Below are 57,671 nucleotides of genomic sequence, written 5' to 3'. Positions count from 1 at the left end.
CCTAGTGTAATACCATAACTTTCAATAGCAGCATGAAGTAATGCTTTCCAATCGTTAGAACGAAACCTTCCTTTTGGTTTTACTTCTTCTTTTATGCCATTTCTACTGAAAATCCAACGACACGGCATAGAGGCTGTCCAAATTCCATAAATTAGACATGAATGCTCTGACAAATCAGATGGACATTGAGGCTTCCCATAGCGCTTTATGTAATGTGGTGATGCGCAAGCAATTAATTGATATGGCCTCAATGGATAAGCGGTCAAAGAACTATCCTCCAATTCTCCTATCCTGATAATCACTTCGTATCCTTCTTGTATCGGGTCAACCAGCCTATCATTCAACGTTAACTCAATTTCCGTTTCTGTGTATCGACCAAGATAGTTTGTAATGAATGGAGTAAGTGATGTTGACCCAAATGTTACTGGTGCGCTGACTTTTAAAATACCGGAAGGAGAAGATTTTAATTCACTTACGAGTGAGTCCGACAGCTTAACTTCGGCTATAACAATCTTGCACTGCTCATAATATCGTTGGCCAACATCCGTTAATTGTTGGCGACGTGTAGTTCGATTAAGTAATGTAGTGCCTAATCTCGATTCTAACCAGGCTATATGTTTCGACACCATTTGAGCTGACATATCCAGAGCTTCCGCTGTTAAAGCAAAAGAACCTAACTCTGCCGCTTTCACAAATACAGACATGCTGGTCAGTCGATCCATGATTCACTCCTATTTGTTGATTAACTTAACGTCTAATCGCGATTTATCCCCTAATAATTGTTTATTATGCTCATTCTTGTTCTAAAAATGAAAGGAAAATGATATGAAAATAGGTGTTATTGGAGCAGGATTTGTAGGTAGAGCAATAGCTAAACTAGCGATAAAAAATGGGCATAAAGTTATGTTAAGTAACTCACGTTCCGTAGATTCACTTTTTAGCTTAAGGCCAATGATTGGTTGCGAGATAGGTACCTCTGAAGAGGCTGCGAATTTTGGGGATGTTGTTGTACTAGCTATTCCAATGTCTTCAATTAATAGTCTTCCAATCAAAGTTCTACGCGATAAACAAGTTATTGATGCTATCAACTATTATCCTGAGCGAGATGGCTACATCGACGAATTTGAAACACAAAAGACCACAACCAGCGAATTTACATCTCAACTTCTGCATACAGCATGTATAGCTAAAGCATTCAACGCTATCCGAATGACTGATTTAGAACAAGACGGGTTACCCAAAAGCTCCGCTAATCGACGTGCTCTACCATTTTCTTGTGATACTGAAAAAGGGAAGAAAATAGTGACTCAGTTGTATGAGGAATTTGGTTTTGATTCAGTTGATGCAGGTCCTCTATCACAGAGCTGGAAGTTCGAACGAGGGCGTCCATGTTATTGTGTTCGCATGAACAAAGAGCAATTAGAGCAAACTCTGGCGAGCACTATGCGATAAACTTGTGATTCATAGACATCCTCTTAAGCATACTGGATGTCTATGGCCAGTGGATCATACCGTAGGTAAGAATGTATGAAAGAATACGGTGATTTAGACCTCGTTAATCGACGTTTTGATGATAAAAAGTCGCCGTTATGGTAGCCACTTTTAGCATTACCAAAAGTAGGCCAATTTATGGCAAATGAAACGTGTCCTAATTCTTGGGCTAGAAATAAATGGGGCAAAAGTGTGTTTTGGGTTTTAGGAACAAGAGTCAGTACCACTTAATCTGACTTGGTACTGTTAAGGGCACATTACTTGCTCGAGGATTTACTCGGCTTTAGGCCCGGAGTGTTTTCTGGCGTGTTTTTATTGTCACGTCGACGTTGATCTGGCTTGCCGGTCGACTTGGCTATTGGTTTTGGCCCTGGTTTCAAACCCATGATTTGATCCTTTTATTTAATGAGGTTATTCCTTGTTGTATATGCTTTGGGCAGCGCTAATGGCTTTCAAGATGTGTATGAGAAATAATCTAAAAATATCCCCAAGGTTTCTTGTTGGTAACTCATGTTTTGATGCGCTATCTAAAATGTACAGCGACAAGTTGGAGATAGAAGGTGGATAGAATGACATCGGGCCCGCGATGGCTTAGTGTTGAAGAGAAACAAGAACTTCGCCGTGATATGCAAGAATCCTCAGCTTGGGCCAAAGCTGAACTAAAACGTCGACGAGCAGCAAAAAATCAAGAAAAATCAGTGCATGGTATAGATGATGGTATCGATAAAGACCATATTTCTAACTAGCTGTTATATAAATGAAATGCCAGTCAGTAATACTGACTGGCATTTTTTATGGCTTTCTCATTGAGAACATAATCAGAAAAGAAATAGAGCGGTTGCTAGGCTGGCCGGGCGCGCTTACAAGGACATGACGGGATCGGTCGATCAAATCGACAAAATGAGATGCTGGCCGTTTGGCCGACGCAAGTAGTTAGAAAGCATACGGGCCAGTGATTATGCACCGGCCCGTATTTCATGTACACGAACCGATTATGGTGAAGCTGTAACTCGTTTCTGGACAAAACCTTCTTAGAGTTTCTACTTAATTTAGCAAACCACGAATTACTTCAAGTAGGGAAAGTACTAATCCAATAGTTCTTATAAGGAATCTATTTTCTTTCTCAGTTTAAATTCCAACATTTTAATAAAGATATACTCATATTTTCAATATATTAGCTAAATATTCACTTACCTCTATTGCTAATACTCTTAAATTCTAGTTTAATGGATTTAATTTCTAGTAAGGTGGAATGTATGGGCATAGATACTTTAATCTCAACTAAACTCAAAACGTTGCGTAAGAGACAGAGCTTAACACTGGATGCTTTGGCGAAGCGAAGCGGCATTAGTCGCTCGATGATTTCGTTGATTGAACGAGAGCAATCAAGCCCAACTGCAACGGTTCTAAACAAATTGGCCGATGCTTTAGGTACATCTCTTCCAAAACTACTTTCTGATAGCTTAGAAGAAACCATAAGTGAAACTCAATGTGTATCGAGTATAGAGAATCAAAAAACTTGGCAAGATCCCGAATCTGGATACATTCGACGTCAACTTACGCCGAGAAATGCAACTTCAACAGTTGAATTAACTGAGATTATCTTTCCACCCAAAAAGAGTGTCACTTTCGAAAACATGCTCAGAAATATCGAAATACATCAGCAGGTATGGGTGATCTCGGGAAATATTGAAATCTCCGACGATCATTCCACTTGGCATTTAAAAGAAGGTGATTGCTTAGCATTCCAGCAAAAGGAACACACAATATTTTTTAACCCCAACAACACAGAAGCTAGGTATCTAATTGCACTTACGAGCCTTCCTTCTTCAAAGGAGAACAAATAATGGAATATAACGTAGTCAACTGTACATATGAAAAGCACGCACAAAGCATCCTAGATATATTTAATGATGCAATCGAAACTTCGACAGCTTTGTACGATTACGAGAAACGTTCAATAGAAAGTATGGTTGGATGGTTTGAAGCGAAAAGAAATAATGGTTATCCCGTCATTGGGTTAGAATCTGCAAATGGTGAATTAATTGCATTTGCCAGCTATGGTGCTTTTCGAAACTGGCCTGCGTACAAATACTCTATTGAGCATTCTATTTATGTTCACAAGGATTTTCGGGGCAAAGGGTTAGGCCATATTCTTCTTGAATTAATCATAAACTCAGCAAAAGAAAATAATTATCACGTTGTTATTGGCGGTATCGATGCAGATAACCTTGGCAGTATCGCTTTACATGAGAAGCATGGTTTCCATCATGCAGGAACTCTAACTGAAGTTGGATACAAGTTTGGGCGTTGGTTAAACCTCTCATTTTACCAGCTAGTGCTAGACACACCTGAAACACCAACCGAAAAATAATTTATTTCAGATAGATAGGAGATGCTCATGCAATCTTATACCACCGTCATTATCTTGGTTGCAGCAGGCATCTCTTTGGTTATACAGAACCTCATGATGGTTAAGATTACTGAAAAAGTATCCACTGTAACTATCACATTGCTGCTGAACTCTATCAGCGGTCTATTAATATTGCTCACCATTCTATGCATAAAAAATGGGATGTCCGGTCTTAATGAAGCAATAAAAAATATCAGCCCAATGACGTTAGTACCGGGAGCTTTAGGCTCATTCTTCGTGTTTTCAGGAGTGTTAGGCTATAAGCATTTAGGGGCGGCAATAACGATAGCCATATTGGTTGGTAGCCAATTAGTATTCAGCATCATTGCAGATAGTATTTCTACGCCTATTCCTTCAAAACCAGCATTGAGCACTATTATTGGCGCAATTCTACTCATGGCTGGTGTAGTTTTAATTATTCAGTCAAAAAAATGATCTGAATAGCCACCGAGTCAGTAGAAACTTAGTAGCATCACATAAATTTGTGTACAGTTGGACTCTTATTTGTACATTGCCAACTGTTCGAAACACATAATGGGGCAAAAGTGTGTTTTGGGTTTTAGGAACAAGAGTCAGTACCACTTAATCTGACTCGGTACTGTTAAGGGCACATTACTTGGTCGAGGATTTACTCGGCTTTAGGCCCGGAGTGTTTCCTGGCGTGTTTTTATTGTCACGTCGACGTTGATCTGGCTTGCCGGTCGACTTGGCTATTGGTTTTGGCCCTGGTTTCAAACCCATGATTTGATCCTTTTATTTAATGAGGTTATTCCTTGTTGTATATGCTTTGGGCAGCGCTAATGGCTTTCAAGATGTGTATGAGAAATAATCTAAAAATATCCCTAAGGTTTCTTGTTGGTAACTCATGTTTTGATGCGCTATCTAAAATGTACAGTGGTAAGTTGGAGACACAAGGTGGATAGAATTACATCGCGCCCACGAATGCTTAGTGTTGAAGAGAAACAAGAGCTTCGTCTATAAGATAAATGAAATGCCAGTCAGTAATACTGACTGGCATTTTTTATGGCTTTCTCATTGAGAACATAATCAGAAAAGAAATAGAGCGGTTGCTAGGCTGGCCGGGCGCGCTTACAAGGACATGACGGGATCGGTCGAGCAAATCGACAAAATCAGACGCTAGCCGTTTGGCCGACACAAGTAGTTAGAAAGCATACGGGCCAGTGATGATGCACCGGCCCACATTTCCATATACCACCTGTCAGAGAGGTGACTATGACAACCTGCCGTAATATCGAAGTTCAGCAAGCAATTCATCAGGCAGTGACTAAGCTGGCCACCCTGGAGTTTTATAACTTATTAAATCATCTGCTCAACAGGCTTTTTAGACCACAGGTTAAAACGACGATAAACGGCACTCCAGTCATCAAACTCTATTGGTAGATCATGCCAAAGTATACCTGTTCGCAATCGGTAAAGAATCTCTTCAAAGATCATTCTATGTTATAAATGCGGTCAGTGCTCATCATGATTTGAAGTGGCTTTTCCCAGCGCTTATCAGTTAACATTAGTTTCGTCATGGTATCGGGTTATATGGTATCGGGTTATGTTGTTACTTTTAGCGAAGCCAATTATAAACGCTTTACCATGTTGCTCAAAAATCTATCACGAAAGATCAAAACACCCTAGACACCTTTTGATAATCGACTATCTTTGAATATAGAACTCATCATTTTTTGGGATAAAAAATGTCGATAAAGTTGAAGATTTATTTGGGAATATGCTTATTTGTTATGATCGTTTTAACTAGCTCTATTATTGGCATTTTGTCGATAAAAAAACTGGATACAGAGATAAAATTCATCACAGGGAATGCTTGGAATGCTGCCGATGGGGCCATGGAAGGGACAATTGGCATACAAGCACAAATCATTGCTCTTGATCGGTATCTATTTAATGAAGCCACTCTCGATCAAACCAAAAACAAAATCACAGAGACCAATGAGTTTACTCAAGAAGCCCTCAATAGAATGAAAGCGTCTGGTTTAATGAGTCCAGACAACCTACAAACGCTAGATAGCAATTTGACAAAATTCGATGCATTAAAGTCACAGATTTTGTCTGGTGATAAAAATGACTTATCAAGAACCATTACAAACTTTGACAAGCAGGTAGAGACTTTGCTCGGCTTAATTGAAAAGCTCGAAAAGGTGGGAGATAGTCAGGTTGAAAAGCGTGCAGCAAGCCTAGACACCGTCATTCATAATGTGGATCTGAATAACTACATCAGCCTGGCCATCATATTAGTCATCTCCGCGATTATCGCTTTTGCGGCAAAGCGCCTGATTATTCGACCTTTGCGCCAAATGGTCACGTTATTAGAAGATCTTAATAGTACGGACGGCAATTTAACCACTCGTCTAAACAGTACAGGAAAAGACGAAATGGCGGAAGTGGCTAAACACTTAAATAGGTTTATCGATCTAGTACACTCCATTATTAAGCAAGTGTCTACAACCATCTCATCAACGCAAAATCTCGCAGAGCAAATCGATAACACACTACAACAAGTAGACCGCTTATCCACACATCAGCAGCAAAGTACAAATGAGATATCCAATGCAGTCAATGCGATGACACATAGCCTAGGTGAAGTCTCTGCTGATGCTAATAAATGTGGTGAAATGGCAGTAGAAGCCAATAGCAGTTCAAACAAGGGGCAAACAAATCTTTCCCAAACGCTACGATCGCTTCATTCGGTTGTTGAGGAGATGGAAAAAGCCTCTTCTGTGGTATCGACTCTCGAAAATGACGGACAGAACATTGGTAAAGTGCTGAATGTCATCCGCGAAATCGCAGAACAAACTAATTTGTTAGCACTGAACGCAGCAATTGAGGCTGCCCGCGCAGGGGAAACAGGTCGAGGCTTTGCTGTTGTGGCGGACGAAGTTCGCAGTCTTGCCAACCGCACCCATAAATCCACCCTCGAAATAGAAACTGTCGTGGAGCGTATCCAAAAAGGATCCACCGATGCGGCACAGGTCATGCGTTCATCACAAAAGCTGACCGACAGTGTCGCAGCACAAGCACAAGAGACCATCGAGATGTTCAATACCATCATCGGATCAATCAATACACTCAGTCAAACAAACCAGCAAATTTCGCAATTAATCCAAGAGCAAAACCAGAACGCGGCCGATATTTCGGAGCAAGTTGGCGATGTGACGTCGATTGCGGCTTCTAATGTAGAGTACACGCATAAAGCCGTGGAGATCAAAAAGCAGCTGATTACAGACATTGACCAACTCAGCAGATTAGTGGGTCGTTTCCGTATATAACGTCAATGGTTCCGACGGTTCCGCAGCTTGCCTCTGACACTCATGGAGTAAGGAGGGGATGTTACACTTGACGTGGTTTAATTGATACGACTAACCCAGTTAAGACATAATTGATTTAACTGGAGATTCAAATGAACACACGTAAATCCTATTCAAAAGAATTCCAGCTTGATGCCATGGCACTGGTAAGAGAGCAAAATTACAGTATTGCTGAAGCTGCTAGAAATTTAGAGGTCACACCTCAGCTACTCGGCCGCTGGATAAAAGAAGCAGAAAATGATGATGGTCATGCATTTCGAGGCAATGGCAAGCTGACACCTGAGCAGGAAGAGATCCACAAGCTAAAAGCACAAGTAAAGCACTCAGAAATGGAGCGTGAAATACTAAAAAAAGCGACTGTAGATTCAAGTAATCAGAATCTGTTACAGACTCCATTCATATCTTGATTACCAAAGTCCCAATGAATTTGAGCGTATGGGTAAGCTATTAAAAGAAGTCGCTTAACGAACTTAACTAGGGTGACCGAATTCAGTTGACCAGGTCAGCTGCCCAGAGATGACTACTTGTTCTTTTCTTTTCGTTTCGTTTTGTAACTTTGCCTCATTTATATTGTGATTATAAGGCTTAATTAGTCTCCAAATTCACCGTACTACTACGGTACTGAACGACGACTCGGTAAGCTGGCGTGAGCTGAAGAAGCTCGGAGTCAGCCCCAAAACACGATCAAAAAGATTGGCGTGGCCGGAGTCGCCAATGAGAATAGGTTTACGATGAACTCAATCATCACCGTATTCACGATCCGTATCTTATAACAACTGCGCGCTCCGGTTCCCTAGATGCAAGCGCCAAAACGGCTGGGAGTGTGCGTGCGCTACCGAACGGAATAAATCAGCATCAGGGCGTAGGGTGAACTTCGGCCGAGTTTTATCGATGGGGTGTTGCGTGGGGCGTGACTAAAGCTGTCTGGCGCACAATCGGAAACCCGATTCAAACCGGAATCATCACGATGAATTCAAGCACACAGAAACTCAACACGGTTGTCGTAATGTTTAGTTACTCATGCATGCCGAACTGGCCGTTAAGAAATTGTAGAAGGCTAGCTTCGACATGAAACAGCTTTCTATCGCCGGGCGCGACTATCACATGCAGGAGCACGTTATCGGCTATTACAACATCGGTGATCGCATGAAGTAGCGGGGCAAGATGGATGGGTTCTGAGGTGGCATGTTCGGTTTTTTTCTGGATCCCAGGCGTGAGATCGCTCTTGAGGCTTATCTATTTATTTCTCGGTCATGCACGCAAAGCAGAACAGCGAATAGCCGAGGCGATTAAGCGCGTTGTCTTTTTATTTTTTGAACGCCTCGCTGATCGTGGTTTGCCAAGGAGAAGGATGCTTGTTTCGTAGCATGAACGATCTGGAGAATTACACCATCCGCGTGACCGGCACCACCATTGGTCACGCTCCGAATTCATACCGCGAGGACATGGGCATCAGGACAAATTTCCTGCAACTCACGAAATCTGAAGTCTCGCAACGACAGAAGGAATATCCCTTATGAAACCTGATACCGATCAGTCCAAGGCGCACGATGCGAGGGACAATCTGAAATCCCTGCCTCTGTCGGAACTGCAAGAAAAACTGGGGTCGTCACCGGACGGCCTTAGTCAGGCTGAGTCACAGAAACGGCTGGCCCAATATGGACCGAATGAACTTACTGAAAAGAAGACGAACCTTCTCCTGAAATTTCTCTCCTATTTCTGGGGGCCGATCCCGTGGATGATCGAGATTGCGGTGATCCTCTCGGGTGTGGTCCAGCACTGGCCGGATTTTTTTATCATCCTCTTTTTACTTGTGGCCAACGCCGTAGTCGGTTTCTGGGAGGAACATGAAGCAAGCAACGCTATCGAGGCCCTGAAAGCCAAGCTAGCGGTCAAGGCCTGCGTCCTTCGTGATGGGAAGTGGATCAATCCGTCGTCACGTGAGTTGGTGCCAGGCGATGTCATCCGTTTGCGGCTAGGCGACATCGTGCCAGCGGATGCGCGTTTGCTCGGCGACGACCCCATGTCGGTCGATCAGTCCGCGCTAACCGGCGAGTCCTTGCCGGCCGAACTCAAACTGGGCGATGCGGTGTTTTCCGGCTCTATCATCCGCCGAGGTGAAACCACCGCGATGGTCTATGCCACTGGGGCGAACACCTACTTCGGCAAGACGGCGGAACTGGTGCAGGACGCGAACACCGTTAGCCATTTTCAAAAAGCAGTGTTGAAGATTGGTAACTACCTGATCATGCTTGCGGTGACGCTGGTGGCTACGATTGTTGCCGTCGCGACTTACCGGGGCGACCCAATCCTCACCACCTTGCAGTTTGCCCTAGTGCTGACTGTAGCGGCGATTCCGGTGGCGATGCCCACCGTATTGTCGGTCACGATGGCGGTCGGTGCGCGTCTGCTTGCCAAGAAGCAAGCCATCGTCAGCCGTCTGGTTGCCATTGAGGAACTGGCCGGCGTGGACATACTCTGTGCGGACAAGACCGGCACTCTGACTCAGAACAAACTCACCCTAGGCGATCCATTCAGCGTGAACAGTATCTCCGCCGAGCAGGTCATCCTCGACGCCGCGCTGGCGTCGCGCGAGGACGACAAGGACACCATTGACCTGGCTGTGCTGGGCGGCCTGAAAGATAACAAGGCTCTGAAGGGCTACCAGGTGTTGCATTTCCAGCCGTTCGACCCAGTGCACAAGCGCACCGAAGCGACGATTAAGGGCGAGGACGGAAAGCAATTCAAGGTGACTAAGGGCGCGCCGCAAGTGATCTTGGCACTGGCGGCCAATGCCGGTGAAGTTAAGTCCTCCGTCGACAAGGCGGTCAATGACTTTGCGTCGAGTGGTTTTCGTTCGCTAGGCGTCGCTCGAGCAGATGAGGACGGCAAGTGGATGTTGGTCGGCGTGTTGCCTTTGTTTGATCCGCCGCGGGAAGATGCTAAGGCAACCATCGCGACAGCGCTGGCGATGGGCGTGAAGGTCAAGATGGTGACAGGTGACGCACTGGCTATCGCTAAGGAGACCGCCAAGAAGCTGGATATGGGCGCAAATATCCTTGATGCGGCCAGCTTGGGTGACTCGAAGAAAGAGGAGACCGAAGAGGTGGCCGAGTCGATCGAGGAGTCCGACGGTTTTGCTCAGGTGTTTCCCGAACACAAGTTTCACGTCGTGGATGTGCTGCAAAAACGTGGTCACATTGTCGGCATGACCGGCGATGGGGTGAACGATGCCCCCGCGTTGAAGAAGGCCGACTGTGGCATCGCAGTGTCAGGCGCGACTGACGCCGCGCGCGCAGCGTCGGATATCGTCCTGATGACGCCTGGCCTGTCGGTGATCATCGACGCAATCAAGGAGAGCCGGAAGATTTTCCAGCGCATGAACAGCTATGCGATCTACCGCATTGCTGAAACGCTGCGGGTGCTATTGTTCATGACGATCTCAATCCTGATCTTCAACTTCTATCCATTGACAGCGGTGATGATCGTGATGCTCGCCTTGCTCAATGATGGCGCCATTCTGTCCATCTCCTATGATAACGTGCATTACAAGGATCAACCCGAGTCCTGGAATATGCGCATGGTGCTAGGGATCGCCACGGTGCTGGGCCTGGTCGGTCCCATCGCTGCGTTTGGCTTGTTTTTCCTCGGTAGTCAGGTCTATCACCTCGATCATGCTCATCTCCAGACAATGATGTATCTAATGCTGTCGGTGGCGGGAACGCTGACGATATTCCAGACCCGCACGCGCGGCCCTTTCTGGTCGATACGTCCCGCGCGGATTTTGTGGTTGGCCGTGACTGGCGCGCAGCTTACGTCGACGCTGGTAGCGGTTTACGGACTGTTCATGACACCTCTGGGCTGGAAATGGGCCGGGTTCGTGTGGGGTTACGCACTGCTGTGGTTCCTCCTGACCGACCCCGTGAAACTGCTCGCCTATCACATTCTTGATCCAGTCAAAGCGAAAACCAAGCCTGCCTCCAAAGTCGAGGACAGACCTGAAGCCTGACGCCAAAGCTGAACCAAAATCTTAAGTCCAAGCTGCGGTTGACGCCGGCCGAACTCAAAACAACGTCGGCTCTGGAACCGCAGATCGCTACACTGGCCTTTGAGCTCTATGAGAAACCGGATCGACCGGAGGGGCAATCAGTAAAAGCTATCTGATGAATACTGCGGATAGTTAATTATTCGTTGTGAATATTCGAATTGAATTTTAGCGGCTAAATTTCTATCAGCCCTAAGCGTCGTGCAACAGCAACTCTTCACAAATGGTTGTTGTGCACACGAGTTACATCGGTGTATGACCTTGAATAATAAATGATATCGGCTTGCGGCTGGACGTTGCTGTATGGGTGGAGCTTCGCTGTGATATGGCTGAATGCTAAGCTTGGGCAAAGCTGAACTAAAATGGCGCCGAGAAGCCAAAAAACAAGAAAAATTTTAACCATAGTATAGATAAGAGTATTGAAAAGTGATTGTGCTCTAACATGTTGTAACTAAATGATATTTTAGTCTTATCGATATTCGGGTGGAATCACACCTTAGTGAGCTGGCTAATCTGTATTTTAAGTCCGTATTTTTGCGGACTTTTTTGTCTGTGTGTCGGTGTTGTCTAGCCGCATCGAGAACTTTTTGAATCAATTGAGTCGATAGATGTGGGCTATGAACAAATGGGTGACCAACCTTCACACAAAGACAACGGAGGCTGCTTAACCTCTATTTTGGGCTCATTTCAACAGTATAAATAATGATCAGTCAAAAGGAAGTGTTAGAGTGAGAGTTTAATGAGCCTTTCGTTTCTAGGAACAACTCGAATCGAATGAGGCTATCAATCATAAGTACACAACGGAGATGTTATGAAAATAGATCCCAATGATTACCGTGTTCAGGCCGACGAGAAAGTTGACTTAGCTCAGCGTCCGACCAAGGTTGAACCTGTTTATGACTGTAAAAAAGAGTACAAAAAGATGCTTAAGGCGTTTGTTAATGAACTGCACGATTTGCAGCATTTACACTACGCCTCGAATCATCAGGCCGTATTATTAATCTTTCAAGGTATGGATACTGCTGGTAAGGACGGGGCGATTCGTCATGTTATGTCGGGTGTTAATCCACAGGGTTGTCAGGTCTTTAGTTTTAAACAACCGAGTACTGAGGAATTAGAGCACGACTTTTTGTGGCGTACCATCAAGTGTTTGCCTGAGCGGGGACGGATCGGTATTTTTAATCGTTCTTATTATGAGGAAGTGCTGGTCGTTCGGGTTCACCCAGAGTTGCTTCAAGCGCAAGGGTTTTCCGATGAAGCGATCGCCGATCACGCCATCTGGGGAGAGCGTTTCAAATCTATCACGGAGCTGGAAACTCATCTACACAACAATGGGACGAGGGTGATCAAGTTCTTCCTACATTTATCTAAAAAAGAACAACGCGAGCGCTTTCTTGATCGCATTGATGAACCCGAGAAAAATTGGAAATTCACGCTCGCCGACATCCAAGAGCGCTCACATTGGGACGATTATATGCGTGCCTATGAGTCATGTCTCAGTGCTACCAGTACACAGCAATCACCATGGTTTGTCATTCCGGCCGATGATAAAAAAAATGCCAGGTTGATCATCTCTCAGATCGTTGTCGATGCGTTGAACGATCTTAATATGAGCTACCCGAAAGTTAGCGCCGAGCGGCACAAGGAATTATTAAAGCTGCGCAAACAACTCTAATTCTGCGTACCGTGTGATTTGCACTCTCTCTTGAGTTGGCTGACCCAGATTGGAAATATCTATTCAATAAGCTAGGGGGTTCCGTCGCGAGGTGTCCGATTAAGCGTGTTTGGATTTGCCGTTTTTTAAGCGTATCGCTCGTTTGGACTGGCGTCAGCCTTGATGCAATATCGTCACCAATGATTCTGTGTCGTGTATCTGCTCTAGTTGTGAGCTCAAAGCGATTAGCATGAATGTCATATAGTGCAGTAATACGCATGCGCTTCAATCTTTTTCAAGCTCATTCAAGCAATGAAGTAACTAGGTTTCATTCTCCCTATTGGATCAACCCATCATATAGACATTTCATATTCAATCGTTGTTGGTATCGGGCTGTACTTTTATTGAATTTCCCTACAATAGACTTAAAACTCATTTTGCTGCCTGCGTGACACCACCCGAATCAATTAAATTGTGATAAACCCGCCACTTTTTTTGCAATATCCAGTGCATTATATTTACAAAATGTAAACACATATGATTATTGGTGTTTACATTTTTTATGGTTTTCACCATAACTACTTCCCACAATTATTACCGCTATCAGCATGTTTCTGAAAGAAATTGTTGGTTACTTCACTTTTTTTGAAGAAGGGTTTTTTATGAGTAATTGGACTTCAAAGCAGCGCCATGTGGCATTTGCTAGTTTTGCTAGCTGGACACTTGATGCATTTGATTTTTTTATTTTAGTATTTGTATTAAGTGACTTGGCCGCTAATTTTCATACCACAATTACAGAAGTGTCTGTAGCGATCATGTTGACGTTAGCTGTGAGGCCGATAGGGGCATTGATCTTTGGGCGACTCGCTGAAAAATATGGGCGACGGCCGATTTTGATGAGTAATATTGTATTGTTTTCACTGTTTGAGCTTTTATCGGCTTGGTCTCCGACATTAACAGCCTTTATGATTTTTCGCGTGATGTATGGCATTGCCATGGGGGGTGTTTGGGGCGTCGCGTCGGCATTGGCGATGGAGAGTATTCCTGATCGCTCACGTGGCTTTATGTCGGGTATTTTTCAGGCGGGTTATCCGGCAGGCTATCTATTAGCCTCGATCATCTTCGGTCTATTCTATCTGACTGTTGGCTGGAAAGGCATGTTCTTAATCGGTGCGCTTCCTATCGTATTGTTGCCTTATATCTATTACAAAGTACCCGAGTCGCCCGTCTGGTTAGAGGCTAAAGCGCACCACCAATCAGGGGCACTGTTGTCGACCATTGTTTCGCACTGGAAGGTGTGTCTATTTATGGTGGGGTTAATGACATGTTTTAATTTCTTTAGCCATGGCACGCAAGATCTCTATCCGACTTTCTTAAAAGTGCAACATCATATGTCCCCACACACAGTAAGTATCATTGCAATCTGCTACAACATAGCGGCCATTTTGGGGGGTATTTTATTTGGGACCTTATCTGAAAAAATTGGTCGTAAGAAAGCGATCATGAGTGCCGCTTTATTGGCTTTGCCTGTTATCCCTTTATGGGCGTTTTCGTCCGGTTCATGGAGTATCGGTATTGGCTCTTTCTTAATGCAGTTTATGGTACAAGGGGCATGGGGTGTTGTGCCAACCTATTTGAACGAATTAGTACCAGCTAATGTACGAGCTGTATTGCCCAGTTTTGTTTATCAAACGGGGAACTTATTGGCATCGGTCAATGCAACGTTGCAATCACATATCGCAGCAGCACATGGTGGAAACTATGGTGTGGCAATGGCTATGGTGGCGGGCACGATGGCAATATTGATCGCAGGATTTGTCGCGTTTGGTCATGAGACTCGCGGGGTGAATATGTCAGCTGGCGCTGAGCAATCTGTTTAGATAAATAAAAAGCCTGCGTTTAACTTCGCAGGCTTTTGAAATAGAGTATTAAATACCCAATTTGCGGTGGTACGTGTTCCGAATAGGCGCTATTTTTTTGGCCGCTTCTTTGGCTTTATTCAGTTGTCCCATTTTAACGTAGGACTGTGCTAATTCAATCTGTTTAAGGAGTTTATCAATCCCATCACGGTACGTTTGACGCATTGGATCATCAGCGGGTTTATTTCGCAAAAAATCAGGTACCCCAGCTTGAGCTTTTAGTGCTGCGTCATGCAATGATGATAAGTCTTTTCCGAGTGATTTAAGCGTTTCATCTTGCATCACTGCTCGATAACTTCTAGCCATTTCATGCATGGAAGCACCAACACTTTGCGCTGCAAATGCTGGCAGAGCGACACAAGAACTACATAATATTAACAGCGGTATTAGTTTTTTTACCATAATTTATCCTTAGTTTTAATCACTTGCCCAGTTAATACTTTAGAACGGAGTCGGTATAAAATAAATCAAAATTGTGTATCGGTTATGAACAAACTTGCTCGTTGCGCCCTGTTTCTTGGTGCACACATTCGCGTTAGTCGACGACGTTATCATTAGCGACGCTTGTAACTGGTTTATTTACGTGGGTTTCAGGTAGCACGATATTCAAAATAATTGCTGCCATGCCGCCTGTTGCAATCCCAGATGAAAGTAAATTTTTGACAAATTCAGGCATGAATTTTAAGAGATCAGGTTGCTGTGTGACACCCAGTCCCATGGAAAAGGAGATGGCCATAATCAACACCGCTCGGCGATCAATGTTAACCCGCGAAATAATACGAATACCCGCACCTGCAATCGTGCCAAACATCACCAATGTTGCTCCACCAAGAACCGGTTCAGGGATCAACTGGACAAAAGCTGCAACGCTTGGGAAAAGGCCAAGAAGTACCAGCATCGCAGAAATAAAGTAACCTACGTAGCGACTGGCAACACCCGTTAGCATAATAATGCCGTTGTTTTGGCTAAAGGTTGAATTGGGAAAACTATTAAACAATGCTGCAATAGCTGAGTTCAGGCCATCGGCTAATACACCGCCTTTAATACGCCGGATATAAACAGGCCCTTTGACAGGTTCCCCAGACACTTCAGATGTTGCGGTAATATCGCCGATCGCTTCGAGTGCGGTGACAAAGAAGATCAAAACCAGCGGAATAAATAAGCTGCTATCAAAACCAATGCCAAACTGCATTGGAATTGGCAATGCCACTAGATCATGATGCCCAAATTGGCTGGTATGTATGAGCCCCATCGCATAGGCAACGACATAACCGACTACCATAGCAATGACAATGGAAGCGACGCGCAGGTAGGGGTTACTGGAGCGGTTAAATAGGACAATTAAGCCAATCACAATGCCTGCTAGACCAAGATTTTGTAAGCTCCCAAAGGTACCCGCATGCATGGCGGCATATCCACCCCCGATTGAGACCAAGCCGACTTGAATTAGCGTGAGGCCAATTAATGTGACGACAATTCCTGAAACTAAAGGCGTGATAATGCGCTGCGCATATTCGAGGATGCGGGAGAGGAAAATTTCTGCCAATGAGGCTAGCATAATCGTGCCAAAAATCGCCGCCATCATGGTCGAAATATCAGCGCCGCCCGCTTTCAGGGACATGCCCGCACCAATAATGGGGCCGACAAAATTAAAACTTGTGCCTTGAATGGATAATAATCCTGAACCAATTGGCCCGATGGTACGGATCTGGATAAACGAACAAATACCAGAAGCAAACAATGACATGCTAATAATGGTGCTCGTTTGGGCTTCGGGAACCCCAAGAGAATGGCAGATGATTAAAGAGGGGGTAATGACTGCCACAAACATTGCGAGTAAATGTTGCATTGCAGCAAATAGGGTTTGAGGTAGCGGCGGGCGCTCGTTTAAATGATATACCAAATCCGTTGATGGTGCCGGTTCACGGGTGTTCATAATATGTTTATGTCCTTTAAGCTGCCTGTTGTTCGCTGACTGGGAACAAACAAAGCTGAACCTGTACATGCTCTGTGATTGCTGTTAATCAGAACAGGTTCAAGATTGGTCAATCTGGACGATGCCAGAGCGATAAAAGAAGGGGGCGATTATAGAATGTTTTATCGTTTGACAACAATCTCTATTAGAAGGTTTTTGGGGGTAAAATGTACCCCCACGATAGCACTGCAGACAAATCAAACGTTATTTAGTTTTTTTCGTGGAGAGCTTTTTTTGTTTTACGCTTGATGGTTTGCCCTTCTTGGTTTTCACTTTCGGTTTTTTTTGTAATTTGGTCGGGACTTTATGCTGAGGGCGAAGGCTGTCGATCACTCTGCGTTTTACCGGAGTCTGGGTGTAGCGCTCTATTTTGCCAAGCATCGCCAAGTCGTGAGCTTCCACTAAACTGATAGCACATCCTTTTTTACCAGCTCGGGCCGTGCGACCAATGCGGTGAACATATACATCTGCTCCGCGTGGCATATCAAAGTTAAATACATGGCTAATATCGGGGACATCAATCCCGCGGGAGGCAACATCAGTGGCGAGTAGAACTTTGACCTGACCATTTTTAAAGCGATCTAATGCAGCGTTGCGTCGCCCTTGTGACATTTCACCACGCAGGTAGGCGGCTTGGATCCCTTGGCTTTGTAGATAAGCCACCAGTTCATCGAGGCGGTCGCGCGTTTTAACGAAGACAATGGCGCGGGTAACATCCTCATGGTTAAGGTGATAACACAGAATATCGCGCTTATGGCTGAGGCTATCACAGTGGTAATAGTACTCCATAATTTTGCCACGCTCGCGCCGTGATGGTGAGACTTCAACTAATTGAGCATCCCGCATTACTTCAGCGGCAAATTGCTCGAGCCGTTCACCTTCTAAAGTGGCAGAGAACAGAGCGGTGCGTTGGCGCGCGGTTAACTCTTTGGCGATACGCTGCATCTCGCTGATAAAGCCCATGTCTAGCATGCGATCCGCTTCATCGAGGATCAACCATTCTATCGCTTGGCAATCAAACACTTCAGCGTCGATATAATCGAGCAGCCGCCCAGGGGTTGCGACAACGATATCACAGCCTTGGCGCAGCTGTTCAGCATGTTCGCTATGATGAACACCACCAGTGATATCGATTACTTGATGAGAACTATGTTGAGCGAGTAGACGGGCTTGTTCGGCTACCTGCAACGCCAATTCTCGGGTCGGGGTTAGCACCATTACGCGAGCTGGCCCTTTACCGCGCCGAGGAAAATCGAGCAAGTGTTGGAATGCGGGAAGTAAGTAAGCCAGAGTTTTCCCCGTACCTGTCGGTGCTGATGCAAGAACGTCTAATCCCTCAAGCAATTTGGGAATGACTTCTTGTTGGATCAAGGTTGGACGGGTCAAACCTTGCTGCTCTAAACTGCTAAGGAGTCGGTCATCTAGCTCTAACTGATCAAATGTCATGCAATCTCTATCATAAATTAGGATGTTGATGGGAAGGGCATGGCCAGCATGTCCTTGATGATGGCTATATTATAGTCTTCGGCGCCGATAGTGAATCATATTCAGACTGTTCTCTATGTTGATTGTGGTTCAGCGTCATTGATGTGGCCTATTGCACTCGTTATTTATTGTCAAATGGGAAACAATATGGCGGCCATCGAAAACCGTAGACGTGGGCGTCAGCTCTCTCGGTACTTAAATGCAGCTATCGAGTGATGCAGCTGTCGTTAATCACGTCGTTAAACGCATTATAATGAAATTTAATGACAAAAGTGACTGTTCCTATGTTGGGGAGCGATAAAAATTATTAGCTGTCCTTTGACCCATGTCAGTCATCGTTTAGCACTTGTTGAGCGACTGAATAGATTGAGCCAACATAAGAGACATTTTTATCTGATGGCGTTGGATATTGATGTTTTAAACGTGTGAATGATAGCTATGGACATCATACGGGCGATCTCGACAGTGGATTGGTAGCTGCATCGCAGCGATTGTCGGTTCGCAGAATGTCTACCGCAAGGTGGTGAAGAATTTTGTGTGATATTAGGTAAATAGCTCTTATCCGGCGGCGACCCAGGCTGCTCATGCGATCCGTTCAACGATTGCAGCGCAGCGATTTAATGTCCAAAATGTTGGACTTAATGTCTCGGTGAGTATTGGCTTAACATAATATACACATAGTATTGAAGAGATATTGAACCAGGCCGAACAGGATCTGTATAAAGCCAAACGGAGTGGGCGTGTCAAGTTGTCGAATCGAGTAAACTGGTTTAAATTTTATGAAAAAGTTCACACAATTATCGTATAAGCAACGTCCTGGCTTTACCTTTAAACAGTTTCATGTCGCTCATGATGGTTGCGCGATGAAGGTTGGAACAGATGGCATTTTACTTGGGGCTTGGTGCGCGCTACAACAATCTCAGCGCATATTAGATGTGGGCTGTGGTTCAGGGCTTATTGCGTTAATGCTCGCGCAGCGAAGTGCTGAGCATGTTCTCATTGATGCCATTGATATTGATGCTGATGCGGTGCATCAAGCGCAACAGAATGTTCAACACAGCCCTTGGGTGACACGAATTCAAGTCATGCAAAAGGATATTGTGAATGCCAATATAGCGTTGGCTTACTACGACCATCTCGTGAGTAATCCCCCATTTTTTGTTCATGGCCAATCGTTTGTCGATGAACGGCGTGCCATTGCTCGGCAAACAGGAACATTGACGCACCAACAGCTGTTGGCGCGAGCCGCTGAACTGCTGGTGGAGGATGGTCTGTTATCCGTGATTTTACCGATGAATGCTGGTGAGCAACTGAGCCGGCTCGCTTGTCAACAGGGCTGGTGGGTGAGCCGCGCCACTGAAGTGATCACTAAAGCTGGACAGCGCGTGCCACATCGGTTGTTGTTAGAGCTTTGCCGTGTGCCAAAAGTTACTCAATACGAGTGTTTATCGCTCTATCAATCTGATGGGACATATTCGACTGCATATCAGCATCTATGTCGTGATTTTTATCTAAAAATGTGACAATTACCGCAAAACCCTTGACGATGAGGGGGCATTAAAGGTCTACTAAAATTAATCGTCGGCAACTAATTAACTTCATGCTTAATCTTTCCCCTTTAGATAATCAACAACGCGGCCAGCAGATTGCGGCCTTGGATCTGGGTTCAAATAGCTTTCATCTAATTGTTGCACGCTGGCAAGAGGGCCAGATCCATATTATTGATCGCATTAAAGAACCTGTTCGGTTGGGGTGGGGGTTGAGTGAGACGGGCACTCTAGACCAAGCATCAATTGAACGAGCGATGGCTTGTTTCGCGCGATTTGGCGAGCGGCTCCGGACGCTGTCGGTTGGGAATGTTCGTATTGCTGGTACTAAAACGTTACGCAGCGTCAAAAAAGCGGATCAATTTTTATTCAAAGCTCAAGAGCTCTTAGGGCATCCCGTTGAAATTATTTCCGGTGAAGAAGAAGCGCGTATTATCTATCTTGGCGTTGCTTGTGATTTAGCGCCTGGTGATGGACACCGCCTAGTGGTTGATATTGGGGGTGGCAGCACGGAGGTAATCATCGGTCATGGAATGAATGCTGAGCTTAAAGAAAGCTTAAGTATGGGGTGTGTCGCCATTACCAAGCACTTTTTTACAAAAGGGAAGGTTACCGCTGGACGAATTAAAAAAGCGCGTACTGCCTGTATGCAGGAGCTCGTGCCAGTTTTGGATGAGCTTAGCGAAAAGGGCTGGGATGAGGAGATCGGTGCGTCAGGAACCATTCGAGCTGCCGCGCAAGTTTGCATCGCACAAGGATTTAGTGACGATGGTACGATTAAACTCAAATATCTGGAAAAACTGTTAGAGCAATATACTCAGGCCGGTGAAGTTGACTATGCCTTGCCAGGGTTGTCAGAGAATCGTCAGCCTGTTTTTTTGGGTGGCCTGATTATCTTAGCCACCTTATTTGAAGGATTGCAACTTAAGGCGATGACTGCAGCCCAGTGGGCACTACGGGAAGGGCTTTTGTATGATCTCAAAGGCCGTTTGGAGCACAGCGATTTGCGTGACAGTAGTGTACTTAATCTGGCGAATCGCTTTCATGTGAATCTTGAGTATGCTCAGCGCGTCGAGCAAACGGGGCGGTTGTTGCTTTCGCAAGCTCAAGATTGGGTAAGCGATTATCACTCAGTTGCGCAGTTGCTGCACTGGGGCTCATTATTATTCATGGTCGGGCTGGATATTACCCATAGTGATTATCATAAACATGGCTCTTATATTGTTGAGCATGTTGATTTACCTGGTTTTTCTCGCCCTGAACAACTGGAGCTAGCCTTGCTGGTTCGCGGTCATCGTAAAAGTATACGTAAAAACTTTCCCATGGAGCGCCCGTTACTATTACCCGTATTACTATTGCTGCGTATGGCGATTATTTTACAACGGGGCCGCCGTGGTCAAGCTATCCCACCATTGACACTTAGTTGTAAAGACAATCAGCTGACCTTGAACTTTAGTGCTCAGTGGTTAGAACATAATCCTTTGACCTTGGCTGATTTGCAAAACGAACAGCGTTTTCAAGAGCAAGCTGGCTATACGCTCAATATCGCGCCACTAACCGATGCTTAAGAACTTCTCATTTTTGCTTAAGAGAGCGATCCGCTTAGCAATAGCGGCACAGAGATAATGCTTGGCAGCCTATTATGTCCAATTATTGCTGATGTTAAATAAATTGCAACATATGAACCGGGTTGGCTTGAAAGGCAAAGTAGCCACCCGATGTTCTCTGTACATTGCTTGCTAAGTCTTTCTTAAGCATGCCTTATAGATCAGAGGTAACATTTAAATACTCACTGGCTTAATTGCTCCAGTTCTTCAAGTAATTGGTTAGTCCACAGCTCAATACGTTGGTCGGTGAGATCATATTGGGTTTCATCGTCCAAGGCTAAACCGACAAAGAGTTTACCGTCTTGAGTGAGGGCTTTAGAGGCGCTAAATTGATAGCCCTCATTGGGCCAGTAGCCGATGAACGTCACATTGTGCAGCGCCAGTTGGTCGTGCAATAGCCCCATTGCATCTAAATACCAGTCACTGTAGCCATCTTGATCGCCCAGTCCAAATAAGGCAACAATTTTACCATCGAGTTTTAACGAGCTTATTTCGTCCCACAATAGATCCCAATCTTCTTGGATTTCACCATAGTCCCAAGTTGAAATTCCCAATAGCAAAATATCGTATTGCTCCATGATAGTGAGCGGGGTATCTTTGACATTGTGGACATCGACTACATCACTTCCCCCTAGCGCCTGTTGAATTTTTTCAGCAGCCATCTCGGTATAACATGTCGTTGATCCGTAAAAAAGGCCAATAGCCATGAACTGTTCTCTACCGTAAAATTTAAGCTAAGTTTATCAAAATCGGCTGGGAGGCCAAAGCACCACGTGACACATTCTATTGATTCTTATATTGAACAGTTCCTTGATACTTTGTGGCTTGAACAAGGGCTGGCTGAAAATACCTTGATCTCATATCGAAATGACCTGAATAAATTGGATCTTTTTATGAATCAACTAGGTGTTCCTATTGCTCAAGCGAATGTGCAAAATTTGCAAGAATTTATCAGTTGGTGTCAGGCGCAAGGCCAAAAGACTAGCAGTGCGGCGCGTCAGCTTTCTGCAGTACGACGTTTTTATCGCTATCTTTATGCCCAAGCGGTGCGTCGCGATGATCCCAGTGCGTTGTTGCATGCGCCTAAACCGGAAAAAAATCTCCCCTCAATCCTCTCGGAAGAGGATGTTTGCGAGTTGTTGGATCAACCTGACCTCAATGAGCCCATTGAGCTGCGTGATCGCGCAATGTTGGAGTTATTGTATGCTACAGGGCTGAGGGTAACCGAGCTCGTGTCGCTGTCGATGGACGAAGTTAGTTTGCGTCAAGGTGTGGTTCGAGTACAAGGCAAAGGGGGAAAAGAGCGGTTGGTGCCGATGGGCGAAGAGGCTGAGTATTGGTTAGATCGCTATTTTCGCCAAGCGCGCGGTCTATTACTCAAGCAAGAATCTGATGTGGTTTTTCCGAGTCGGCGCGGGGTGCAGATGACTCGGCAGACATTCTGGCACCGTATCAAAGCCTATGCCCTGCGCGCAGGGATTGAAAAACATCTTTCACCGCATACGCTTCGCCATGCGTTTGCCACGCATTTATTGAACCATGGTGCTGATTTGCGCGTGGTGCAGTTACTGCTTGGGCATAGCGACTTATCAACGACACAAATCTATACGCATGTTGCTAATGAGCGCTTAAAACAGGTTTATGATGAAAACCATCCACGCGCCTGACTAAAAATTGACTAATCAGTTGAAAAAACATAAAAATTAGCAGGTCTCCTCTAGCGCTAGGGGATATTCTTGCTATAATGCTTGCCACTTGTTGAGTCGCGCATCTTGGTTACTTGACAATTGCCCTGAGCGGGCATCGTATAATGGCCATTACCTCAGCTTCCCAAGCTGGTGATGCGGGTTCGATTCCCGCTGCCCGCTCCAATTTTAGAAACATAATATCTTCTAAAATTGTCGCTCATCCTTCATTTATACCATTCATTTTTTCGCAAAATATAACGGCTTGAGTCACTGCTGACGAAATCGTCGTCTGTTCGTCAAAGTTAGCCTGAATGCATAGGTATTATGGATTGGTTCATGACAGCCGTGTAAGCAGTCAGGTTAATATGCCTTTGTCATGAACTTATGGTAAGCCGTTGCTCATCTGTTTTGAGTGAAACTTACTTGTTCATCTAGTTTTTGCGAGCCAAATAGCGGCGCTAATCGATTCAAAAACTGGAGATTCAAAAGCGGATGTGGTTTTGCGCCAACACTTAACACAATATCGACTTTAGGGAGTGGTGGCATATCCGAGAGTACGGTTAAATCTTCGCTGACGCTGAGTTTTCCCATAGCGCCTATGGCAAGCCCTTGCTTGACCAATGCGCGCTGCGCCGAAGCGCTATTGCAACAAGCCAACAATTGATAACGGATCCCGCGCTTGGTCAGCCCATCAATAGCGGCCGCATGATATTGGCAATCACTTTGAAACAACGCTAACGTGAGCGGGCCCTTTAGAGGAATTATTTCATCGGCTGCGGCGATCCAAACGCCATGATCTGAGCATAGATAGTAGCCTTCTTCGCGGCCGGGAGTACGCGTTAAGATAGCGCCATCTAGCACCCCTTCATCGAGTTTTTGCTTCAACATAATGCTTGGTTCGTTATAGATCTGGATAGAGCAGGTGGGTTCAGACTGCTTTAGGGCTTGGATAATGGTGGGCAGAATAGTCTCGTTATAATCTTCAGGGCAGCCTAATCGCAGCGGATTTTTCCCTTGAAACTTTCTTAGCTGACCGAGGGCGTGATCATGATGGTTGACGAGCTCGGTTGCAAAACTAGACAGGCGTACGCCTGCTTCACTAAGGACGAGATGGCGGCCCTCTTTTTCAAATAGCGTTGACCCTATTTCACCTTCTAATTTGCGCATCTGAGCGCTTAATGCCGATTGAGTCCGTGAGATCTGTTTCGCTGCGCGCGTAAAGCTGCCTGTTTCGACAAAGGCAAGAAAGCTGCGTAGTGCATCAATATCCATAATAACAACAACGATCGATTAAAATTTTGAATAGGTTCTATTAAAACTATCTGCTAGTGGCATAGATAGCAATGCCTTACTCTTGAGTTTTCCTGATCACAGTGAGATAGCATCATGCAACTTTATATTGGTAACCAAAATTATTCGAGCTGGTCATTGCGGGCATGGTTGATATTTGCCCAATTTAATATTGATGTCACGATTGAAAAACTAAAGCTTGGCACGGATGCCTTCTACCAAGCATTGCACGATAAAACGCCTGCAGCGAAGGTCCCGACGTTAGTCGATGGCGATACAACAGTTTGGGATTCGTTAGCCATACTTGAGTATATCAATGAGTCTAAGCTTGATGGCAACGCATGGCCAACAGGCCTCAGTGAACGAGCAAAGGCCAGAGCATTAAGCTGTGAGATGCATTCGGGCTTTTTTGCTATTCGCCAACAGTTACCGATGAACTGCCGAGCAAGTCGACAAGTTGAGTTAAGCGACCAAGTGCTCACTGAAATTGCCCGTGTTGATTCGATGTGGAGCGAGCAAATGGCCATCTATCCTGGGCAATGGTTATTTGGCCGATGGTCAATAGTTGACGCAATGTATGCGCCATTGGCCCTTCGGTTTGCGACCTATCAAATTCCACTTTCAGAGGCGGCTAAAACTTATCAACACACGGTATTAAATAGCCCTGCGATTCAGCAATGGTTCGCGCAGGCCAGCATCGAAACTGACATTGTGACAGAAGATGAAGCGGGTGAACCGCGCTAACTGCGCTTACAGGCCAGCCTTTTATGATGCTTCGGCTATTTCATAGCTTAGGGTGTGTTTATTGGATAGCGGCGCACGGATAATCTTAAATGTAAGCGTCGCTATTTTACTTTTAATTATGATGGGCGGCTTTGACAACTCCAGATATTCGCTGCCTGTTGATTATGATTTGAACTGAGAGGAAGTTATTGACATGGAATTTCATTACTTGCTGACGTTTATCGCCGTTGCGGCTTTACTCGTGATATCTCCAGGACCGAATGGATTTCTTATCGCTAAAACGGTATCGACCTCAGGGCGTAAAGCTGGATTTGCCAATGTTTGGGGATTTGTGACTGCATTTTATGTTCATGGCACGTTATCTATATTTGGTATTTCGGTCTTTATTCTTCATTGTGCAGAGGCGTTTACTGCCTTAAAACTTCTAGGTGCTGTTTATTTAATTGGGTTGGGGGTGAAAGCGTTTATCTGTGTTGCTAAAACAAGTGAGGCAGTAGCGAGGCCTTGCGGTGTATCTTCGTCTATATCATTATCCATGCGTGACGCTTATATGGAAGGTTTTTTAACCAATATGCTTAACCCGAAAGTTTCGATGTTCTATCTTGCTGCTTTCCCTCAATTTTTAACCGTTAATGATAGCCCAGTAAACGCCTATATGTTGGTTAGCGCTCATGCGACAATTAATTTCGTATGGTTTTCTTTGATGGTGCTATGTTTATCCAGTGTTAAAAATGTGATGGATAGACCTAAGACTAAAAAATGGTTAAATATGATAGCCGGAACAATATTAATGAGCTTTGGTGTGAAATTAGCGCTTTTAAAGCCTTAACAGATAAGTAACTAATGCATAAAAAGAGGAGCTCGTATGCCATTAGAAATGGAGTTTTGGAAAAGTTTGTTTACTAATTGTGTGCCATCCGGTTAGCGACTGTTCACACACCATTGACTAAAATTTGTAAGTCGATGGTGTGTGAGAACGGTACTTCATTCTTGCTTAATGCGAGATGAGAGGGCTATCAAAACGCAAAAAGTGCATTTGTAAATCAATATCAATATCCAGCGTGATCTCAAATTTTGCTCCGACGATGGCTGTCAGTGCGGCTTCCCAGAATTTTAAAGCAGCCTTATTTTCTTTTAATACACGAATTTGCCATGTTCCTGGATGCTTGCCGACAACCAGCGATAGCGCCTTTTTACCTACGCCATTGCCCTTGAATTTGCGTAAGACAAAAAATTGCTCAATATCAAACACGGCTGGGTTGGCAGGATAGTGACGAATAAGGGCAAAACCTGCCAACTCGTTATCAACGTGGATGAAATACGGGATATGATCGCGTTCTTGCCAGTAAGGGGTCAAACTTTCATGGTTGAATGTGTACTGACCCTGTTGGTCTGGGCTCCAACCCATAAATTCTGACATGTCGTATATATAATAGACAAATAAATTCTCCAATATATATCGCGAATCCTGTTCGATTTTTACTAATGATACACTCATTTTCCTCATATCCGTTAATGGGTCAATCACCATCCCTCCTATTGCTAGAGTTGATGGTGGATTGAATTTGTCCGTGCAGATCCATATCGATTATTGCCAGTTATCAATGACTTTCTTTTGTAGATCAAGTGGGTAGGCACCGCTAAAGGAGCTGTGTGCTAGGCGACCATTATCTGGGGCCAGTTGTAAGCAGTCATGTGCAACACGGGTGGCTTGATGGGCGTGAAGTTCTTCTTCTTTGTAGCAGGCTAGCAGCGGTAAAATAGGACCGACACTTTCAATTCGGCGACTAGTTGGGTGCATGCGCGTTGCTAATGCCCATAAAAAGTCTTTGCTATCGGTGGGGTCAATATCATCATCGAGTACGAAGATCATCGGACAATTAGGTCCATATTTGGTGTTCCAAATACGCTTCGCAATTTGTTCGGTAAGTTCCAAACTGGTGGTATTGGGTAATTGTTCACGCCAATTGGCTGGAACAGTGATATATAACCAATGAACTGCGGTTTCTAAAGGTGACCATACCATAGTGACCGGAATATTTGCTTGGCGCAGACTGTCTAAGATCTCTGCGCTCATTGCGACCCCAATTGCCGTGTGAAATTCATCAACAGGGCGACCTTCCGGCACAAATGGCCAGATTGCATTATCCCGATAGGTGATACATTCCACATGATAGATGGGTTGCATACTGGTCTCTTTAACTGCATAACCGGCGTATTCGCCAAATGGGCCTTCGACGGCATCGCGCTCTGTGGAAATATGTCCTTCGATAACGATTTCGGCGCTGGCGGGGACTTCTAAATCAATTGTTTCACAGCGTACAACTTCAATTGCTTCGCCGAAATGACCGCCTAAATAATCCGCTTCATCCACCCAATCTGCCAATGGCATGGATGAAACAATTGGCAATGCGGGTTCACAACCTTGGACTAAGGCATAAGGCATCGGTTGGCCGATTGCACGCCATTGTTCCCACACCATTGCGATATGTTGAGGTAATAAGATAAGCCCTGTCATATGCTGGGCATCAATTTTTTGGATGCGGGCAATTGACCAGTTTGTCCATTTCCCATCAGGTGTTCGGGCGACGATGGTTCCCCATGTATTACAATATTTACCGCCATCTTCTTGATGTAAAAATGGGATTGGAAAGCGGTCTAAGTTGGCGTTTTCGCCATGCAAAATATTTTGTTTACATGGCGCTGAGTCAACAATTTTTGGTGCAATAGGCGAATTGTGTTTAGATTTTGCCAAACTTTGGACAATATCGGTCCAACTTGCACTCGCGTCTAGACCGATTGATAACGCCACCCGCGCTGCTGGATAACCCGGATATGAGCTTAAGGATGCGGGAGCGCCCATGGCGCGTAAACCGGGATCAGCACCTTTGACATGGCTAAAAATGGGTGCGGGTGAGATTAGATCGTAACTGCGGCGAGTAATCGCGGCCATCTCTAAGTAAGCGTCTACTTCACGCGTAATGTCGACAATATCATTGAGCTGGTTGAGTGCGTCAATATATTCGCGGAGATCTTTTAATCTTTTCATTCCTACTCCTTTGTTTTCAAACTAGGAGGTCAATACAGCTCTGTATGAGCTAAACAGCAATGCTCAATGAGCCGATTAGACCGCCAATACAACATACTAAGGTATTGAGTATAAGGCACTCATTGTCGCAAAGATAAAAGAGCGAAATTGACCTTGTTTGTTTTATGTACTGAATGTTTGGTGGCGATAAATAACGTGCGCTTAGCGATTGAGGGACTGTGATGTATTAGCTTTTGCCATAAATACGGCATGTGAATTCAATGCTCTAAACCATGATGTTTGCAAGAGTCGGAGCGATTTGTTTTCATATCTTGAGCTATCAATCCAATAGCTGCTTCAACACTCAATATCACTCATTAAGTCCTTCATCATAAACGAGATGTGAATATAGAGGCATTGCATGAGATCATTTTTGTGCCCGTTTAGTCGTTAGACAGGCATAGATATAATTGTAAAAAATAAATGATTGGTCAATTCATCAATCGATGATCCAAATGACATTCTTTGCTCGATTAGAATCGTCTAGGTGCGATGGACCGTATTAATAATAGCGCGATAGCATGAGGCCGTGGACAGGCGTAATATCATGCTATAACTTACTTTTTAGATTTTGTGTTATGTACTCAACTGGTCGTTCCCCCGTGCCACTGCTCCCTATTTTTTCGGTGGTTGTGTTTACCTTTGTTTGTTACTTATCCGTGGCTCTGCCTCTGGCTGTTTTACCGTCATTTGTTTATCACACATTAGGTTTTAGTCCTGTAATGGCTGGGTTTGTGGTCAGTGCGCAGTCGATTGCAACTTTATTTACTCGGCCGCAAGCCGGCCGCTATGCCGATATGATAGGCGCCAACAAAGTGGTTGTGATCGGTCTTGCTTGCTGTGCGTTGAGTGGTCTATTTTACGGCGCTGGTTTTTATTTTAAGTCGACCCCATGGCTAGCCTTAAGCATAATATTGGTGGGGCGATTATTGCTTGGTTGGGGAGAAAGTTTTACTAGTACTGGGGCAATGCTTTGGGGCGCAAATCTGGTGGGTTCACAGCATATGGCACAGGTGATCTCATGGAATGGTATTGCAACTTATGGGGCGATTGCTATCGGTGCACCGCTTGGGGTGTGGCTCAATAGCCACTGGCAATTGGGTGGGCTAAGTTGGGTCATCACGACGATTGCGATTATTGCATTTATCGGTGCTTACGGGCGTAAGTCGGTCGATGTTTTTGCTGGGCAAAAAATTGCGTTTCATGATGTGCTGGGGCGGGTGTGGCCATTTGGTTTAGGGTTAGCCTGTGCATCGGTTGGATTTTCGGTCGTAACGGTGTTTATTACTCTTTATTTTGCTGCCAATCATTGGTTGGGGGCGGCCTATACATTAACGTTATTTAGTATCGGGTTCATTGGTATGCGATTACTATTTGGCCAATCCATGAATCGCTATGGTGGGCTGCGAGTGGCGTTATCATCATTGGTCATTGAAACCATTGGGTTATTTTTAATCGGTTTTGCTCCTAATGTTTGGGCTGCTGTTGTTGGGGCTTTTTTAACGGGGAGTGGTTTTTCGCTGATATTCCCAAGTCTTGGTGTAGAAGCTGTGAAGCGAGTACCCGCACAAAATCAGGGCTCAGCACTTGGCACTTATTCCGCTTTTTTTGATCTATCGTTAGCTATTGCAGGCCCGCTAGCAGGCCTGGCTATATCGTACTCAGGGTTAGCTTCTATTTACGTATATGCTGCAGTATTGGTGTTGATGGCTGCGTTAATCACCCGCTACATGATTGTTAGACGTAGCCGCCAATTAGATTCTTCGCGGATGTGATGTACTTCAGGCTGTGCTGATGTTATCAATTTGACAAGCACAATTGTATTGCAGAGAAGCGTGAATTCGAGTAATGATATATTTATTCGAATTTACATTTATTTTTTATGAAAAATCATGAAATTACAAAAATAAGTGTCTTAAAAAAACCACACAATAAACTTATTAAGTTTCCATTTTAATATATAAAAATAATATCTATCAAATAGTTATTTTTAAAATTGGAAATATACAATATTTTGTTTATTTTTTTTACAAACTCCTTGTATTTGACTTTTTAAAGTCTATCTAAGATCATCCTTTGCTATTTTATCCCTCAACGATTGTATCGCTGAGGTTTATCCATACTCATTTTCTATATAGGGACTGAAATGACTCAGTTTTTGGGCCGTTTTCGACTGGCACACTCGATAAGTGCATTATGCTTTCTGATCGTGTTGTTCTTGATGGGAGGCAATTGGCTGGCATCACAACTGATAAAAACAAACGTTGTGAAAATGCAGCAACAACAGCTCGTTGATCAGGTCACATCCTTCGGGGAAGTCGCGCGCTTGTACCCTCATGATAAAGCGCGGCTGCGTGAATTGATCTATGCAGCGCGTTGGGGAAAAGATAATGACGGTTATCTGTTTTTAATTCAAGGTGGTAACAATGTATTGCTCGATTATCCAGTTAAGCCTTCACTTGAAGGCGGGCAATTGCCGATCATTAAGCTGACGGAAGGGGGAACATTGCAACAGGCTGTCAGTGATGTCAGTCGTGATGGTGTTGCACGTTTGATCCATTATTATTATAACCTGCCTGGTTCAAGCCAAATTGAACTAAAAGCTTCTTATTTGTATCCATTGGGGGTGGGTCAGGCGGTGTTAGTGGCTGGAACGTATCTGGGTGAAGCTCATGCGCTTATTGGTAGCGTCGAAGGGGAATTGACGGGAACCGTGATTGTTTGTGGCATGGTTATTTTGATGATGATGCTGATTTTTTCAAAATATATTCGCGTTCGAATTCATTATCTTAAACAATCGATGGTGAATATGGCCAAAGGGGAAATGAGTCAAGTCGTGCATCTAAAAGGGCAAGATGAATTTGCTCATTTAGCTGTGGCTTTAAATCATTGCCAATCTCAGCAGATTCAGATGATTGGGCAACAGATGACGTTAACCAACCAAGTGGCAAATAGCTCAGCGCAGACTCAAAAAAGTGTTAATAAAACCCATTCGTTATTGAGTGAACAGCTTGATTATCTGACTCAGCTAAGCCGCTCAACGGAAGAAATGGTTATTAGCATTCGTGATGTGGTACATCATGCGAGTGTTGCATCGAACCAAGCAACGACTACTGATGAGCGAGCCCATCAAGGGCATCAGCGTATTGAACAGAGTCTTCAGCAGGTGCGTACCCTATGCCAAGAACTCGAATCATGTGCAAATTCTGTGACGAATGTGCAACATCAAGTCGAGTCCATTCGCAGTATTGTTGGAACGATTAACAGTATTTCTGAGCAAACCAATCTTTTAGCGCTCAATGCCGCGATTGAGGCGGCTCGGGCAGGTTCCGTGGGTCGAGGTTTCGCCGTGGTCGCTGATGAAGTTCGTCATCTCGCGGCTCGCACTCAAAGCGCAACTCAAGACATTGAGAAGATGATAAATCAGCTACAATTGCAATCAGAGCAAGCGGTTGTGATGACCCAGCAAAGTTTAAGTGCTGCGCATCAAACCATGCAAACCTCTGCGTCAGCTGGCGATGAGTTTTCATCGATTATGGCCGCAATTTCACAGCTACGTGATAATAACCATCAGATAGCGGCGGCGGCCGAGCAGCAGGAGAGTGTGGCGGAGTCGATGAGTCAGAATCTGAATCAATTGAGTGATGAGCTTCATGTCGCTGGCGAAGAGCTCGATAAAGCAACTCAAGAGACAGGTTTACTCCAGAATCAAGCTGAAGAGCTTGACCTGCTCGTGAATAAATATCAATTGTCATCATAATCTTACTGGCTGCTATTAACCGCTTATTAAGGCTCTGCAACAACATGCTAGTCAGACGATTTAGCCAATTGCCTGACTAGCGCTCTTTAATAGGAATGATGCATTTACCGTGTTTATTTAGCGGCTTTTCGTTTGGCATCGAGTGGGCTGTTCTATCTGTTTTGGCCGATCATTTTGACTGTTAAGCGTACGCTAAATTAAGAAATTGCGCATCGCTGGAGACCGGGATATTTAGAGCCGATGGGTGGGCGCATGTCTGCTTTTTGTACTATCAAAATAAATCCTGCATATATTCATTTTTCGCAATCATCAGGCTGACGTTCAAAAAGGTTTATCTTGTAGCGTTAAATTAAGTTGTTCTGGCAATGAGTATCGCTGACTCATTGCCATCAGGGTAATTGCGACTAAGTCAGTTGTTCACGAAATTTTTTGGGGCTAACGCCTGCAATGCGTTTAAATACCCGAGAAAAATAAAGTGGATCGCCATAGCCAATCATTCGGCTGACTTTGTTGATGGAGTGGTTGGTGGTCAATAACAATTGTTTAGCACGAGTAATTCGCTGATCATCTCGCCACTGGGTAATGGTCATTCCCATCTCAGCGCTAAATAAATGTCCTAATCGAGATGATGAAATACAGACCATTGCCGCTAGTTCATCATTACAAAAATCTTCATTTAAGTGCTGCGACATATGTTGCACCACTTCTAATATGCGAGGGTCTATACGCCGAGTCATCACATTCGGCTGTAACGTCTTACAACGGATCAGTAACTGTTCAAGTAAATTTAAGGCTAAGTCATTATGGTAAGGATTATCACTTTTGGCTGAATGTTCAATATCCACGAACAACGGCTCTAGCTGATTCATTGCTTGTGGTTCAACATCGTGCGTGGCAAAAATACCATGCTGGTTATTTTGCCAGTTCAACCAGTCGGACCAAAATGCACGCGGACGAAAATAGATCCAACGATGAAACCAATTGGAACAATCGGGGTGTCGCCGATAAAAATGGCTGACGCCAGGTGGAAAGAGGAGTAGGTCACCTTCTTGGACATCGAATGCATCTTGTCCTGAAAAAATACGCCCTTGACCTTTTATCGTTAAATTAATGATATAACCTTTCATACCGCCGGGTCGGTCTATGACAAAGTCCAAGTCATTCCCTTCAATAATTGAAGTGAGGCCTGCAACCAAGTGGGCGTCAAAATTGTAACCGGGTTTTAGGGGATCAGTTTGTTGCATTGATAGTTGTCATTATTCTTACATCTTTGCCATGATGATAAACAATTCGTGAAACACTCGCGCTAACCTGTGTCACATTCTATTTAAAATAACGAAATAGTCAGTGTTGCCACTAAGTTGTCGGATAAATGCAGTGACATAGGAATACGACTGAGTAAGCTGCTCTTGGTCTGTAGATGATAAGCATTTGAAGCGAGTTGAAAAGGGGTGGCAGCTAGTGGCCGTTTGTGGGCATTGAGTCGATGGCATAGCTTAATATGCGCAGGCGTTTGATGGCGTACTAAATAATCGATAGTCAGCTCGCTGGGGGTGATGCGATAAGTAATGCCCACCGATAACTCGCGGCTTTGGCTGTAGCTCCAAATTTCTTGATGGGTCTGGTGATGGCGAGAGTGCCAACATAAGCTCTCTTGTGGCACGTCTTGTTGATTAATTTGAAAATCTAGTTGTGCTTCTAATTGATTGCCGAGGTTGTCGCTTAATAGAAATTGACTGACATCTGCGGCTAGCTGCAGATGCCATGGCTCAGATTCAAGGCATGGGTGATAACGTTCTACATCAGCCAGTGGGGTATCAAACAAAGCAATTTGCATCGGTGATGCGCTCCTCTTTAAAGTTGCCCCAGCGTGGGCGCTGGGGCAAGCATGGCTAGATCCCTTGTTTGAGACGATAGTAGAGGCTGTTATGGCGCAGTTCATTTTTAAACGTGTACACGGTTGTCGCATTATTAATGATAGCGATCTCGGCATTCACCATCTCCGCATAATCGATTAAGGTATCGATATTGACATCGAAGCTACTGACGGTATGGTGAGCTCCGCCGCCGTGGATCCATGCTGCCGCTGCAACTTCCAAGCTCGGTTGAGGTTGCCATAGTGACCGGCCGACAGGCAAACGAGGGAGTTCGTGCTCCGGCGACACGCAGTCGATCTGATTCACTAATAAGCGGAAACGATTCCCTAAATCAACGGGAGCGATATTAAGTGCAGGCCCTGCTTTGGCGTTAAAAATTAATCGAGCAACATCACAGTTACAGCCAATGGTATGTCGGTGAATTTCAAGTTTTGGTTTGGCATCAGCAATTGATGGGCAAACTTCCAACATATGTGCCCCTAAGACTTGATCAGTGGCGCCAAAATTGTAGGTGTAGTCTTCCATAAAGGATGTTCCACCACTACGGCCTTGCCCCATCACTTTCATGATGCGTGTCATAGCAGCAGTTTTCCAATCACCTTCACCGCCATAACCATACCCTTTTGCCATGAGTCGCTGTGTGGCAAGGCCGGGTAGGTTGGTCAAACCTGCAAGATTTTCAAATGTATTGGTAAAGGCTTTGGCACCTACATCATCAAGGAAGGATTGCATGCCCAGCTCTAATCTTGCGTCATTAGCTATAATTTTACGCGTGTCACGATTGGCGATAAGCGCTGGATCGACTTGATATTCACTCATATAAAGCTCAATTTGAGCGTTAATGTCGGCATCACTGACTGCATTGACTACTTCACTCAGTTCTCCTAAGCCATAAGCATGCACTTCATAACCAAACTGAATTTGAGCGGAAACTTTATTGCCTTCGGTCACGGCGACTTGGCGCATGTTATCACCAAAGCGGGCAACTTTAAGCTGATGACCTTCGCCCCAACCCAGCGCGGCACGGCACCAATCATCAATTTGTTGATGTACTTTAGGGTTTTGCCAATGCCCGACCACAACTTTACGATTCAGGTCCAAACGGGTACCAATAAATCCGAATTCACGATCACCGTGGGCACTTTGATTGGTGTTCATAAAATTCATGTCAATATCTTGCCAAGGCAGTTCAGCATTGAATTGCGTGTGCAAATGCATCCATGGTTTGTTGAGTTGGCTTAGCCCTGCTATCCACATTTTGGCCGGAGAGAATGTATGCATCCACATGATAAGCCCAGCGCAGTTCGGGTCATTATTAGCTTGTTGGCAAAGAGAGAGAATTTCATCTGGACTTTTAACCGTCGGTTGGTAAAGCAATGGCAGCACGATATTGTGGCTTTCATTGATTCCTTTGACGATCTGCTTACTATCTGTTGCGACTTGTTTGAGTACTTCTGGCCCGTACAGCGTTTGTGAGCCGGTAACAAACCAAATTTGTTGTTGGGTTGATTGATTCATAATGACCTCTTATTTAAGCGTTATTTGATTGGCCGTAATAGGCGTTTTTGCCGTGCTTGCGCAGATAGTGTTTATTGAGTAATCCTTGATCGACCGATGTGGCAGCTGGATTAATTTGCAAGGTATAGAGCGCCATGCGAGCCACCTCGTCAAGAACAACGGCGTTGTGTACGGCGTTGCTTGGCGATGTTCCCCAAGCAAACGGCCCATGTTGATTGACAATGATGCCGGGTATAGCCATGGTCTGTTCACTGTGAATATATTCGGCAATCACACGCCCTGTATTTAATTCGTAATCGTCGTCAATTTCAGCTTGAGTTAATGCTCGAGTACAAGGAATTGGGCCGTAGAAATAATCTGCATGGGTGGTGCCCAAAGCTGGAATATCTTTGCCAGCTTGCGCCCATGCCACAGCAAAACGTGAATGGGTATGGACAATCCCTTGCATTTCAGGGAAGCGGCGGTAGAGCTCTAAGTGCGTCGGGGTATCCGATGATGGTTTGAGCTGCCCCGCTAACGGTTGGCCATCGGCTAGTCTCACGGCTACCATATTTTCAGCAGTGAGGTTTTCATAGTCGACGCCGCTGGGTTTAATCAACATGATGCCGCGATCGCGATCAATCCCTGAGACATTTCCCCAGGTAAAGGTGACCAGGTGATGATGTTCGAGCGCCAGATTGGCTTGCCATACCTGTGCTCGAAGCTCTTCAATTGTACATTCAGACATTGTGATTATTCCTGTGTTGAATGGTGTTCAATAAATTTCCCCAATGACTGATATTGCTGGTGGCGCTGAAGATAGAACTGATGGCGTTGCTGATCCGGTTGATAGTGTTTGCAAATCTTGCTGGCCATGGCTTGCTGGGCGTTGGCACTATCGGTATAGATATTGGCTGCAACGGCTGCAAAAATGGCCGCGCCAAGCGCGCAGCATTGCTCTGACTCCACCACAGCGATAGGCTGACCCATCACATCAGCACACAGCTGCATGACAAATGGTGATTTTTTAGAAATCCCGCCAATCGCGATGACGCGCTCAACGCGAGTGCCTTGTTCAGTCATGCAATCCATAATGGCTTTTGCACCATGGGCGGTTGACTCGACTAACGCATGGAACATCGCTGGAGCATCACTGCCTAGATTCAATTGGCTAATGGCACCGGTGACACGCTGATTAGCATAGGGCGTGCGCCGACCACTGTGCCAGTCGATAGCAAGTGGGGAATGCAAGTCAGGCGAATAAGATTGTGCCGCTTCACTTAATTGAGGAATCAGCCAGTCACTGAGCATATCTAGCTGTTGCTGAGCATTACTATCAGTTTTGGCTAAATGTGCCAAAGGCCAAAGTAATACCTGTTTAAACCAAGCATAGATGTCACCAAAGCCTGATTGCCCGGCTTCTAACGCAATCATGTCTGGGCGGGCGCTGCCTTTCACTTGACCGCAGATCCCTTTAATTGTTTTATCCTTAATGTCCGTTTCCGGTACCATTAATATGTCACATGTCGAGGTCCCCATCACTTTAACGAGATCGGCTGCGCCTGCGCCTGCGCCTACTGCGCCCATATGGCAATCAAATGCGCCAATGGCAATTGCGATGCCTGGCGGCAACCCCAGTTTTTCAGCCCATTCAGGGCTTAAGTCACCTGCTTTTTGTTCTGCCGTATAGACGCAATCAAACATTCGTTCTCGAATACCATCAAAGGTTGAAGAGATGGCGCTGAGAAAGTCTTGGGCGGGTAGCCCTCCCCAGCTTTCGTGCCACAAGGCTTTGTGGCCGGCGGCACAGATCCCGTGTTTCAGTTTTTGAGGCGCGGTGTTGTTACTCAGTAATGCTGGGATCCAATCGGCTAATTCAACCCAGCTATAGGCGCTCTGAGCAACGCTTGAGTCTACCTCACTAACATGGGCTGCTTTTGCCCAAAACCATTCGGCTGAATAGATCCCGCCAATAAAGTTGGTGTAGTCAGGATAGTCCCCGCTATGGGCAAGCGTATTAATCCGTTCGGCCATCTTGATACTGGTGTGATCCTTCCAGAGCACAAACATCGCATTGGGATTTTCAGAAAACTCAGGGCGAAGGGCTAATATTTGACCATCAGCATCAATTGGCGCAGGAGTTGATCCCGTGGTGTCGACACCTATTCCAACAATCTGTGCAACGATGGGATCGGCTAATTGACTTAAAGCGGTTCGAACGGCATCAGTCATCGATTCGATATAATCGAGCGGATGGTGGCGAAATTGAGTGTGTGTTGCATCGCAATACAAGTGCTGTTGCCAACGCGGGTAATAACTGACGCCGCTACTGATTTCTTCACCATTTTGGGTATTCACGACTAGGGCGCGAACTGAGTCCGATCCAAAATCTAAACCCACAACGTAAGCATCATGTTGAGTCATGTCCATGTGACGCTCCTAAATAAAAAAGAATTGATAGGCTTTATTTAAGTCGTCTTTACCAGACATCACCATACGACATCTGGTTAAAAATATGGATAAATTAGCTGTTGTGAATTAAATGAGATCCAGCCCCTACTCTTAGGTGTTTTTGATAAGGCCTCTGTATATGTTAATTATGTGCGCCAAAACTAACCATAATGACTATTAATTAATCTACCCTTATGGCCTTTTTATAGAATTGAGAAGTTTGTCATAGTCCCTCCCGCTATTATTATGGACTTTTTTGCTAGCTTTCGCCTATGTGATTTACATCACTACCGTAATTTCTATTTCTCCACTATTTATTGATTGACCCTGTACCTCTCTACACGGAGATAATAACAATGAGACGATTGACGAAGGGATTGATAACAACGGCAATACTAAGTGCGGCTTTAATGAGCTCATCAGCGAATGCATTTTGGGGAAGTAAAAAAGACAGTGAGCTAAAACTCGGTTATTTGGTTAAACAACCGGAAGAAGCATGGTTTCAAACTGAGTGGGCATTTGCTGATAAGGCGGGTGAAAAATATCACTTCAAAGTGTTAAAAATGGCTGCTCCAGATGGTGAAAAAACCCTCAATGACATTGATACTTTGGCCGCATCAGGAGCCAAAGGATTTGTTATCTGTACCCCTGACCCAAAATTAGGCCCGGCAATTATGGCCAAAGCGAAAAGCTATGGGCTTAAAGTTGTGACGGTGGATGATCAATTTTTAACTGCCAAAGGCAAACCGATGAGCAATGTGCCGTTGATCATGATGGCAGCTAGCGAAATTGGTTATCGACAAGGTCAGGACCTTTACAAAGAGATGCAAAAACGCAAATGGGATGTCAAAACCACCGCAGTAATGGCGATCACAGCCGATGAACTTGACACGGCGAGACGGCGTGTTGATGGTTCAATTAAAGCGCTGAAAGCGGAAGGTTTCCCAGCGTCACAAATATATCGCGTGCCAACTAAATCCAATGATATCCCTGGTGCGTTTAATGCGGGCAACTCGATGTTGGTACAACATCCAAATGTCAAACAGTGGCTGATTGTCGGTATGAACGATAACACCGTTTTAGGCGGTGTGCGCGCAACCGAAGGGCAGGGTTTTAATGCACAAAACGTCATTGGGATTGGGATCAATGGGGTGGGTGCAATTAACGAATTGTCTAAATCTGAGCCCACTGGTTTTTATGGATCACTCTTGCCAAGTCCTGACATTCATGGCTTCAAAAGTATCGAAATGCTCTACAAATGGGTAAAAGATGGTATTCGTCCACCCAATATGACGCAAGTGAAAGATGTGGTTCTGATTACCAGAAGTAATTTCCGTGAAGAGCTGAAGAAAAAAGGCCTCGGTGGCTTATTGAAAAACTAATAGTGAATCGCTGAGGAGTTATCCTCAGCGAATATGAGGTCTATATGGAAAATCAATACAGTCATTATTTGGAATTTGACCATGTTAGCAAGGAATTTCCCGGTGTTAAGGCACTGAGTGATATTAGTTTCACTGCAGCCGAAGGTCATATTCATGCTCTGTTAGGTGAAAATGGGGCTGGGAAGTCGACGTTACTTAAAGTGCTTAGTGGTCTTTATCAACCGACCAGCGGAACATTACGTTTAGCCGGTAATGAGGTCGTTTTCCAGCATACATCGGAAGCCTTAAGCGCAGGGATTGCCATTATTTATCAGGAACTCAATTTAGTGCCTGAATTGAGCGTGGCCGAAAATATCTTTTTGGGCCAGATGCCCACTCACAACGGGCGCATCGATCGTCCGACTTTGTATGCAAAGGCGCGTGAACAACTCAACCGTTTAGGAGAAGATTTTGATCCATCAGCTGCGCTTAAAACGTTGTCTATTGGTCAATGGCAAATGGTTGAAATCGCTAAGGCACTGAGCCGGAATGCAAAGGTAATTGCCTTTGACGAGCCAACCAGCAGTTTATCCCAACGCGAAATTAAGAGTTTGTTCAAAGTGATCCGAGAGCTACGCGATGAAGGCAAGGTGATTCTGTATGTTTCACATCGAATGGAGGAGATTTTTGAGTTATGTGACTCGATCACCATTTTTAAAGATGGAACGCATGTAACTACCCTCGATGATATAGCTAACGTCACGACTAACCAGTTAGTTAAATTAATGGTTGGGCGCGAAATCAATGATATCTATCATTATAGTCCCCGTGACTATGGACCTGTGGGTTTAGAAATTCGTGACTTAGAAGGCCCAGGATTATCTGCGCCAGTCTCGTTATCTATTCATCGGGGGGAAATTTTAGGTTTGTTCGGGTTAGTTGGTGCGGGTCGCAGCGAGTTGACGCGTATCATTTTTGGTGCAGAACAAGCCACCGCCGGAGAGATCGTCGTCAATGGTGAAAGCATAAAAGTTCGTACTCCTATTGATGCTATTCGCGCAGGCATTACATTTTGTCCTGAAGATCGTAAATCAACAGGGATCGTGCCGGTGCTCTCAGTGATGGAAAATATCAATATCAGTGCGCGAATGGAACATTTGTCGATGAGATGCCTGATTGATAATACTTGGGAGTCAGAGAACGCTGAAACTCAAGTGCAGGCTTTAAATGTTAAAACCCCTTCGTTAATCCAGCTCATTGGCAATCTTTCTGGGGGGAATCAACAAAAAGTCATATTGGGTCGATGGTTGTCGACGCAGATGAAGGTGATTTTACTTGATGAGCCCACTCGAGGTATTGATGTTGGCGCCAAATCTGAGATTTATGAGCTCATTTTTACGTTAGCGCAACGCGGAGTGACAGTGCTAGTCATCTCCAGTGATTTACCCGAAGTTATGGGTATTTCTGACCGGTTGTTGGTGATGAAAGATGGCGCGCTAACTGCTGAGATGGTGCGATCTGAGTTTAGTGAAGAAACAATTTTGAGCTATGCCATGTTGGGTAAGTTACAGGCGGCTTGAGTGAGGAGAGGACAATGACGGTGGTAACCTCAAAAATGGATAAAGATGAAACCAGCTCTTCTAAAAAAGGAGTGAATTTTAATCGGCTTTGGGACAGCTTTGGGATGCTGATGGTCTTTGTGGCCTTATTTATCCTCTGTTGTCTATTTGTTCCCAACTTTTCCTCATTTATTAATATGAAAGGATTGGGTTTGGCAATCTCTATGAGTGGCATGATCGCTTGTGCGAGTTTGTTTTGTTTAGCGTGCGGAGATTTAGATTTATCGGTCGCATCGGTCGTGGCTTGCGCTGGGGTGGTTACGGCGGTGTCGATCAATGCCACTGGTAGTGTGGTCTTGGGGATTATTGCTGGGTTACTCAGTGGCGTGTTTTTTGGCTTGATTAATGGGTTTGTGATAGCAAAACTCAAAGTGAATGCATTAATTACAACACTTGCGACCATGCAAATTGCGCGAGGCTTGGGCTATATCATTTCTGATGGTAGAGCTGTTGGGATTACTGAAGAGCAGTTTTTTAGTTTGGGAAATTCTAATATATTGGGATTACCGACACCTATCTGGTTGACGGCCATCTGCTTTGTCGTTTTTGCTTTTTTATTAAATAAAACAGTCTATGGACGTAACACCTTAGCTATTGGTGGCAATGAAGAAGCGGCCCGATTAGCGGGGGTTAATGTCGTTCGAACAAAATTAATTATCTTTACTGTATCGGGATTGGTGTCTGCATTAGCGGGGGTTATTTTGGCCTCGCGAATGACTAGTGGTCAACCAATGACATCGATAGGCTTTGAGTTGGTCGTGATTTCTGCTTGTGTATTAGGCGGGGTGTCACTCAAAGGTGGTATTGGTAAAATTTCATATGTTATCGCTGGGGTACTGATCTTAGGAACCGTTGAGAATGCAATGAATCTATTAAATATTTCACCGTTTTCTCAATATGTGGTTCGAGGAACTATCTTATTGTTAGCCGTTATTTTCGACCGTTACAAACAGCTGAAAAAATCTACTTAAGAGATGACTGGTTGATTGCTTTTTAAAGTTTGAAGAGCAATACAGAGTAAGCGGATCTGACAAGGGCGACTATGAGGTCGCCCTTGTTGGTGGTGGGTTATAAACGCAGCCTAACATACCTTGATCATCAACCCGGTGCATCTTTATCTTTTGTATCAGGGAAACGCTCGGCTAAGAGCATTACTTGTTTGCTGTATTAGCTGAGGTGCTATTTGGCTTAGCTATCGGCCAATAGTGATAAACATCGCTCATTCGGTGTTAATGGAAGCGTCTTTGTTTAACGTGTGAGCCATGAGATAAGTTTTATAAAAAGGCGAGCAGCTATCCTCTCGCCTTTTTAGTTTCATGGTATCGTGTCAGGATAACTAAGCAGTTTGGCTATCTAAACATGCCTGAATGCATTTTTCCGCGCCCTGAGTACCGAGTTGTTGATAGTAGCTTGTAACTTGCGCTTGGACTTGTGGATGCTCGCTAATAGCGTGAGGGAATACCAGTGATAATAGTGGCTTGACACGGTCTTGGCGGTTCGCAATATTATGATGATACTGGCTAATCTTATCGGCTAATGGATCTTGCAGTTCAAAGGCGCGGCCTTGCTCATCCACTCCTTCGCTATAGCGCAGCCAACCTGCGATGGTCAGTGCCAATAAGTTAGGTAAACGATCGTTTTGAGCCAGATAATAGTTGATTGCATCGCCTAATCGTTGCGGCAATTTTTGGCTACCATCCATCGCTACCTGATAAGTGCGATGTTGTAATGATGGATTACTAAAACGCTTTAATAATGACTGTGCGTAAGCCTGCACATCAACCTCTTTGGGCATGTGAAGTGTCGGGGCCTGAATCGATAACATAAGTTGCCAAGCTGCTTGTTGATAGGTTGTTTGGCTGATCGTTTCTGCAATAGTTTGATACCCACCTAGATAGCCTAGATAGGCTAAAAAGGAATGAGTACCATTTAAGAGTCGAAGTTTCATCTGCTCAAAAGGGGTCACGTCACTGACTAATTGGGCACCGACATTTTCCCAAGCTGGGCGTTCTACTGCAAAGTCATCTTCGATGACCCACTGGCTAAAGGGTTCACACATGATTCCACATGGATCATTAACACCACCGAGTAAAGTTTGTAATTGCTGATGCGATTCATCACTCATTGCCGGAACAATACGATCGACCATGCAGCAAGGAAAACGACATGTTTGTTCAACCCAATCGGCTAATTGCGAATTGTACGCATCGATAAAAGCAAGCAATGCTTGGCGGATAATATGGCCATTATGCATAAAATTATCACAGCTTAAAATCGTGATAGGTTTTTGCTCATGGTAACGTTTAGTCAATGTAGCGGCTAAATAACCTAAGGCCGTTTTAGGGTGTTGCGGTGTTGCTAAATCATGTTTAATGTCTGGGTGATCCCACAATAGCTGCTTAGCTCTGCTATCCCAGTAGTAGCCCTTTTCAGTGATCGTCAGAGAGATAATTTTGACTGAATCATGGCTCATTAAGTCGATGATAGCCGCTGGGCCATCTAACTTAGGATGATAGCCTCGAATGACATCACCACAAATGGTGATTGTTTGCTGCTTGCCGTCATTTTCACATACGCTGTAGCGGCCTTTCTGGCTATTGAGTTGTTTGATGAGTTCATCGCCACTGCGCAAATTAACGACCGCTTCTCCCCAACGGTAATCACCCTGTTGCAGGATCTGATGAGTGTACATACTTTGATGGGCACGATGAAATGCCCCAAATCCTAAATGTACGATGCCATAGCTAAGTTGGTCGCTCTGGTAATTAGGGGTATGGATAGTTGATGAGCAAAGATCAGCAACAGTGACCATGACATTCTCCTTGTAAATCATTGGCAAATCACATGCCGATATATTAACCCGCTTAGCATCGCTAAAAAGTTATTCTTCAATTTAGCAAAAGAAGGTCACATGAGTTTATTTGTCGGATCAGTGTAGCGCTGAGTCGGGATGATGTTTAGTGAATTTAACTCATCTATAACATATCCCGACAACAACATCGCAGGGGTTAAACTTTGAATGCTGACATGGCTTGGATTAATTGGTCGCTTAACTGACTGAGTTTTTGGCTTTGTTGGCGGGTCTCAGTGACAGCTTGTGTTGCCTGTTGTGATTGCTGATGCATCTGCTGGGTTGTTTGTGCGACTTGAGTGGATGTTACATTTTGTTCCTCAGCCATAGCCGCAATTTGATCGATAAGCTGAGCAAGAGCATCCACAGAGTGATTGACTTGGGCACGAATCGATTCTTCTTTCGCAAGTTCTTGAGTCGACTGCTGCGCTCTTTGCGTGGCCAATGCCATGGCTTTGGTAGAGCTTGATGCGCCAGCACTTAATGCTGCGATACTCGTTTGGATTTTTCCCGTAGAATCTTGAGTTTTTGCTGCCAATTGGCGAACTTCATCAGCTACGACGGCAAATCCACGTCCATGCTCTCCGGCGCGAGCTGCCTCAATAGCGGCATTTAAAGCCAAAAGGTTGGTTTGTTCTGCAATGGCTTGAATGACACCTAGAACAGATGCTATCTCTTCACTCAATCCAACAAAATGTCCAACTTGTTGATCGGCTTCGTTGATATCATCGCCTAATTGATGAATCAGTTGTGATACATCTGCCGATAATTTTTGATTGTGTTGATTGGTTTGACGCAGCGTATCTACATGCTGCTGAATATCTAGAACGGCCTGCGTTTGTTCATCGATTGCTTGTGATGATTCCCCCATTGCTGCGGTGATTTCATCTAATGCTTGTTGCTGGTGGATGGTCATATCATAAGCTTTGTCACTATTCAGTGTCAGTTGTTTGATATCACGTTGGGATGATTGGCCGTTGTCATTTACTTTTTGAATCAACTCACGTGTTGTTTGTAAAAATCGGTTAATAGAATCTGCCATTTGGGCAATTTCGTCATGGCCATGAGTCGGAATTTTCTGAGTGAGATCGCCGCCGCCAGCGGCTAATTTTGATAAGTTGCTACTTAGATGATTGAGTCGGCGTTGCACCCGCATGACCAATAATCCGCCAATAGAAATGAGCAAAATAACTCCACCAACAATTTGAATAATAAGACTTTTTTGTGTGACGTTATGCGCTAGCGTCGTGATCATTTGGGTTAGTTTTTGAGCCTGTTGATGATTGGTTTTTAACAACGTTGTTGCCAGTTGATTAAACTCATCGCGGCTTAATTGTGTCATTTGCCCGAGCAGCTCTTGACTCTGATCAATCATCTTTTGACGAGCAACATTGGCTTGTTTAGCTTGCTGTTGCTGTGAGTTGATAAATTCACTTAGATTGTATGCGACCAACAGCTGACCAATTTTACTACCTTGAAACATCACTGGGGTGTTGGTGAAGTAAATTTCTTTATTGTGCTGCGCTGCATCAAGTACTCGGTTTAATGCATGAGCTCCTTTACCAGATATATCAAGCTGTTGAACTTTCGGTTTGGAACGGTCAATTGAATGAGTGAGCAGTTTTCCTTGATTATCTGTAAAAGCGGCCACAATGATATTAGGGTTTTTTTGGGCGGCTAAGATAAGATCGGTCATCTGTCCTAGATTATTATCCAGAACGGCTCCCAGAGCGCTAGTTACAATCAGCTGGTTATAAATACTCGATTCTTGTTTAAACGCCTTTAACTCGCGCTGCGATTGAGCTGTTTGTTGCTGTGTCATCAGATCGCTTAGAGATTGATTAAGCTGTGCTGAGAGCTGTTGATTGGTTTGACTCAACTGCTTGAGTTGTCTGCTTTGAGTGGCCGTTAATGTGCTTTGCATTGACTGAGTTTGTGCAGAGAGTGAATCTTGGATTGCTGTCTGTAGATTTTGGATTTGGATAAATGAAGATAACCCAATAAGTAATGTTTGGGCGGCGATTAGTAGGCCCGTTGCTATTAAGATAAGTCGTAACAGAGAATGATTAAACTGCTTCAACATTGCGATGTCCTTTTCTCAAATTATTGATGTCCCAATTGAATGGGCAAAGTTACTCATAAGGGAATAGACTTTCTGTAAAGTGTAGGCCTCATAGGATGCTTGTGATGTGTTTCAAGTCAACAATCGCAATGTTATGACTAAAACATCAATGCTCGTTTTGATTATGATGATTATGTCTATGTTTTAATGCGTCCTCAGCCACAGATTTACTATCCATTTAATGCATGCCTTTTTATGGGGCCTTTGTCATTTCTACATTGCATCATCTAAAGGGCCTCTACGTTGAATGCGTTTGGGGATTAAACACGGCCATGATCACCGTCGTTCCTTTACTCGAATGCGGGCGAATGTGGGAATCAGCGTTATTGTTTATGTCTATGATAAAGTTTATTGAATCAAGCTGTTTGTCGAGTCATCCTTGTGGATAGTCAAAAAGAGGCCGTTTTTACAACGGTTTCGATTGGAACAAATGTCCTTGGTAACGCATAATGAACAAATAGAGGTTACTATCAATGAACAAGGAAGCTAGATGAAAAATTCTCAGGTGATATCTACAGATGATATTTTGCTAACGTTGTGCAATTCAGTCACGAAAGTCTTGAGCGCGGCAACCGGTACACCGGTTAATTATTCAGCGATGGTACAAAGGATCCACAAAACCTGTCTGAAACCAGACATTGGTTGTTTTGTATTGTTTGATGGTGGTTTTTCAGGGCTGGTATTGATGAACTTTACCGCACAAGCTGCGCTTGAAATCTATCAAACCTATATGAAAAATATGGGAATTGCCGAAGCTGAACTTGCCACTCAGCACACTTCAGATGAAGTTGCAAACGTCATGGGTGAATTGATGAATCAAAGCATCGGTGATTTCACCGGTAAAATTGGTCAACAATTGCATACCAGTATCACGCAAAACCAACCGAAAATGTTAGCGATTAACAAGCAAGTATTGATTTCGGTCGATACTAATTTAGACCGTCCACAAGCTCGCCGAGTCACGTTTGTGACCTCCCATAACAATATTTTTTATCTTGAACTAGCTATGGATAAAACAGAGTTTATACAGATCGCTGATATCGTTGAGCGAGAAGACAGTGATCCGGATGCGATTATTGCCGAGGCTAACCGTCAGGTCGATAAACCTGTTGCTCAAGTTGTCGATCAAGACTTGTTCGATGAGCTTGGCTTATAGTGGGCTGTAGCTTCGCCTTGAAAAGTAATCTAGGGAAGTGATTCTAAGTGGCGGCGTATAGTATACTAATAGTTTAGTGGGGGAGGTTAGTTTGAGTACGCCGCGCGATCAGTTGTTTATGGAACAAGCTATTGAATTAGCTTTACACGCTCAGCAAGAAGGTGAGATCCCTGTCGGAGCAGTGGTTGTCTATCAAGATGAAGTGATTGGACGAGGCTGGAATCGCAGTATTAGCTGCCATGATGCATCCCATCATGCTGAAATTATGGCCCTGCGAGAGGCTGGACAGGTATTAAAAAACTACCGCCTTATAGATACAACCTTATATGTAACACTTGAGCCTTGTCCGATGTGTGCCGGTGCAATGGTCCATGCGCGAGTGGCAAAACTTGTCTATGGGGCTTCTGATCCGAAAACTGGCGCGGCGGGTAGTGTGTTCAATCTAGTTGCTGAACCGTGTTTGAATCATCAGTTAGAGATTGTTGGGGGTGTGGAGCAGGAGCGCTGTTCAACGCTCCTGAGCGAGTTTTTTCGCAACCGTAGAAAAGCGATTAGATCTGCGAAAAAACTCAAGTCTTCTCAGCAAGGCTGAGTTAATTAATCATCACTTTCACCCATCAGCTCAGTTAAAGTAAAACTGCGTTGACGCCATAAAGTTTTTTTATGTTGGCGCGCAAGTTGAATACGCCGACGAGGTGAATGTGTGGCATGACGACGTTTTTTAATCATCTTCATCCCTCCTTCTTTGTTATTGTTGTTTCTCTTTTATTTTCGCTTTTTAACCTATCAATTCTCTATGACGAATCGATGACAGTCAAGGGTTTTGCTGAAATTTTATCCATTTTGGGGCGTTATGCACAAAATTAGTGCACTAATTGGGCTTGAATACGACGTTTTTCAGCACTGAGTAAGACCATGCTCTGATAATACTGGCGAATGTTATTCACATAGTTATAGGCTTCGCTACCCCGTGCATAACCGTAGCGGGTCTTACGATACCAACGTTTTTGCATCAGTAAGGGTAAGCGCTCTTTTACATCTGCCCAATTATTCGGATCTCCCCCTTGTAGTTTAGTCAGGCGGCGCACATCCAACATATGGCCAAAACCCATGTTATAAGCGGCTAGGGCAAACCAGATCTTTTCATCATCATGAATGCTTTCTGGGACTAAAGAGATTAATCGGCGCAAGTAATCAGCCCCTCCTCGAATACTTTGCTGTGGATCTAAACGATTTTTCACACCCATATGATGCGCTGTATTAAGCGTTAACATCATTAGACCTCGTACGCCAGTACTGGATCGTGCGTGGGGATCCCAGTGTGATTCTTGATAAGAGACGGCAGCGAGCAATCGCCAATCCAAACCCTCAGCGTACTGTTTGAACCACTTTTGATAAATGGGTAATGTGGTGCTAACCGCTTTGATAAATGATCGCGTATCTACGTAATCAAACTGCTCAATATGGCCAAAGTATTTTTCGACTAGTTTGGCTATTGTTCCATCTTGGTGTCTTTGTCCAAAAAACTCGATCAAAGTGGAATAAAATGAGTCATCATCATTACGGCGAATTGCCCAGCTAATAGGCTCTTGATGATTGATCACAAAAGCGCTGGCTAATTTAGGATAATAGCGCTGTGTGAGCGCTAAAATACGATTATCAACCACGGCATAGCGCAATGTTCCTTGATGTACTTCACGCAGTAGTTCTTCGTTATCGACTTGTGGATCAGCGGCAATGCGTAACTTGGGATAACGTTGTTTTAAACGCTGTAAAATAACATCATGAAAGCTGCCTTGAATCACCCCAATAGGCGCATCTATATCGGCAAGTGTTTGTGGTGGCGTCGTCCCTTTACGATAGACCAATACACTATCAACATCATAAAAGTCGGGCGAGAAACGAAACTCACTGCGCAGTGCAGGGGTAGGGATAAGCGATGCGGCGATTAGATCAACACGATTCTTTTTTAGTGCATTGAACAGATCGGTTTGACTATACAAGGGGATCATTTTAAGCCTTACCCCAAGATAATTAGCATAATTTTCGAGCAACTCATAATCAATCCCTGTGGGTTGATCATTTTGATCATAATAGAAGTTGCGTGACGAATAGAGCGTGCCTACACGTAAGACCTTTGCATATTCCAACTGCTCTAATTCGCTGCGTTGCGATGTGTTAGGTCGACAACCTAAAAGCAGTAAAGCAAGTATCAGTGTGCTTATCCATCTTAAGATATATAACGGTTTTGGCAACGCTTCTAATATCCTTATTCAGGCTAATGCTATGATTACAAGCCCCATAGTGTAACATTGTTCATTGATGGGGTCGTGAAATGAAATGTGTTGTTTTTCATTAAATTAACAATTTAAAATAGGAAAAACAACGATGAAAGAATACATTGCAGCGTGATAACTGAAATGCCATGAACTCATCACGTATTGCCTGTTATCGTGCGTTGTTCATCGTAATATTGACCGACGAGTCTAGTTTTTATGTGACGGCATAAACTATTTCTGGATGACCCCTGCTTATCCGCTTCTTTGTCTTAGATCGAGCGTTTGATCTACTATTTTTCTGGCAGAGAAAAAGTTCGTCTACATTAACGTCATTCTAGCGGTGACTTCTTCTACCTTTATTCTTTATAATATAACCTAATTTACCCCCCAACGGCTTCAGCAATGCGTGATAAACATAGCGTTTGCTAAGCCCAAACGCAGACGAGTACACATTATGGAAATCTTGCGTGGTGCTCCGGCACTGTCTGAATTTCGCATCTCTCAGTTAATGAAACAAACGAGTGAAGAATCCCTCCCGATTACAGGTATTTATGCCGAGTATATGCACTTTGCTGAGGTGGCAAGCCCTCTGCGTGCTGAGCAGCATGATATCTTGCAAAAGTTACTGACTTATGGACCAACTATTGCCGAACATGAGCCCGTCGGTGAGCTAGTCTTAGTCACACCTCGACCCGGTACCATTTCACCATGGTCATCCAAAGCGACAAATATTGCTCATAATTGTGGTTTAACTGAGATTGTGCGAATTGAGCGCGGTATCGCTTACTATGTGAGTGTTGCTGAGCCACTCAGTGATGCTAATCGCCAAACACTGTCTGCGTTGATCCACGATCGCATGATGGAAAGTGTATTTGACTCATTTGAACAGGCGCAATCCCTGTTTAGTCACGCAGAACCTGCTCCGGTTCGGGCTGTTGATATTGTCAACGGCGGGAAAGCTGCACTCGAACAAGCAAACATCGAGCTAGGTTTGGCCTTAGCCGATGATGAAATCGATTATTTAATCGATAATTTTCAAAAAATCGGGCGTAATCCCAACGATGTTGAGCTGATGATGTTTGCTCAAGCCAATTCAGAGCATTGTCGGCATAAAATTTTTAATGCAGATTGGACCATTGATGGTCAGGTACAACCTAAATCACTATTTAAGATGATTAAGAATACCTTTGAGCGCCACCCCGATGGCGTTCTTTCGGCCTATAAAGACAATGCGGCCGTGATGGAAGGCTCGAATGCAGGGCGCTTCTATCCCAAACCTTATAGCAACCAATACAGCTATCATCAAGAACCCGTGCATATTTTGATGAAAGTCGAGACGCATAACCATCCCACGGCTATCTCGCCATTTCCCGGTGCGGCTACAGGCTCAGGCGGTGAGATCCGTGATGAAGGCGCAACAGGGCGTGGTTCAAAACCTAAAGCGGGTCTCGTGGGTTTTAGTGTGAGTAACTTACGTATTCCTGGATTTGTACAGCCATGGGAAAGTGATTTTGGCAAACCATCGCGCATTGCCAGTGCACTGGATATTATGATTGAAGGGCCTCTCGGTGGCGCTGCATTTAACAACGAATTTGGTCGACCTAACCTATTAGGCTATTTCCGTACTTATGAAGAACAGGTCGAAAGTTTTAATGGTCTGGAAGTTCGTGGTTACCACAAGCCTATTATGATGGCCGGCGGCGTGGGTAACATCAAAGCGGAGCATGTTGAAAAAGGCGATATTCCTGTCTCAGCGAAGATCATTGTGCTGGGCGGGCCTGCGATGAATATTGGGTTAGGTGGCGGAGCCGCCTCATCGATGACTTCAGGGCAGTCGGCTGAAGACCTTGATTTTGCTTCAGTACAACGTGATAACCCTGAGATGGAGCGTCGCTGTCAGGAAGTGATTGATCGTTGTTGGCAGATGGGGGAGCGCAATCCGATTGTCTTTATTCACGATATTGGGGCGGGTGGGTTATCTAACGGCTGCCCTGAGTTAGTCAATGATGGCGGCCGTGGCGGACGTTTTGATTTGCGCCAAGTCCCCAATGATGAGCCCGGTATGTCACCGCTTGAAATTTGGTGCAACGAATCGCAAGAGCGTTATGTTTTAGCTGTTCCTGCCGAGCGATTAGATGAGTTTGATGCGATTTGTCAGCGTGAACGTGCGCCATATGCCGTGATCGGTGAGGCAACTGAAGAGCGAGATCTGATCCTACGCGATGAGCATTTTGCCAATGAACCGATCCACCTGTCGCTGGATGTTTTGTTGGGGAAACCCCCGAAAATGCATCGTGATGTGATCAGCGCGGCATTTACTGGCGTTGCGTTAGATACCACCTCGATGGATTTAGCTGATGCCGCAGAGCGGATTTTGCGTCTGCCGGCGGTAGCGGAAAAAACCTTTTTGATTACTATTGGCGATCGCAGTGTGACCGGGTTGGTGGCACGTGATCAGATGGTTGGCCCTTGGCAAGTTCCTGTAGCTGACTGCGCGGTCACTGCGGCTAGCTATGACACCTATGCTGGGGAAGCCATGTCGATTGGTGAGCGCACACCGACAGCCTTGATCAATCATGGCGCTTCTGCTCGGTTAGCGGTTGCTGAGGCGATCACTAATATCGCACCCGCCGCGATTGGGCCATTTAGCCGGATTAAGCTATCAGCAAACTGGATGGCTGCAGCCGGTCATCCTGGTGAAGATGCCGGGCTCTACGAGGCTGTTAAGGCCGTGGGTGAAGAGCTTTGCCCTGAACTTGAGCTGACCATTCCCGTGGGTAAAGACTCGATGTCGATGAAAACCACGTGGCAACAAAATGGTGAGCAACAGTCAGTCACTGCACCATTGTCATTGATTATCAGTGCATTTGCACGGGTGAGTGATGTGCGCAAAACGGTGACACCGCAACTGGTCAACGATCCCAGTCAATTACTGATTTTGATTGACCTTGGACAAGGTAAAAACCGTTTGGGTGGCTCGGCGCTTGCGCAAGTGTATAAGCAACTTGGCGATAGTGCTCCGGATGTGGATTCACCCGCACTACTGCGTGGTTTTTATTTGGCCATTCAAGAACTCATTAGTCATGACAAATTAACGGCGTACCATGACCGCAGCGATGGCGGCTTATTTAGTACGGCGGCAGAGATGGCCTTTGCAGGTCACTGTGGGGTTGATATTGCCCTTGATCAGCTGGGTCATAGTGATTTAACCACCTTGTTTAATGAAGAGCTAGGTGCTCTAATTCAAGTTCCTGGCGATGCAAAAGAAACGGTTATGACGACCTTAGCGGGTCATGGTCTGGCTAATTGCAGCTACGTGGTTGGACGAGTGAATCGTGATGATATGATCCGCTTTACTCGTAATGGCGATACCGTGTTGGCGCAGTCTCGCCAGCATTATCGGCAAATTTGGGCTGAGTTAACCTATCAGATGCAGGCGTTGCGTGATAATCCAGAATGTGCCCAAGCCGAATTTGAAGCAAAAGCGGATGTTAGCGACCCTGGGCTTAATGTGGCATTAAGCTTTGATCTCAATGAAGATGTCGCAGCTCCAATGATCGCCACCGGTGTTCGACCTAAGTTGGCTATCTTGCGTGAGCAAGGGGTGAATTCACACAGTGAAATGGCCGCTGCATTTGACCGAGCCGGATTTGACGCGATTGATGTGCATATGAGTGATATTTTGGCGGCACGGGTGACTTTGGAACAATTCAGTGGTCTGGCCGCTTGTGGTGGTTTCTCGTATGGGGATGTACTGGGAGCTGGTGAAGGCTGGGCGAAGTCAATTCTGTTTAATCCACAGGCTCGTGAGCAGTTTGAGCAATTCTTTATGCGTTCTGACAGTTTTGCCTTAGGCGTATGTAATGGTTGCCAAATGCTCTCTACCCTAAAAGAGTTGATCCCCGGGGCAGATTTATGGCCACGCTTTGTACGCAACCAATCTGAACGTTTTGAAGGGCGTTTTAGTCTGGTAGAAGTGCAATCATCATCATCACTGTTCTTCAATGATATGCAAGGTTCGCGGATGCCGATTGCAGTGGCTCATGGTGAAGGGCAAGTGGAAGTCCGTGACGGGGAACATTTGGCAGCACTTGAGCAGAGCCAGATTGTTGCTATGCGCTTTGTCGACCACTATGGTCAAGCCACGACGTCTTATCCACTTAATCCGAATGGTTCAGCCAATGGGATTACGGGGTTAACCACAACCGATGGTCGCGTCACCATTATGATGCCGCATCCTGAGCGGGTATTCCGTAGTGTGGCGCACTCATGGCATCCTGCTGATTGGGGGGAAGATAGCCCGTGGATGCGCATGTTTCGTAATGCCCGTAAACAGCTTGGATAAGGGCAATTATTCAGTTGTTGTAGCAAACCGGCCTTTAAGGGCCGGTTTTTTTATGTTGGGTGTTATAGCTTATAAACGAGATGTAAGTAGCCCGGTTGAACTTCAATACGGTCGGCAAAATATTTAATCATTTTTTGTTTAGACTTGTTTGTGTCGAGCTGGTAAACCGGATGGCTTTGCAGATAAACACGCATTGATTGTTCGAGCTTAGGTAAAAATTTAGAAGCGATCGAGCTGTATTTATCAGGTTTTACATCAGATAATTGAATTGACATATCTTCAAGGTAAATTGCACCTTCCTCTTTGTTGTATACAGGTTTAGCCTTGAATGTTCCGTGACTGGTAAAATCAAAATTTTTGATAAAACTGCTAATATGCAGTTGAAGTAACCCGTTGAGTTGTACCCGTTGTTGATTATTCGGGTCAATTTTGACCTTCAGTTGGCTAAGATCTGTATCTACTTCGAGCAACGAACCCAGTCGATAAGTTTTTTTATAATCGACATGATGTTGCAGGTAATTAGAGATATCTGCTTCGGTGATGTTATACCCACAGCCACTTAGTAGTACACTGGAGAGCAGCATAAGCCACAGCGTTTTTTTCAAAATTAGCTCCGATAGTCATTAATACGGCTTGATTCTAACAGGATTGCCGGGCAATGCTATGTACAGCACTGTCATTATCAAAGACTCAAAATTCGTAGATGTTGGTTTACAATGATAGGTGGCTGAACTCATGAACAAAAAACAAGTTGGGGGCGGGCTTGCTTTAGGCGCTGTGATTGCTTTAGTTATTGGGGCCATGCAGTGGTTTGAGGTGCCAAAACAGACAAATATTATGACAGTTCAACAGCATCAGTATCCAGCTCAATGCCCTAATTGGGTGGTCTTATCCGGTGACGCAAGTAAGACCTTGCCACGCCAATTTACAGTCGCCAGCTGGAATATTTATAAAACCCAAAATTTAGGGTGGGCGGACCAGCTTGATAAACTAGCCAAGCAGGCCGATGTGATCGCTTTGCAAGAAGCGCGAGAATCGACCACGCAAGCATTTTGGCGTCGCCGCCATTGGTCGGCAACAATGCTCGAAGCCTTTACCATGGGACGACAAAGCGTAGGGGTGCAATTAGCCTCAGCATACCCACCTTTGCAAGTCTGTGGTCTACGTCAAAAAGAGCCGTTAATCCGTTTACCTAAGTCGCTAATTGCGGGGGTCTATCCATTAGCCGATGGTGCCGGTGAACTATGGGTAATAAGCTTACATTCCATTAACTTTTCACTGAAAATTGCACCTTATTTACAGCAGTTAAATGATGTCGCAAATTTAATTAATCAACACCATGGGCCACTGATTATTGCAGGGGATTTTAATACTTGGAGTCGACATCGCCATCAGGTGTTACTTCAGTGGATGCAACATCATGGTTTACAGCCCGTTCGATTTAAAAATGATAAGCGCAGCCAAGTATTTGGTCATGCGCTCGATCATATTTTTTATCGTGGTGTAAAACTTGCGCGAAGCCGAGTGATAGCCACCAATGCTTCAGATCATAATGCACTGGTGGCAACGTTCAAAACAACTACACATTCAGGCGGGTAATATCGACATAAACGCGCAATTTCTGTCCCGGTTGTAAGTAGCTTTGATGCTGCAGATCATTCCACTTAACCAGATCGTCTACTTGAACTTTAAATTTATGGGCAATGCGATCAAGTGAATCACCTTGGCGAACTTTATAGACAATTCGCCGTGTTATTCCCGTTTTTTTAGCCGAAATTTTCTGCCAAAGGACGAGATTTTGCCCCGTATGTAATGCATCTTTGGGCGATAGTCCATTCCATTTCGCTAGCAGATGATAATCCAAATGGTATTTCTTGGCGATGAGCCACAAACTGTCGCCGTTTTGCACGACATAATGCATCTTGATCGTTGAAGGGCGAGATCGTGACTGGAGTTTAGCCAATCGCGATGTTTCACTTAAGATATATTGACTCGGTTTACGCACAGACATTGGGACAATAAGATGCTGTCCGACACGAATGATCTTTGTATTTAAGTGATTGATGCTGCTTATCATTTTTGTTGTTGTGTGGTACTGATAGGCAATTTTATTGAGTGTATCACCGGAAACAACTTGGTGACGTTTCCATTTTACCCGCTTGTTTGCGGGGAGCTGTGCTAGGGCCGTTTTAAATTGATCGACATTCTCAATTGGAATCAACAGCTTATGAGAGCCATTGGGGTCGGTTGCCCAACGGTTAAAACCAGGGTTGAGTTGGTAAAGCTGCTTAAGGTCAAGATGTGCCATTTTCGCCGCTAATGCTAGATCGATTTGGCTACCCACATTCACTTGTTCTAAATATGGATGGTTGGCGATATTAGGTAATTGGACCCCATATTTTTTAGGATGTTTAATCACTTCGCTTAGAGCGAGTAGTTTGGGCACATAGGCTTCTGTTTCACTGGGTAAGTCCAAATGCCAAAAGTCAGTCTGTTTGTGATGACGCTGATTATAATGAATGGCATCTAAGACACGCCCTTGACCTGAGTTGTAGGCGGCCATTGCATTCAACCAATTACCATCAAATAATTTATTCAGCCATGCTAGGTAATCAAGTGCAGCATTGGTTGAGGCAACCACGTCACGACGACCGTCATACCACCAGTTACGCCGCAGCCCTAAATGCGTTGCTGTATCAGGAATAATTTGCCACATTCCGGATGCCTGACCGTGAGAATAGGCGAAAGGATCATAAGCGCTCTCAATGATAGGAAGTAAAGCAAGCTCCATCGGCATTTGGCGTTTTTGTAATTGTTCAACGACCCAATACATATAGGGCGTGGCCCGCACTGAGACGCGTTTGAGATATTCGGGATGGTGGCGAAACCAATTGAGCTGGGATTGAACACGGCGATCATTGAGTGGCACATCAAAGTTCATATTTGCCGCTAAACGTTTCCAAAGATCGTTATAAACGATCTTCTTTGGGGCCGGGGCCGGAGGCTTCTCAATTTGTTCTGGCTCGTGGTCTGAGACCACATTAGCACTATCATCACTGGTGGATGCTGGTGACTTTGCCATTGGCAATTGGGGAGCCATTGAGTGATTGAATTTTATTGTTTGGCAACCCGTTAAAGCTATCACCATCAAACTGACCAGAGTTAAACGCATGTGTTCCTTAATGTCGCCATCGAAAAAATGATGCTATGTTACGGATAGTTTTTAATCTATTCAAGTCAGAAACGGTCTTTATACAGTCTTAATTGCCGAAAAGCTTCTATTTCGTCGACACAAGGTGTTGATAAAATCGCAGATAAAGCCGATTGTAATGATTTATTATCACAGCGCATGAATGGATTGAATGCCAATTGTGAGGACAATTGAAAAGGGATGGTCGGTAGTCCTTGCTGACGCAATTTCACCATCTGTTTATGATATTCAAGTAATGCAGGGTTGGTCGGTTCAATAGCGAGTGCAAACTTGAGGTTAGCAAGTGTGTATTCGTGCGCCGCATAGACGTTAATATTAGGATTCAGTGTCGCAATTGCCTTTAGGCTTTGCAACATTTGTTCAGCCGTTCCTTCAAAAAGTCGACCGCAACCACAATTAAAGAGTGTATCTCCACAAAACAGATAATCATCGTTGTAGTAGACCACGTGGCTAAGAGTATGCCCCGGTGTCGCCATGACTTTTAGTGTACAATCAATATTGGCAAGCTTAAGCTGATCGGTGTGTTTCACTCGTGTGGCTGAAAATGGCAATGGAATATCTGCACCGGCAATCACTTGGCAGTCGGGGTAGTGCTGAAGTAACTGCTGGACGCCACCGATGTGATCAAGATGATGATGAGTCAGCAAAATGTAATGAAGCGAACTACCTAGTTGGGTTAGACGCGCCAGAATTGGTTCGGCTTGGCCCGGATCAATGACTGCACAAGCGGATTGTTCAAGGTGGTGTAGTAACCAGATATAATTATCATTAAATGCAGGTATCGTCATGATTTGCATAGTGGATATTCTCTTGGCTGTGAATAGTATGTTTAGTATGCCAGAAATAATGCGAGGAGCGCGA

General features: G+C 44.7%; 44 protein-coding genes, 1 tRNA gene and 2 pseudogenes (2 of these 47 running past the window's edge). 26 read left to right on the top strand and 21 right to left on the bottom strand.

Annotated elements, in window-relative coordinates:
- Positions 1–722, bottom strand: the 5' portion of a protein-coding gene (locus ABUE30_RS15570) for a LysR family transcriptional regulator (protein ID WP_408624756.1). It extends 166 nt beyond the left edge of the window; 722 of the gene's 888 nt are visible here — the first part of the coding sequence; the start codon lies at positions 720–722; the stop codon falls past the left edge of the window.
- 103 nt (positions 723–825) lie between these two features.
- Between ABUE30_RS15570 and ABUE30_RS15565 the strand changes: the two genes are divergently transcribed.
- From ABUE30_RS15565 to ABUE30_RS15545, 5 genes are all read left to right on the top strand, one after another.
- The gene (locus tag ABUE30_RS15565) at positions 826–1,452 is read left to right on the top strand and encodes an NADPH-dependent F420 reductase (protein ID WP_408624755.1); all 627 of its coding nucleotides are present in this window, start codon (positions 826–828) and stop codon (positions 1,450–1,452) included.
- A 608-nt stretch (positions 1,453–2,060) separates the two neighbouring features.
- A complete protein-coding gene (locus tag ABUE30_RS15560; protein WP_408624754.1) occupies positions 2,061–2,237 on the top strand; it encodes a hypothetical protein in 177 nt (58 codons plus the stop codon).
- A gap of 510 nt (positions 2,238–2,747) precedes the next feature.
- A complete protein-coding gene (locus ABUE30_RS15555; RefSeq protein ID WP_408624753.1) occupies positions 2,748–3,338 on the top strand; it encodes a helix-turn-helix domain-containing protein in 591 nt (196 codons plus the stop codon).
- On the top strand, positions 3,338–3,865 hold the full coding sequence (locus tag ABUE30_RS15550) for a GNAT family N-acetyltransferase (RefSeq protein ID WP_408624752.1): 528 nt from the start codon (positions 3,338–3,340) through the stop codon (positions 3,863–3,865). Before ABUE30_RS15555 ends, ABUE30_RS15550 begins: the two co-directional genes overlap by 1 nt.
- Positions 3,866–3,892: 27 nt before the next feature.
- Positions 3,893–4,339: a DMT family transporter gene (locus tag ABUE30_RS15545; RefSeq protein ID WP_408624751.1), complete on the top strand. Its 447-nt coding sequence runs from the start codon at positions 3,893–3,895 to the stop codon at positions 4,337–4,339.
- 897 nt (positions 4,340–5,236) lie between these two features.
- Here ABUE30_RS15545 and ABUE30_RS15540 read toward each other — a convergent pair.
- Positions 5,237–5,442, bottom strand: a pseudogene (locus ABUE30_RS15540) (transposase); the annotation flags it as partial.
- 168 nt (positions 5,443–5,610) lie between these two features.
- Here ABUE30_RS15540 and ABUE30_RS15535 point away from each other — a divergent pair.
- The 5 genes and pseudogenes from ABUE30_RS15535 (at position 5,611) to ABUE30_RS15515 (ending at position 14,818) form a co-directional block, all read left to right on the top strand.
- Complete coding sequence (locus ABUE30_RS15535) at positions 5,611–7,200, top strand: methyl-accepting chemotaxis protein (RefSeq protein WP_408624750.1); 1,590 nt, start codon at positions 5,611–5,613, stop codon at positions 7,198–7,200.
- Positions 7,201–7,331: 131 nt separating this feature from the next.
- A pseudogene (locus ABUE30_RS15530) lies at positions 7,332–7,595 on the top strand (transposase); the annotation flags it as partial.
- A 1,160-nt stretch (positions 7,596–8,755) separates the two neighbouring features.
- A complete protein-coding gene (locus tag ABUE30_RS15525; protein WP_408624749.1) occupies positions 8,756–11,248 on the top strand; it encodes a plasma-membrane proton-efflux P-type ATPase in 2,493 nt (830 codons plus the stop codon).
- Between the two features lie 847 nt (positions 11,249–12,095).
- The gene (locus ABUE30_RS15520; protein ID WP_408624748.1) at positions 12,096–12,959 is read left to right on the top strand and encodes an ADP-polyphosphate phosphotransferase; all 864 of its coding nucleotides are present in this window, start codon (positions 12,096–12,098) and stop codon (positions 12,957–12,959) included.
- A gap of 641 nt (positions 12,960–13,600) precedes the next feature.
- Positions 13,601–14,818 carry an MFS transporter gene (locus tag ABUE30_RS15515; RefSeq protein ID WP_408624747.1) on the top strand — a complete coding sequence of 406 codons (1,218 nt, stop codon included), beginning with the start codon at positions 13,601–13,603 and terminating at the stop codon, positions 14,816–14,818.
- 48 nt (positions 14,819–14,866) lie between these two features.
- Here the strand turns inward: ABUE30_RS15515 and ABUE30_RS15510 are convergent, their stop codons facing one another.
- From ABUE30_RS15510 to srmB, 3 genes are all read right to left on the bottom strand, one after another.
- Positions 14,867–15,259 (bottom strand): cytochrome b562, encoded by a 393-nt coding sequence (locus ABUE30_RS15510; RefSeq protein ID WP_408624746.1) that lies wholly within the window; start codon positions 15,257–15,259, stop codon positions 14,867–14,869.
- Positions 15,260–15,392: 133 nt separating this feature from the next.
- Positions 15,393–16,793 carry a uracil-xanthine permease family protein gene (locus ABUE30_RS15505; protein ID WP_408624745.1) on the bottom strand — a complete coding sequence of 467 codons (1,401 nt, stop codon included), beginning with the start codon at positions 16,791–16,793 and terminating at the stop codon, positions 15,393–15,395.
- 243 nt (positions 16,794–17,036) lie between these two features.
- A complete protein-coding gene (gene srmB / locus ABUE30_RS15500; protein WP_408624744.1) occupies positions 17,037–18,278 on the bottom strand; it encodes an ATP-dependent RNA helicase SrmB in 1,242 nt (413 codons plus the stop codon).
- An 818-nt stretch (positions 18,279–19,096) separates the two neighbouring features.
- Between srmB and ABUE30_RS15495 the strand changes: the two genes are divergently transcribed.
- Positions 19,097–19,840 (top strand): tRNA1(Val) (adenine(37)-N6)-methyltransferase, encoded by a 744-nt coding sequence (locus tag ABUE30_RS15495; RefSeq protein ID WP_408624743.1) that lies wholly within the window; start codon positions 19,097–19,099, stop codon positions 19,838–19,840.
- 77 nt (positions 19,841–19,917) lie between these two features.
- Complete coding sequence (locus tag ABUE30_RS15490) at positions 19,918–21,432, top strand: Ppx/GppA phosphatase family protein (protein WP_408624742.1); 1,515 nt, start codon at positions 19,918–19,920, stop codon at positions 21,430–21,432.
- A 221-nt stretch (positions 21,433–21,653) separates the two neighbouring features.
- Here ABUE30_RS15490 and fldB read toward each other — a convergent pair whose 3' ends face one another.
- A complete protein-coding gene (gene fldB, locus ABUE30_RS15485) occupies positions 21,654–22,178 on the bottom strand; it encodes a flavodoxin FldB (protein WP_408624741.1) in 525 nt (174 codons plus the stop codon).
- Between the two features lie 66 nt (positions 22,179–22,244).
- Here fldB and xerD point away from each other — a divergent pair, with 66 nt between their 5' ends.
- Positions 22,245–23,138: a site-specific tyrosine recombinase XerD gene (gene xerD, locus ABUE30_RS15480; protein WP_408624740.1), complete on the top strand. Its 894-nt coding sequence runs from the start codon at positions 22,245–22,247 to the stop codon at positions 23,136–23,138.
- Between the two features lie 129 nt (positions 23,139–23,267).
- Positions 23,268–23,342, top strand: a tRNA-Gly gene (locus ABUE30_RS15475).
- Positions 23,343–23,558: 216 nt separating this feature from the next.
- On the opposite strand, the gene ABUE30_RS15470 is transcribed toward ABUE30_RS15475, so the two are convergent.
- Positions 23,559–24,431: a LysR family transcriptional regulator gene (locus tag ABUE30_RS15470; RefSeq protein ID WP_408624739.1), complete on the bottom strand. Its 873-nt coding sequence runs from the start codon at positions 24,429–24,431 to the stop codon at positions 23,559–23,561.
- A 114-nt stretch (positions 24,432–24,545) separates the two neighbouring features.
- On the opposite strand from ABUE30_RS15470, the gene ABUE30_RS15465 reads away from it, so the two are divergent.
- Together ABUE30_RS15465 and ABUE30_RS15460 are read left to right on the top strand one after the other, a co-directional pair.
- Positions 24,546–25,193 (top strand): glutathione S-transferase family protein, encoded by a 648-nt coding sequence (locus tag ABUE30_RS15465; protein ID WP_408624738.1) that lies wholly within the window; start codon positions 24,546–24,548, stop codon positions 25,191–25,193.
- Positions 25,194–25,386: 193 nt separating this feature from the next.
- Entirely contained in the window at positions 25,387–26,022 is a 636-nt protein-coding gene (locus ABUE30_RS15460) for a LysE family translocator (RefSeq protein ID WP_408624737.1), read from the top strand.
- Positions 26,023–26,187: 165 nt separating this feature from the next.
- On the opposite strand, the gene ABUE30_RS15455 is transcribed toward ABUE30_RS15460, so the two are convergent.
- Complete coding sequence (locus tag ABUE30_RS15455) at positions 26,188–26,721, bottom strand: GNAT family N-acetyltransferase (RefSeq protein WP_408624736.1); 534 nt, start codon at positions 26,719–26,721, stop codon at positions 26,188–26,190.
- Positions 26,722–26,781: 60 nt separating this feature from the next.
- Positions 26,782–28,242: a UbiD family decarboxylase gene (locus tag ABUE30_RS15450; protein WP_408624735.1), complete on the bottom strand. Its 1,461-nt coding sequence runs from the start codon at positions 28,240–28,242 to the stop codon at positions 26,782–26,784.
- Positions 28,243–28,859: 617 nt separating this feature from the next.
- On the opposite strand from ABUE30_RS15450, the gene ABUE30_RS15445 reads away from it, so the two are divergent.
- Positions 28,860–30,056, top strand: a complete 1,197-nt coding sequence (locus ABUE30_RS15445; protein ID WP_408624734.1) for an MFS transporter — start codon at positions 28,860–28,862, stop codon at positions 30,054–30,056.
- Positions 30,057–30,427: 371 nt separating this feature from the next.
- Positions 30,428–32,041, top strand: a complete 1,614-nt coding sequence (locus ABUE30_RS15440) for a methyl-accepting chemotaxis protein (RefSeq protein ID WP_408624733.1) — start codon at positions 30,428–30,430, stop codon at positions 32,039–32,041.
- 404 nt (positions 32,042–32,445) lie between these two features.
- Here the strand turns inward: ABUE30_RS15440 and araC are convergent, their stop codons facing one another.
- The 5 genes from araC to ABUE30_RS15415 all read right to left on the bottom strand — a co-directional run bounded on the left by araC (position 32,446) and on the right by ABUE30_RS15415 (position 37,845).
- Positions 32,446–33,285: an arabinose operon transcriptional regulator AraC gene (gene araC, locus ABUE30_RS15435; protein WP_408624732.1), complete on the bottom strand. Its 840-nt coding sequence runs from the start codon at positions 33,283–33,285 to the stop codon at positions 32,446–32,448.
- Positions 33,286–33,368: 83 nt separating this feature from the next.
- Positions 33,369–33,878 (bottom strand): hypothetical protein, encoded by a 510-nt coding sequence (locus ABUE30_RS15430; RefSeq protein WP_408624731.1) that lies wholly within the window; start codon positions 33,876–33,878, stop codon positions 33,369–33,371.
- Between the two features lie 55 nt (positions 33,879–33,933).
- Positions 33,934–35,436, bottom strand: coding sequence for an L-arabinose isomerase (araA, locus tag ABUE30_RS15425; RefSeq protein WP_408624730.1), 1,503 nt, complete (start codon positions 35,434–35,436; stop codon positions 33,934–33,936).
- A gap of 13 nt (positions 35,437–35,449) precedes the next feature.
- Complete coding sequence (locus ABUE30_RS15420; RefSeq protein WP_408624729.1) at positions 35,450–36,163, bottom strand: L-ribulose-5-phosphate 4-epimerase; 714 nt, start codon at positions 36,161–36,163, stop codon at positions 35,450–35,452.
- A gap of 5 nt (positions 36,164–36,168) precedes the next feature.
- Positions 36,169–37,845: a ribulokinase gene (locus tag ABUE30_RS15415; protein ID WP_408624728.1), complete on the bottom strand. Its 1,677-nt coding sequence runs from the start codon at positions 37,843–37,845 to the stop codon at positions 36,169–36,171.
- Between the two features lie 377 nt (positions 37,846–38,222).
- Here ABUE30_RS15415 and ABUE30_RS15410 point away from each other — a divergent pair, with 377 nt between their 5' ends.
- Genes ABUE30_RS15410 through araH form a run of 3 tightly spaced genes read left to right on the top strand, consistent with a single transcriptional unit; the run spans position 38,223 to position 41,817 of the window.
- Complete coding sequence (locus tag ABUE30_RS15410; protein WP_408624727.1) at positions 38,223–39,248, top strand: arabinose ABC transporter substrate-binding protein; 1,026 nt, start codon at positions 38,223–38,225, stop codon at positions 39,246–39,248.
- A 44-nt stretch (positions 39,249–39,292) separates the two neighbouring features.
- Positions 39,293–40,807: an L-arabinose ABC transporter ATP-binding protein AraG gene (araG, locus tag ABUE30_RS15405; RefSeq protein WP_408624726.1), complete on the top strand. Its 1,515-nt coding sequence runs from the start codon at positions 39,293–39,295 to the stop codon at positions 40,805–40,807.
- A 35-nt stretch (positions 40,808–40,842) separates the two neighbouring features.
- On the top strand, positions 40,843–41,817 hold the full coding sequence (gene araH / locus ABUE30_RS15400; protein ID WP_408624780.1) for an L-arabinose ABC transporter permease AraH: 975 nt from the start codon (positions 40,843–40,845) through the stop codon (positions 41,815–41,817).
- Between the two features lie 365 nt (positions 41,818–42,182).
- Here the strand turns inward: araH and ABUE30_RS15395 are convergent, their stop codons facing one another.
- Positions 42,183–43,658, bottom strand: a complete 1,476-nt coding sequence (locus ABUE30_RS15395; protein ID WP_408624725.1) for a mannitol dehydrogenase family protein — start codon at positions 43,656–43,658, stop codon at positions 42,183–42,185.
- 196 nt (positions 43,659–43,854) lie between these two features.
- Positions 43,855–45,780 carry a methyl-accepting chemotaxis protein gene (locus tag ABUE30_RS15390; RefSeq protein ID WP_408624724.1) on the bottom strand — a complete coding sequence of 642 codons (1,926 nt, stop codon included), beginning with the start codon at positions 45,778–45,780 and terminating at the stop codon, positions 43,855–43,857.
- 529 nt (positions 45,781–46,309) lie between these two features.
- Here ABUE30_RS15390 and ABUE30_RS15385 point away from each other — a divergent pair.
- Both ABUE30_RS15385 and tadA read left to right on the top strand, forming a co-directional pair.
- The gene (locus ABUE30_RS15385; protein ID WP_408624723.1) at positions 46,310–46,975 is read left to right on the top strand and encodes a DUF3334 family protein; all 666 of its coding nucleotides are present in this window, start codon (positions 46,310–46,312) and stop codon (positions 46,973–46,975) included.
- A gap of 91 nt (positions 46,976–47,066) precedes the next feature.
- On the top strand, positions 47,067–47,567 hold the full coding sequence (tadA, locus tag ABUE30_RS15380; RefSeq protein ID WP_408624722.1) for a tRNA adenosine(34) deaminase TadA: 501 nt from the start codon (positions 47,067–47,069) through the stop codon (positions 47,565–47,567).
- 5 nt (positions 47,568–47,572) lie between these two features.
- Here tadA and ABUE30_RS15375 read toward each other — a convergent pair whose 3' ends face one another.
- Together ABUE30_RS15375 and mltF are read right to left on the bottom strand one after the other, a co-directional pair.
- Positions 47,573–47,704, bottom strand: a complete 132-nt coding sequence (locus ABUE30_RS15375) for a hypothetical protein (protein ID WP_408624721.1) — start codon at positions 47,702–47,704, stop codon at positions 47,573–47,575.
- A 134-nt stretch (positions 47,705–47,838) separates the two neighbouring features.
- A complete protein-coding gene (gene mltF / locus ABUE30_RS15370) occupies positions 47,839–49,230 on the bottom strand; it encodes a membrane-bound lytic murein transglycosylase MltF (protein WP_408624720.1) in 1,392 nt (463 codons plus the stop codon).
- 478 nt (positions 49,231–49,708) lie between these two features.
- Here mltF and purL point away from each other — a divergent pair, with 478 nt between their 5' ends.
- On the top strand, positions 49,709–53,599 hold the full coding sequence (gene purL / locus ABUE30_RS15365; RefSeq protein ID WP_408624719.1) for a phosphoribosylformylglycinamidine synthase: 3,891 nt from the start codon (positions 49,709–49,711) through the stop codon (positions 53,597–53,599).
- A gap of 62 nt (positions 53,600–53,661) precedes the next feature.
- On the opposite strand, the gene ABUE30_RS15360 is transcribed toward purL, so the two are convergent.
- A complete protein-coding gene (locus ABUE30_RS15360; RefSeq protein WP_408624718.1) occupies positions 53,662–54,204 on the bottom strand; it encodes a DUF1439 domain-containing protein in 543 nt (180 codons plus the stop codon).
- 130 nt (positions 54,205–54,334) lie between these two features.
- Here ABUE30_RS15360 and ABUE30_RS15355 point away from each other — a divergent pair, with 130 nt between their 5' ends.
- Entirely contained in the window at positions 54,335–55,198 is an 864-nt protein-coding gene (locus ABUE30_RS15355; RefSeq protein ID WP_408624717.1) for an endonuclease/exonuclease/phosphatase family protein, read from the top strand.
- On the opposite strand, the gene ABUE30_RS15350 is transcribed toward ABUE30_RS15355, so the two are convergent.
- Complete coding sequence (locus tag ABUE30_RS15350) at positions 55,179–56,771, bottom strand: LysM peptidoglycan-binding domain-containing protein (protein ID WP_408624716.1); 1,593 nt, start codon at positions 56,769–56,771, stop codon at positions 55,179–55,181. The genes ABUE30_RS15355 and ABUE30_RS15350 overlap by 20 nt on opposite strands.
- Positions 56,772–56,836: 65 nt before the next feature.
- Positions 56,837–57,607 (bottom strand): hydroxyacylglutathione hydrolase, encoded by a 771-nt coding sequence (gene gloB, locus ABUE30_RS15345; RefSeq protein WP_408624715.1) that lies wholly within the window; start codon positions 57,605–57,607, stop codon positions 56,837–56,839.
- Between the two features lie 63 nt (positions 57,608–57,670).
- On the opposite strand from gloB, the gene ABUE30_RS15340 reads away from it, so the two are divergent.
- Position 57,671 carries a 1-nt sliver of a class I SAM-dependent methyltransferase gene (locus ABUE30_RS15340; protein WP_408624714.1) on the top strand. The gene runs 713 nt beyond the window's last position, so a 1-nt sliver of its 714-nt coding sequence is all that appears in the window; its start codon straddles the right edge of the window (only 1 of its three bases is visible, at position 57,671); its stop codon lies off the right edge, out of view.

Origin of the sequence: Celerinatantimonas yamalensis (assembly GCF_046054155.1) — a bacterium.
Classification (GTDB): Bacteria; Pseudomonadota; Gammaproteobacteria; order Enterobacterales; family Celerinatantimonadaceae; genus Celerinatantimonas; species Celerinatantimonas yamalensis.
This window is presented reverse-complemented; position numbering and strand designations above follow the sequence as displayed.

Excerpts from the sequence above, each read along its gene's own strand:
- ABUE30_RS15565 (WP_408624755.1), top strand. The coding sequence starts at position 826 with ATGAAAATAGGTGTTATTGGAGCAGGATTTGTAGGTAGAGCAATAGCT.
- ABUE30_RS15560 (WP_408624754.1), top strand. The coding sequence starts at position 2,061 with ATGACATCGGGCCCGCGATGGCTTAGTGTTGAAGAGAAACAAGAACTT.
- ABUE30_RS15555 (WP_408624753.1), top strand. The coding sequence starts at position 2,748 with ATGGGCATAGATACTTTAATCTCAACTAAACTCAAAACGTTGCGTAAG.
- ABUE30_RS15550 (WP_408624752.1), top strand. The coding sequence starts at position 3,338 with ATGGAATATAACGTAGTCAACTGTACATATGAAAAGCACGCACAAAGC.
- ABUE30_RS15545 (WP_408624751.1), top strand. The coding sequence starts at position 3,893 with ATGCAATCTTATACCACCGTCATTATCTTGGTTGCAGCAGGCATCTCT.
- ABUE30_RS15535 (WP_408624750.1), top strand. The coding sequence starts at position 5,611 with ATGTCGATAAAGTTGAAGATTTATTTGGGAATATGCTTATTTGTTATG.
- ABUE30_RS15525 (WP_408624749.1), top strand. The coding sequence starts at position 8,756 with ATGAAACCTGATACCGATCAGTCCAAGGCGCACGATGCGAGGGACAAT.
- ABUE30_RS15520 (WP_408624748.1), top strand. The coding sequence starts at position 12,096 with ATGAAAATAGATCCCAATGATTACCGTGTTCAGGCCGACGAGAAAGTT.
- ABUE30_RS15515 (WP_408624747.1), top strand. The coding sequence starts at position 13,601 with ATGAGTAATTGGACTTCAAAGCAGCGCCATGTGGCATTTGCTAGTTTT.
- ABUE30_RS15510 (WP_408624746.1), bottom strand. The coding sequence starts at position 15,259 with ATGGTAAAAAAACTAATACCGCTGTTAATATTATGTAGTTCTTGTGTC.
- ABUE30_RS15505 (WP_408624745.1), bottom strand. The coding sequence starts at position 16,793 with ATGAACACCCGTGAACCGGCACCATCAACGGATTTGGTATATCATTTA.
- srmB (WP_408624744.1), bottom strand. The coding sequence starts at position 18,278 with ATGACATTTGATCAGTTAGAGCTAGATGACCGACTCCTTAGCAGTTTA.
- ABUE30_RS15495 (WP_408624743.1), top strand. The coding sequence starts at position 19,097 with ATGAAAAAGTTCACACAATTATCGTATAAGCAACGTCCTGGCTTTACC.
- ABUE30_RS15490 (WP_408624742.1), top strand. The coding sequence starts at position 19,918 with ATGCTTAATCTTTCCCCTTTAGATAATCAACAACGCGGCCAGCAGATT.
- fldB (WP_408624741.1), bottom strand. The coding sequence starts at position 22,178 with ATGGCTATTGGCCTTTTTTACGGATCAACGACATGTTATACCGAGATG.
- ABUE30_RS15470 (WP_408624739.1), bottom strand. The coding sequence starts at position 24,431 with ATGGATATTGATGCACTACGCAGCTTTCTTGCCTTTGTCGAAACAGGC.
- ABUE30_RS15465 (WP_408624738.1), top strand. The coding sequence starts at position 24,546 with ATGCAACTTTATATTGGTAACCAAAATTATTCGAGCTGGTCATTGCGG.
- ABUE30_RS15460 (WP_408624737.1), top strand. The coding sequence starts at position 25,387 with ATGGAATTTCATTACTTGCTGACGTTTATCGCCGTTGCGGCTTTACTC.
- ABUE30_RS15450 (WP_408624735.1), bottom strand. The coding sequence starts at position 28,242 with ATGAAAAGATTAAAAGATCTCCGCGAATATATTGACGCACTCAACCAG.
- ABUE30_RS15445 (WP_408624734.1), top strand. The coding sequence starts at position 28,860 with ATGTACTCAACTGGTCGTTCCCCCGTGCCACTGCTCCCTATTTTTTCG.
- ABUE30_RS15440 (WP_408624733.1), top strand. The coding sequence starts at position 30,428 with ATGACTCAGTTTTTGGGCCGTTTTCGACTGGCACACTCGATAAGTGCA.
- araC (WP_408624732.1), bottom strand. The coding sequence starts at position 33,285 with ATGCAACAAACTGATCCCCTAAAACCCGGTTACAATTTTGACGCCCAC.
- ABUE30_RS15430 (WP_408624731.1), bottom strand. The coding sequence starts at position 33,878 with ATGCAAATTGCTTTGTTTGATACCCCACTGGCTGATGTAGAACGTTAT.
- araA (WP_408624730.1), bottom strand. The coding sequence starts at position 35,436 with ATGAATCAATCAACCCAACAACAAATTTGGTTTGTTACCGGCTCACAA.
- ABUE30_RS15420 (WP_408624729.1), bottom strand. The coding sequence starts at position 36,163 with ATGTCTGAATGTACAATTGAAGAGCTTCGAGCACAGGTATGGCAAGCC.
- ABUE30_RS15415 (WP_408624728.1), bottom strand. The coding sequence starts at position 37,845 with ATGGACATGACTCAACATGATGCTTACGTTGTGGGTTTAGATTTTGGA.
- ABUE30_RS15410 (WP_408624727.1), top strand. The coding sequence starts at position 38,223 with ATGAGACGATTGACGAAGGGATTGATAACAACGGCAATACTAAGTGCG.
- araG (WP_408624726.1), top strand. The coding sequence starts at position 39,293 with ATGGAAAATCAATACAGTCATTATTTGGAATTTGACCATGTTAGCAAG.
- araH (WP_408624780.1), top strand. The coding sequence starts at position 40,843 with ATGGATAAAGATGAAACCAGCTCTTCTAAAAAAGGAGTGAATTTTAAT.
- ABUE30_RS15395 (WP_408624725.1), bottom strand. The coding sequence starts at position 43,658 with ATGGTCACTGTTGCTGATCTTTGCTCATCAACTATCCATACCCCTAAT.
- ABUE30_RS15390 (WP_408624724.1), bottom strand. The coding sequence starts at position 45,780 with ATGTTGAAGCAGTTTAATCATTCTCTGTTACGACTTATCTTAATAGCA.
- ABUE30_RS15385 (WP_408624723.1), top strand. The coding sequence starts at position 46,310 with ATGAAAAATTCTCAGGTGATATCTACAGATGATATTTTGCTAACGTTG.
- ABUE30_RS15375 (WP_408624721.1), bottom strand. The coding sequence starts at position 47,704 with ATGATTAAAAAACGTCGTCATGCCACACATTCACCTCGTCGGCGTATT.
- purL (WP_408624719.1), top strand. The coding sequence starts at position 49,709 with ATGGAAATCTTGCGTGGTGCTCCGGCACTGTCTGAATTTCGCATCTCT.
- ABUE30_RS15355 (WP_408624717.1), top strand. The coding sequence starts at position 54,335 with ATGAACAAAAAACAAGTTGGGGGCGGGCTTGCTTTAGGCGCTGTGATT.
- ABUE30_RS15350 (WP_408624716.1), bottom strand. The coding sequence starts at position 56,771 with ATGCGTTTAACTCTGGTCAGTTTGATGGTGATAGCTTTAACGGGTTGC.
- gloB (WP_408624715.1), bottom strand. The coding sequence starts at position 57,607 with ATGCAAATCATGACGATACCTGCATTTAATGATAATTATATCTGGTTA.